At 72.2% G+C, this 56,597-nt stretch carries 51 protein-coding genes (1 of these 51 running past the window's edge); 22 read left to right on the plus strand and 29 right to left on the minus strand.

The window, feature by feature from the left end; translation table 11 throughout:
- Positions 1–445: 445 nt before the first annotated feature.
- Both AB0G28_RS33200 and AB0G28_RS33205 read right to left on the minus strand, forming a co-directional pair.
- The gene (locus AB0G28_RS33200; RefSeq protein WP_361098185.1) at positions 446–1,261 is read right to left on the minus strand and encodes an endo alpha-1,4 polygalactosaminidase; all 816 of its coding nucleotides are present in this window, start codon (positions 1,259–1,261) and stop codon (positions 446–448) included.
- A 91-nt stretch (positions 1,262–1,352) separates the two neighbouring features.
- Positions 1,353–2,159, minus strand: a complete 807-nt coding sequence (locus tag AB0G28_RS33205; RefSeq protein WP_361098188.1) for a DeoR/GlpR family DNA-binding transcription regulator — start codon at positions 2,157–2,159, stop codon at positions 1,353–1,355.
- A gap of 126 nt (positions 2,160–2,285) precedes the next feature.
- On the opposite strand from AB0G28_RS33205, the gene AB0G28_RS33210 reads away from it, so the two are divergent.
- Genes AB0G28_RS33210 through AB0G28_RS33230 form a run of 5 tightly spaced genes read left to right on the plus strand, consistent with a single transcriptional unit; the run spans position 2,286 to position 7,036 of the window.
- Positions 2,286–3,419 (plus strand): SIS domain-containing protein, encoded by a 1,134-nt coding sequence (locus tag AB0G28_RS33210; RefSeq protein WP_361098191.1) that lies wholly within the window; start codon positions 2,286–2,288, stop codon positions 3,417–3,419.
- A gap of 1 nt (position 3,420) precedes the next feature.
- Positions 3,421–4,377, plus strand: coding sequence for a BadF/BadG/BcrA/BcrD ATPase family protein (locus AB0G28_RS33215; RefSeq protein WP_361098194.1), 957 nt, complete (start codon positions 3,421–3,423; stop codon positions 4,375–4,377).
- Positions 4,378–4,386: 9 nt separating this feature from the next.
- Entirely contained in the window at positions 4,387–5,289 is a 903-nt protein-coding gene (locus AB0G28_RS33220; RefSeq protein WP_361098197.1) for a DMT family transporter, read from the plus strand.
- Positions 5,286–6,215 carry a PfkB family carbohydrate kinase gene (locus AB0G28_RS33225; protein ID WP_361098200.1) on the plus strand — a complete coding sequence of 310 codons (930 nt, stop codon included), beginning with the start codon at positions 5,286–5,288 and terminating at the stop codon, positions 6,213–6,215. The genes AB0G28_RS33220 and AB0G28_RS33225 overlap by 4 nt, the downstream gene beginning before the upstream one ends.
- Positions 6,212–7,036, plus strand: a complete 825-nt coding sequence (locus AB0G28_RS33230; protein ID WP_361098203.1) for a class II fructose-bisphosphate aldolase — start codon at positions 6,212–6,214, stop codon at positions 7,034–7,036. The genes AB0G28_RS33225 and AB0G28_RS33230 overlap by 4 nt, the downstream gene beginning before the upstream one ends.
- A gap of 176 nt (positions 7,037–7,212) precedes the next feature.
- On the opposite strand, the gene AB0G28_RS33235 is transcribed toward AB0G28_RS33230, so the two are convergent.
- Entirely contained in the window at positions 7,213–8,094 is an 882-nt protein-coding gene (locus AB0G28_RS33235; protein WP_361098206.1) for a LysR family transcriptional regulator, read from the minus strand.
- Positions 8,095–8,186: 92 nt separating this feature from the next.
- Between AB0G28_RS33235 and AB0G28_RS33240 the strand changes: the two genes are divergently transcribed.
- Positions 8,187–9,032, plus strand: a complete 846-nt coding sequence (locus AB0G28_RS33240) for a TIGR03620 family F420-dependent LLM class oxidoreductase (protein WP_361098209.1) — start codon at positions 8,187–8,189, stop codon at positions 9,030–9,032.
- Positions 9,033–9,283: 251 nt separating this feature from the next.
- Entirely contained in the window at positions 9,284–10,612 is a 1,329-nt protein-coding gene (locus AB0G28_RS33245; RefSeq protein ID WP_361098212.1) for an MFS transporter, read from the plus strand.
- A gap of 3 nt (positions 10,613–10,615) precedes the next feature.
- Here AB0G28_RS33245 and AB0G28_RS33250 read toward each other — a convergent pair whose 3' ends face one another.
- Genes AB0G28_RS33250 through AB0G28_RS33285 form a run of 8 tightly spaced genes read right to left on the minus strand, consistent with a single transcriptional unit; the run spans position 10,616 to position 18,272 of the window.
- Positions 10,616–11,839: an NAD(P)/FAD-dependent oxidoreductase gene (locus tag AB0G28_RS33250; RefSeq protein ID WP_361098215.1), complete on the minus strand. Its 1,224-nt coding sequence runs from the start codon at positions 11,837–11,839 to the stop codon at positions 10,616–10,618.
- The gene (locus AB0G28_RS33255) at positions 11,836–13,332 is read right to left on the minus strand and encodes an FAD-dependent oxidoreductase (RefSeq protein WP_361098411.1); all 1,497 of its coding nucleotides are present in this window, start codon (positions 13,330–13,332) and stop codon (positions 11,836–11,838) included. Before AB0G28_RS33255 ends, AB0G28_RS33250 begins: the two co-directional genes overlap by 4 nt.
- A gap of 20 nt (positions 13,333–13,352) precedes the next feature.
- Positions 13,353–14,084: a class I SAM-dependent methyltransferase gene (locus AB0G28_RS33260; RefSeq protein ID WP_361098218.1), complete on the minus strand. Its 732-nt coding sequence runs from the start codon at positions 14,082–14,084 to the stop codon at positions 13,353–13,355.
- Positions 14,081–14,401: a lycopene cyclase domain-containing protein gene (locus AB0G28_RS33265; RefSeq protein WP_361098221.1), complete on the minus strand. Its 321-nt coding sequence runs from the start codon at positions 14,399–14,401 to the stop codon at positions 14,081–14,083. The genes AB0G28_RS33260 and AB0G28_RS33265 overlap by 4 nt, the downstream gene beginning before the upstream one ends.
- The gene (locus AB0G28_RS33270; RefSeq protein ID WP_361098224.1) at positions 14,398–14,739 is read right to left on the minus strand and encodes a lycopene cyclase domain-containing protein; all 342 of its coding nucleotides are present in this window, start codon (positions 14,737–14,739) and stop codon (positions 14,398–14,400) included. Before AB0G28_RS33270 ends, AB0G28_RS33265 begins: the two co-directional genes overlap by 4 nt.
- Position 14,740: 1 nt before the next feature.
- Entirely contained in the window at positions 14,741–15,703 is a 963-nt protein-coding gene (locus AB0G28_RS33275) for a phytoene/squalene synthase family protein (protein ID WP_361098227.1), read from the minus strand.
- Positions 15,700–17,175, minus strand: coding sequence for a phytoene desaturase family protein (gene crtI / locus AB0G28_RS33280; RefSeq protein ID WP_361098230.1), 1,476 nt, complete (start codon positions 17,173–17,175; stop codon positions 15,700–15,702). The genes AB0G28_RS33275 and crtI overlap by 4 nt, the downstream gene beginning before the upstream one ends.
- Entirely contained in the window at positions 17,172–18,272 is a 1,101-nt protein-coding gene (locus tag AB0G28_RS33285; protein WP_361098233.1) for a polyprenyl synthetase family protein, read from the minus strand. The genes crtI and AB0G28_RS33285 overlap by 4 nt, the downstream gene beginning before the upstream one ends.
- 138 nt (positions 18,273–18,410) lie before the next feature.
- Between AB0G28_RS33285 and AB0G28_RS33290 the strand changes: the two genes are divergently transcribed.
- On the plus strand, positions 18,411–19,271 hold the full coding sequence (locus tag AB0G28_RS33290) for a MerR family transcriptional regulator (protein WP_361098236.1): 861 nt from the start codon (positions 18,411–18,413) through the stop codon (positions 19,269–19,271).
- Positions 19,272–19,281: 10 nt separating this feature from the next.
- Positions 19,282–20,295, plus strand: a complete 1,014-nt coding sequence (locus tag AB0G28_RS33295) for a DUF5914 domain-containing protein (protein ID WP_361098239.1) — start codon at positions 19,282–19,284, stop codon at positions 20,293–20,295.
- A gap of 104 nt (positions 20,296–20,399) precedes the next feature.
- Here AB0G28_RS33295 and AB0G28_RS33300 read toward each other — a convergent pair whose 3' ends face one another.
- From AB0G28_RS33300 to AB0G28_RS33310, 3 genes are read right to left on the minus strand one after another with little or no spacing between them, the layout of a single operon-like run.
- Positions 20,400–21,485, minus strand: a complete 1,086-nt coding sequence (locus tag AB0G28_RS33300) for a serine hydrolase domain-containing protein (RefSeq protein ID WP_361098242.1) — start codon at positions 21,483–21,485, stop codon at positions 20,400–20,402.
- A 41-nt stretch (positions 21,486–21,526) separates the two neighbouring features.
- Entirely contained in the window at positions 21,527–22,942 is a 1,416-nt protein-coding gene (locus AB0G28_RS33305) for an amidase (RefSeq protein WP_361098245.1), read from the minus strand.
- 14 nt (positions 22,943–22,956) lie between these two features.
- A complete protein-coding gene (locus AB0G28_RS33310) occupies positions 22,957–23,556 on the minus strand; it encodes a TetR/AcrR family transcriptional regulator (RefSeq protein WP_361098248.1) in 600 nt (199 codons plus the stop codon).
- A gap of 80 nt (positions 23,557–23,636) precedes the next feature.
- Between AB0G28_RS33310 and AB0G28_RS33315 the strand changes: the two genes are divergently transcribed.
- Positions 23,637–24,002, plus strand: coding sequence for a DUF1330 domain-containing protein (locus AB0G28_RS33315; RefSeq protein ID WP_361098251.1), 366 nt, complete (start codon positions 23,637–23,639; stop codon positions 24,000–24,002).
- Positions 24,002–24,754 (plus strand): alpha/beta fold hydrolase, encoded by a 753-nt coding sequence (locus tag AB0G28_RS33320; RefSeq protein ID WP_361098254.1) that lies wholly within the window; start codon positions 24,002–24,004, stop codon positions 24,752–24,754. Before AB0G28_RS33315 ends, AB0G28_RS33320 begins: the two co-directional genes overlap by 1 nt.
- A gap of 7 nt (positions 24,755–24,761) precedes the next feature.
- Here the strand turns inward: AB0G28_RS33320 and AB0G28_RS33325 are convergent, their stop codons facing one another.
- On the minus strand, positions 24,762–26,114 hold the full coding sequence (locus AB0G28_RS33325; protein ID WP_361098257.1) for a cellulose binding domain-containing protein: 1,353 nt from the start codon (positions 26,112–26,114) through the stop codon (positions 24,762–24,764).
- A gap of 205 nt (positions 26,115–26,319) precedes the next feature.
- On the opposite strand from AB0G28_RS33325, the gene AB0G28_RS33330 reads away from it, so the two are divergent.
- The gene (locus AB0G28_RS33330; RefSeq protein WP_361098260.1) at positions 26,320–26,811 is read left to right on the plus strand and encodes a carboxymuconolactone decarboxylase family protein; all 492 of its coding nucleotides are present in this window, start codon (positions 26,320–26,322) and stop codon (positions 26,809–26,811) included.
- A gap of 194 nt (positions 26,812–27,005) precedes the next feature.
- Here the strand turns inward: AB0G28_RS33330 and AB0G28_RS33335 are convergent, their stop codons facing one another.
- Together AB0G28_RS33335 and AB0G28_RS33340 are read right to left on the minus strand one after the other, a co-directional pair.
- The gene (locus AB0G28_RS33335) at positions 27,006–28,703 is read right to left on the minus strand and encodes an alpha/beta fold hydrolase (protein ID WP_361098263.1); all 1,698 of its coding nucleotides are present in this window, start codon (positions 28,701–28,703) and stop codon (positions 27,006–27,008) included.
- A 122-nt stretch (positions 28,704–28,825) separates the two neighbouring features.
- Entirely contained in the window at positions 28,826–29,281 is a 456-nt protein-coding gene (locus AB0G28_RS33340) for a hypothetical protein (protein ID WP_361098266.1), read from the minus strand.
- Positions 29,282–29,409: 128 nt separating this feature from the next.
- Here AB0G28_RS33340 and AB0G28_RS33345 point away from each other — a divergent pair, with 128 nt between their 5' ends.
- On the plus strand, positions 29,410–30,432 hold the full coding sequence (locus AB0G28_RS33345; protein ID WP_361098269.1) for an LLM class flavin-dependent oxidoreductase: 1,023 nt from the start codon (positions 29,410–29,412) through the stop codon (positions 30,430–30,432).
- A 36-nt stretch (positions 30,433–30,468) separates the two neighbouring features.
- Here AB0G28_RS33345 and AB0G28_RS33350 read toward each other — a convergent pair whose 3' ends face one another.
- From AB0G28_RS33350 to AB0G28_RS33360, 3 genes are all read right to left on the minus strand, one after another.
- Positions 30,469–31,233, minus strand: a complete 765-nt coding sequence (locus AB0G28_RS33350) for a polysaccharide lyase family 7 protein (RefSeq protein WP_361098272.1) — start codon at positions 31,231–31,233, stop codon at positions 30,469–30,471.
- Between the two features lie 146 nt (positions 31,234–31,379).
- Complete coding sequence (katG, locus tag AB0G28_RS33355; protein WP_361098275.1) at positions 31,380–33,653, minus strand: catalase/peroxidase HPI; 2,274 nt, start codon at positions 33,651–33,653, stop codon at positions 31,380–31,382.
- A complete protein-coding gene (locus AB0G28_RS33360; RefSeq protein WP_361098278.1) occupies positions 33,650–34,102 on the minus strand; it encodes a Fur family transcriptional regulator in 453 nt (150 codons plus the stop codon). The genes katG and AB0G28_RS33360 overlap by 4 nt, the downstream gene beginning before the upstream one ends.
- Before the next feature lie 106 nt (positions 34,103–34,208).
- Here AB0G28_RS33360 and AB0G28_RS33365 point away from each other — a divergent pair, with 106 nt between their 5' ends.
- The 5 genes from AB0G28_RS33365 to AB0G28_RS33385 all read left to right on the plus strand — a co-directional run bounded on the left by AB0G28_RS33365 (position 34,209) and on the right by AB0G28_RS33385 (position 39,369).
- Positions 34,209–35,006, plus strand: a complete 798-nt coding sequence (locus AB0G28_RS33365; RefSeq protein ID WP_361098281.1) for a thymidylate synthase — start codon at positions 34,209–34,211, stop codon at positions 35,004–35,006.
- Positions 35,003–35,461: a dihydrofolate reductase gene (locus tag AB0G28_RS33370; protein WP_361098284.1), complete on the plus strand. Its 459-nt coding sequence runs from the start codon at positions 35,003–35,005 to the stop codon at positions 35,459–35,461. Before AB0G28_RS33365 ends, AB0G28_RS33370 begins: the two co-directional genes overlap by 4 nt.
- Before the next feature lie 187 nt (positions 35,462–35,648).
- Positions 35,649–37,277, plus strand: coding sequence for a GMC family oxidoreductase N-terminal domain-containing protein (locus AB0G28_RS33375; RefSeq protein WP_361098287.1), 1,629 nt, complete (start codon positions 35,649–35,651; stop codon positions 37,275–37,277).
- Positions 37,274–38,848, plus strand: coding sequence for a succinic semialdehyde dehydrogenase (locus AB0G28_RS33380; protein WP_361098290.1), 1,575 nt, complete (start codon positions 37,274–37,276; stop codon positions 38,846–38,848). The genes AB0G28_RS33375 and AB0G28_RS33380 overlap by 4 nt, the downstream gene beginning before the upstream one ends.
- Positions 38,849–39,048: 200 nt before the next feature.
- On the plus strand, positions 39,049–39,369 hold the full coding sequence (locus AB0G28_RS33385) for a hypothetical protein (RefSeq protein WP_361098293.1): 321 nt from the start codon (positions 39,049–39,051) through the stop codon (positions 39,367–39,369).
- A 5-nt stretch (positions 39,370–39,374) separates the two neighbouring features.
- Here the strand turns inward: AB0G28_RS33385 and AB0G28_RS33390 are convergent, their stop codons facing one another.
- A complete protein-coding gene (locus AB0G28_RS33390) occupies positions 39,375–40,823 on the minus strand; it encodes a phospholipase D family protein (protein ID WP_361098296.1) in 1,449 nt (482 codons plus the stop codon).
- A gap of 86 nt (positions 40,824–40,909) precedes the next feature.
- On the opposite strand from AB0G28_RS33390, the gene AB0G28_RS33395 reads away from it, so the two are divergent.
- Positions 40,910–44,173: an NACHT domain-containing protein gene (locus tag AB0G28_RS33395; RefSeq protein WP_361098299.1), complete on the plus strand. Its 3,264-nt coding sequence runs from the start codon at positions 40,910–40,912 to the stop codon at positions 44,171–44,173.
- 18 nt (positions 44,174–44,191) lie between these two features.
- On the opposite strand, the gene AB0G28_RS33400 is transcribed toward AB0G28_RS33395, so the two are convergent.
- The 6 genes from AB0G28_RS33400 to AB0G28_RS33425 all read right to left on the minus strand — a co-directional run bounded on the left by AB0G28_RS33400 (position 44,192) and on the right by AB0G28_RS33425 (position 50,905).
- The gene (locus tag AB0G28_RS33400) at positions 44,192–45,112 is read right to left on the minus strand and encodes a PDR/VanB family oxidoreductase (RefSeq protein WP_361098302.1); all 921 of its coding nucleotides are present in this window, start codon (positions 45,110–45,112) and stop codon (positions 44,192–44,194) included.
- Entirely contained in the window at positions 45,112–45,270 is a 159-nt protein-coding gene (locus AB0G28_RS33405) for a hypothetical protein (RefSeq protein ID WP_043791512.1), read from the minus strand. The genes AB0G28_RS33400 and AB0G28_RS33405 overlap by 1 nt, the downstream gene beginning before the upstream one ends.
- Complete coding sequence (locus AB0G28_RS33410) at positions 45,267–46,298, minus strand: aromatic ring-hydroxylating dioxygenase subunit alpha (RefSeq protein WP_361098306.1); 1,032 nt, start codon at positions 46,296–46,298, stop codon at positions 45,267–45,269. The genes AB0G28_RS33405 and AB0G28_RS33410 overlap by 4 nt, the downstream gene beginning before the upstream one ends.
- Before the next feature lie 70 nt (positions 46,299–46,368).
- Entirely contained in the window at positions 46,369–47,133 is a 765-nt protein-coding gene (locus AB0G28_RS33415) for an IclR family transcriptional regulator (protein WP_361098308.1), read from the minus strand.
- A gap of 148 nt (positions 47,134–47,281) precedes the next feature.
- Positions 47,282–48,223, minus strand: coding sequence for an acyl-ACP desaturase (locus AB0G28_RS33420; protein WP_361098311.1), 942 nt, complete (start codon positions 48,221–48,223; stop codon positions 47,282–47,284).
- A 93-nt stretch (positions 48,224–48,316) separates the two neighbouring features.
- Complete coding sequence (locus AB0G28_RS33425; protein ID WP_361098314.1) at positions 48,317–50,905, minus strand: alpha-glucuronidase family glycosyl hydrolase; 2,589 nt, start codon at positions 50,903–50,905, stop codon at positions 48,317–48,319.
- 166 nt (positions 50,906–51,071) lie between these two features.
- Here AB0G28_RS33425 and AB0G28_RS33430 point away from each other — a divergent pair, with 166 nt between their 5' ends.
- Positions 51,072–54,413, plus strand: a complete 3,342-nt coding sequence (locus AB0G28_RS33430) for a TM0106 family RecB-like putative nuclease (protein ID WP_361098317.1) — start codon at positions 51,072–51,074, stop codon at positions 54,411–54,413.
- Here AB0G28_RS33430 and AB0G28_RS33435 read toward each other — a convergent pair.
- Positions 54,392–54,550 carry a hypothetical protein gene (locus tag AB0G28_RS33435; RefSeq protein WP_361098320.1) on the minus strand — a complete coding sequence of 53 codons (159 nt, stop codon included), beginning with the start codon at positions 54,548–54,550 and terminating at the stop codon, positions 54,392–54,394. The two genes, AB0G28_RS33430 and AB0G28_RS33435, sit on opposite strands and share 22 nt — an antisense overlap.
- Before the next feature lie 74 nt (positions 54,551–54,624).
- Positions 54,625–55,233 carry a DUF2231 domain-containing protein gene (locus AB0G28_RS33440; RefSeq protein ID WP_361098323.1) on the minus strand — a complete coding sequence of 203 codons (609 nt, stop codon included), beginning with the start codon at positions 55,231–55,233 and terminating at the stop codon, positions 54,625–54,627.
- Between the two features lie 190 nt (positions 55,234–55,423).
- On the opposite strand from AB0G28_RS33440, the gene AB0G28_RS33445 reads away from it, so the two are divergent.
- Positions 55,424–55,954: a hypothetical protein gene (locus tag AB0G28_RS33445; protein WP_361098326.1), complete on the plus strand. Its 531-nt coding sequence runs from the start codon at positions 55,424–55,426 to the stop codon at positions 55,952–55,954.
- A 54-nt stretch (positions 55,955–56,008) separates the two neighbouring features.
- Positions 56,009–56,597, plus strand: the 5' portion of a protein-coding gene (locus tag AB0G28_RS33450; protein ID WP_361098329.1) for an FkbM family methyltransferase. 218 nt of this gene lie beyond the right edge of the window; only the first 589 of its 807 coding nucleotides appear in the window; it begins with the start codon at positions 56,009–56,011; its stop codon lies beyond the right edge, outside the window.

A 56,597-nucleotide genomic window follows, 5' to 3' on the forward strand; every position in this document is an offset into this window, starting at 1 on the left:
GCGGCCAGCACCTCCAGGACCTGGATCCGGATCGGGTGGGCGAGGCACTTGAAGAGATCGGCTTTGATCCGGTAGAGCGGCTCGGTCGTGCGGGAACGGGCGGGCATCGGCACCTCCTGGTTTGATGACTCTATCAATCCATCAATCCGTGAGGGCGGCGGGTGCCTCCGCGCGGTGCGGCAGTTGCCTTCCGGCTTCCGGAACGACGGCGGCCACCAGCGCCAATGGTCACTGTGGACGATCCGGGACGAACGTGCCCGCCGCCCCGGCGCCGGCATCTCCACGGGCCGGCCTCGGGGCGCCCGCCCCTGACTGCAGCTTTCACGTGAAAGCTAACCGGAGTGAGCACTCCAGCTCGCTTTCACGTGAAAGCTGCGGGTCGCTGTGCGCGGTTTCCAGGTGGGTCTCGTCCCGTTCCCCGGAGAAAGCACAGCAGGGCCGGAGGTCAGCAGGTCTTGCGGACGTACCCGCTCGTTCCCTGCGGCACCACGTACAGGTCACGCCGGACCATGCTGATCTTGCTCTTCCACTCCGGGCAGCCCTTGCTCATGCCCGAGGCGGTGTACTCGACGTCGACCACCCGGTTGTTGAACGGGCCGGCGTAGTCGCCGCACTCCTCGTACTCGCCGCATTCCTCGGTGACGGCGAAGTCGAGGCCGTTGGCCACGCGGTTCCCGGCCAGTTCCGGCGTGTTCTTCTGGGCGATGGCGAGGTTCTTGCCGTGCGCGTAGGCGGACAGGAGCTTGATGTACTCCTGCGCGTGCGTGGTGGTGAGCAGGTTCTTGGACCTGCTGTAGCTGTCGAAGTTGTCCGGCTCGATCGCCTGGTAGCCCTTCGAGGCGCACGTGTCGATCCAGCCGGAGACCTTGGCGGCGACCCGGGTGCGCTTGTCCGCGGTGCGCAGGTCGAGCAGGGTCTCCTTCCAGTCCGGGTCGACGACCTTGTTGCCGTTGGAATCGCGGAGCAGCAGGTCGCTCTGCCAGTCGCCGTCGTGGCCTTCCTGAGCCTGGAAAGCGTTGAGGTAGCAGATGTTGTACTTGCCGCTCGCCGGTGCCGCCGAAACGTCGCGGCTGACGATCTGCACGCCCGAGGGCGGGGTGTAGGCGCCGCCGATCTGGTAGTCGAACCCGGCGGCGAGCGGTGGCAGGGTGACCGCGGCCGAAGCCGGTGCGGCCACCGCCGTGAGGGTGCCGACGGCGAGCGCGCCCGCCGCCGTGAACGAAGCGAATCGCTTGCCGTGGACGGGGAGAAAACGCTTCATACGGACTCCATCATCGTCGGGGGCTGTCGTCGGCGAAAGGTAGGGAGAACACCCACCGCGGTCAACGAAACGCGCATTCGCGATGAGCGTTTCACCGGTCCTTCGCGGAGACGGTTTCGACCACGGTGACCCGGACGCCGGCCCGGCGGATCGCCGCGACCGCACCGGGCGCGGCGGAGGAGTCGGTGATGACCTCGTGCACGTCGTGGATGTCGCCCATGCGGGCGAGGGTGGTCCGCCCGAGCTTGCTGCCGTCGGCCAGCACCACCACGCGCTGGGCGCGGCCGAGCATCGCGCGGTTGGTCCGCGCCTCGTTCTCGTCGTGCGTGGTGATGCCCGCCGCCGCGTCGATGCCGTCCACGCCGACGAACGCCGTGCCGATGCTGATCGACGCCAGCACGTGCTCGGCCCAGGGGCCGACCAGCTCGTAGGACTGGGGCCGGGCGACACCACCGACGACGACCAGTTTCAGCCGGGGGTGCAGGGCGAGCTCCATCGCGATGTTCAACGCGTTCGTGACCACGGTCAGGTCCGCCCGGCCCGGCAGCTCCCTGGCGAGCTCGCTCGTGGTGGAGCCGCCGGTGAGGGCGATGACGTGCGGCCCGGTCGCCAGCGTGCGGATCGCCGCGCGCACGATGGCGCGTTTCGCGTCCCGGGACCGGCTTTCCCGGTACGGCGGCGGCACCTCGTTCGTGCGCCCCCGGGGCCGCGCGCCGCCGTGGGTGCGGGTCAGCAGCCGCTGTTCCTCCAGTTTGGCCAGATCGCGCCGCAGCGTGGCGGAGGAGACGCCGAAGCGGGCGCTGAGCTCACCCACGTGCAGCGAGCCGGTGTCCGCGAGCACCCGCAACAGCTCCGAGAGCCGTTCGGCCCGGGTGGTGTGCCGTTTCCGCGTGGACATGGGCCGAGCCTACGACAGCCGGCGAAACGCTCAATCCGAATGCGCATTTGGACACCGGACCTTGCCTCCGCGCACGGGCGCGGATGACTCTCCGGGAGTACGTCCCGGAAATCGGAGGCAGCACCTATGAGCAGGAGCGGGGAGTGGTCCGGCGACAGCCGGACCGCGCGGGAGATCCGGCAGCAACCCGCCAGCTGGGTCCAGGTGGCGCGGGTGGTGCGGCAGGCCCGGCCGGAGATCGGAGAACTGGCCCTCGCCGATGCCCGCTTCAGGATCCTGCTGACCGGTGCGGGCACTTCGGCGTTCATCGGCGAGGTCGTGGCCCGCGACCTCGCACGCCACCTCGGCCGGCCGGTCGAGGCGATCGCGACCACGGAGATCGTCGCCGACCCGGCTGCCGTGGTCGTGGACGACCGGCCGATCGTGCTGGTGTCCTTCGCGCGCAGCGGCAACAGCCCCGAGTCCGTCGCCGCGGCGGACCTGCTGGCCCGGCTGGCTCCCGAACTGCGGCACCTGGTGATCACCTGTGACCCGGAAGGGGAGCTGGCCCGGCGGTGGTCCGGTGCCGGGAACGCCGTCGTGGTGGCCCTCCCGGACGAGGTCAACGACCGCGGCTTCGCGATGACCTCCTCGTTCACCGGGATGGCGCTGGCGGCGCTGCTCGCCTTCGGCTTGGACGTCGACGTCGACGCGCTGGCCCGCGCCGGGTCCACTGTGCTCGATGGCGCCGCGGAGCACGCGTCGGCGATTTCCGGCGCCAAGCCGGCCCGCCTGGTGTTCCTGGGCTCCGGCCCGCTGCACGGGCTGGCCCGGGAGGCCGCGCTGAAGTGCCTGGAGCTGACCCGGGGTGAGGTGGTCGGCATCGCCGATTCCGCGCTGGGCTTCCGGCACGGCCCGAAGTCGGTGCTCGACGAGCGCACGATCGCCGTGGTCTTCCTGTCCACCGATCCGCACGCGCGGCGGTACGACGGGGACATCGCGCGCGAGCTGGTGCGGTCACTCGGCGAAGAACGGGTGGTCGTGGTGGGCGGGAACGACGCCGACGAGTTCGCCGGCGCGCGGATCTGGCCCGTGCCCTCGCCTCCTGGCCTCCCCGTGGCCGGTTACGCGCTGCTCGCCGTGATCGCGGCGCAGACCACGGCTCTCGCGTGCTCGCTCGCGCTGGGCATCACCCCCGACAACCCGTTCCCCGGCGGGGAAGTGAACCGCGTCGTGCAGGGCGTGGTCATCCACGAGTTCGATCCCGCGGAGGTGAGCTGAGGTGTTCCTCGGTGTCGACGGTGGCGGGACGAAGACGGCGTTCTGCCTGGTCGGGTTCGACGGCCAGGTCGTCGCGGAGGCCAGGACCGCGAGCGTGTACTACCTGAGCGAAGGCCTGCGGATCGTGGAACCCCTGCTGCGGCAGGGGATCGGCGAAGTCTGCGACGCCGCGGGCATTTCGGTCTCGGACATCACGTACGGCTTCTTCGGCCTGCCCGCCTACGGGGAGATCAGCGCCGACGTGCCGGTGCTCGACGCCATCCCCGCCCGGATCCTCGGCACGGGCGGCTACCGCTGCGGCAACGACATGATCTGCGGCTGGGCCGGCTCGCTGGGGGCGGTCGACGGCATCAACGTCGTCGCCGGCACCGGCTCGATCGCCTACGGCGAACGCGAAGGCCGGCAGTGGCGCGGGGGTGGCTGGAGCGAGCTGTTCGGTGACGAAGGCTCCGGCTACTGGGTGGCGATCCAGGGCCTGAACGCCTTCAGCCGGATGGTCGACGGGCGGCTGCCCACCGGGCCGCTGGCCGGGGAGATGCGGCAGGCGCTCGGCCTCGCCGTCGACTTCGACGCGATCGACGTCGTCGTGAACCAGTGGCAGGGCGACCGGGGCCGCATCGCGTCCCTGAGCAAGGTCGTGGCCCGGGCCGCGGACGCCGGCGACGCGGTCGCGACCGGGGTGTTGCGAGAGGCCGGGCGTGAGCTCGCCCTCCTCGTGGACGTCGGCCGGACAGCTCTCGGATTCGAAGCCGCCCAACGGGTTCCGGTGTCGTACTCCGGCGGCATGTTCGGTTCGGCACCCGTGCTGGCGTCGTTCCGCGACGCGCTCTCCCTCGAGTACGACCTCCGTGAGCCACTGCTGGAACCGCACATCGGCGCCGCGCTCTACGCGGCACGCCTGCACGGACACCCGCTGCGGGCCGAGCAAGTCCACTCGACCGCGTCCCTGCACCGCTGAGGAGCCGAGATGACCGGGACAGAGGTATCCCGCCGGGTGAACAGCTGGATCCCGTACGCGGGACTGCTGGTGGTTTTCTGGGGCGTGTGGGGGGCCATTTCCAGCCTGCCCACCAAGCTCTACGCCTATCCCGACCCGATGGTGTACGTGGTCTGGGCCCTGACCATGCTGGTGCCCGCGTGGTTTTCGCTGCGCGGCAGGAAGTTCGACCGCGGCCGGGTCGCCGCCGGGTACGGGCTGCTGATCGGGCTCACCGGCGCGGGCGGGCAGCTGGTGCTGTTCAAGGCCCTCACGATCGGGCCGGCCTACGTGATCTTCCCGATCGTCGCGCTGTCGCCCGCCGTCACGGTGCTGCTGGCGTTCGTCGCGTTGCGGGAACGGCTCGGCGGGTGGTCGTGGGCGGGCGTGCTGCTCGCCCTCGTCGCCGTCGTGCTGTTCTCCGTGTCCACAGGGGACGGCGGGGACAGCGGGTGGCTCTACCTCGTGCTGGCCGTTCTGGTCTGCGTGGCGTGGGGTGTGCAGGCGTTCTTCATGCGCAAGGCCGCGCTCGCCGGGGTGGACGACGCTTCGACGTTCGGCTGGATGACCGTCAGCGGGCTGCTGCTGATCCCGGTCGCCGTGCTGATGATGGGCGGGCTGCCGCTGGCGTTCCCGTGGCAGGCACCCGCGCTGACCGCGGGTACCCAGCTGCTCAACTCGGTCGGCGCGCTGTTCCTCGTGATGGCGATGAGCCGGGGCAAGGCCTCGATCGTGGCACCGGTGACCAACGCCCTCGCCCCGGTGCTGACGATCGGCCTGTCGCTGCTGTTCTTCGGCGCCGCGCCCACCGGGTTCCAGGTCGCGGGCATCGTGCTGGCCCTGGCCGGATCGACGCTGATGGTCTACCGCGCGGAGAAGAGCGGCGAGTCGTGACACGCCGGATCCTCACGGTCACCCTCAACCCCGCCATCGACGTGACCTACCGGGTGGACGTGCTGCGCCCGGGGGAGACCGTGCGGGTGCCGGACGTCCGGTCGCGCGCCGGCGGCAAGGGGGTCAACGTCGCGGCCGTGGTCCGCCGGCTGGGTGGCGAGAGCCTGGTGCTGGCGCTGACCACCACCCGGACGCCGGACGAGTTCCGGGACGGCCTGGACGGGCTGGGGCTCGCGCACCGGCTCGTCCCCGCGCTGCCGGCGGTGCGGCGGACCGTGGCCGTGGTGACTCGTGCGGACGGCACGACGATGTTGCAGGAGAACGGTTTTCCGGCCGGCGAGACGGCGGAAGCGGGCATCTTCGCCGCCCTCCGCGCCGAGCTGTCGGCCGGCGCGGGAGCCGTCGTGATCTCGGGCAGCGTGCCCGAGGGGCTGGGCGCCGACGTCCCCGCCAGGCTGGTCCGGCTGTGCGGACGGCACGACGTGCCGGTCATCGCCGACGTCTCCGGCGCGGCGCTGCGCGAGGCCGCCGGGAGCGGCGCGGTGCTCATGCCGAACGAGGACGAGCTGAAGGAACTGGCCGGATCCGGAGCCGAAGCCTGCCAGGACCTCGTGGCCGCGGGAGCGCCGGCCGTCGTGGCCACCGCCGGCCCGGACGGCGCGACCGCCGTGACGGCCCGAGGTGCCTGGCGCGCCCGGCCCGCCGAGGTGGTCACCGGCAACCCGGCCGGCGCCGGCGACGCGGCGGCCGCGGCGCTGGCGGTGCACCTGAGCGCCGGTGGAGTGTCCGAAGTGGACTGGCCGGTCGCGCTCGCGGACGTGGTCGCGACGTCGGCGGCCGCGGTCCTGCGGCCGGTCGCCGGCGAGATCGACGTCGCGGCCAGGGAACGGTGGATTCGAGCGGTGGAAGTGGAGAGGATCCGATGAACTGGGCCGGCCTGCTGGACGACCTGCGAACGCAGCGGCGCGCGATCGGGGCGTTCAACGCGATCCTGATCGAGCACGCCGAAGCCGTCGTGGCCGGCGCGGAGCGCAGCGGGCTCCCGGTGATCCTGCAGATCTCGCAGAACGCGGTGCGCTATCACGGTGCGCTGGCGCCGTTCGCGCTCGCCTGCCTGCGGCTGGCGGAGAGCGCGACCGTGCCCGTCCTGGTGCACCTCGACCACGTCGAGGACGAGGAGCTGATCCGCGAGGGGCTCGACCTGGGCATCAAGTCCGTCATGTTCGACGCGGCCGCGTTGCCCTACGCCGAGAACGTGGCCAGGACGCGAGCCGTCGTCGAACGCTGCCACGCCGCGAGCTGCCGCGTCGAGGCGGAGCTGGGCGAGATCGGCGGCAAGGACGGCGCCCACGCCCCCGGCGTGCGCACGGACCCGGACGAGGCCCGCGAGTTCGTCGCGGCCACCGGCGTGGACTCGCTCGCGGTGGCCGTCGGATCGTCGCACGCCATGGCCGACCGCAGCGCGGTGCTCGACGAATCGCTGATCGCCGCGCTCGCCCGCAGTGTTCCGGTGCCGCTGGTGCTGCACGGTTCCTCCGGCGTGACCGACGAAGGCCTGCGCGGCGCGGTGGCGAGCGGCATCGTCAAGGTCAACATCGGAACGCGGCTGAACCAGGTGCTCACGGCCGCGCTGCGCTCGACGCTGGGGGAGCAGGCGACGGTCACCGACCCCCGCCGCTACCTGGCCCCCGGGCGGGAGGCGGTGCGCGACGAGGTGGCCCGGCTGCTCACCCTGCTCGCGAAGTGAGCGGCCGGGGTACGGCCCGGGTCTCAAACGCCCCAATGTGGCGTTGGGTGCGTTGGACGCACCGAACGCCACATTGGGTGCGTTGGACGCACCCAATGCCACATTGGGGCGCTGGGGCCCGAGCGTCAAACTGCTCGCGACGCGCCCGGCGGAGCCAGAGCCGTCGCCGCCGTCCACTATGGATGGTGATCGGTCACCTCGTCGCGGAAGGCCGTCACCGCGCACTCGGCCGCGTTGCCCGCGTTTTCCGTGGCGACGACGAGGCTGCCGGCGATCGTGATCGCCGGTTCCAGGGGGATCGCCCGGACCCGGGTCGAGCGGATTTCGGCGACCTGGTCGGCGGGCAGCACCGTCCAGCTCCGGGGCTCCGAGCCGACTTCGACGATCGTGTCCTGGAGCGTGCCGGTCGGCCGGCCCGCCCTCGGGTGCAGTCCGGCGTCGTGCAGCGCCAGGACCACGGCGTCGTGCAGCGCCGGGTCGTGCCGGCGGGCGGGGACGCGCAGCGTGTCCTCGGCCAGTTCGGCGAGGCCGACGGCGGGCCGGCCCGCGGCCGGGTGGTGGCGGGAGACCACCGCGTACAGGCGTTCGGTCCAGGTCGGCAGCACCGTGAGCCCGGGCACCGAACGCACGCCACGGGTCAGCGCCAGGTCGAGCTCACCCTGCCGGAGTGCGTTGAGCCGGGCTTCGACGGGGAGGTCGACCAGCACCACGTCGAACTCCGGCGCCCGCTCGCGGAGGGCGTCGATCCCGCGTTCCAGGCGGGCGGTCATGCCGGCGGCGGTGCCGATGCGCATGGTGGTCATGACCTGCTTCGCCGCGGCCTCGACCTGGCTCGCGGCGGCGAGCGTGCTGCGGGCCGCGTCGAGCACCCGCTGCCCGGCCGCGGTGAGCCGGACCCGCCGGGGCGACCGGTCCAGCAACCGCACCCCGAGCTCCCGCTCCAGCCGGGCGATCTGCTGGCTGACGGCGGGTTGCGCGATGTGCAGCCGTTCGGCGGCCCGGCCGAAGTGCAGCTCGTCGGCGACCGTGACGAAATAGTGCAGTGCCCGCAACTCCACAGTGCCTCACCTCTCGACGATAAGGAAAGCTTATCGCAGCACGTAACGGTTGGATCTGGTTTGCCTCGCCGGCCGGTGCTGAAGTCGTGATCATGACAATCGAACTGGGCCCCCTCGGCGCCTACCTGACCGCTGCCGAGGCGACCGTGGCGCAGGCCGTCGCGCTGGAGGAAGCCGGATACGACGCGATCTGGCTGGCCGCGTCGCCGGCCGCCGATCTCCTCGCGGTGCAGCGGCTGCTCGAGGCCACCAGCCGGATCGTGGTCGGCACCAGCGTGCTCAACGTCTGGCAGGCCGACGCGGACGAGGTCGCGCGCTCCTACCACCGGATCGCGGGCGAGCACGCCGACCGGCTCTTCATCGGCATCGGCGCGGGCCACCGTGAAGTCGACGCCGGGTACACGTCCCCGGTGGCGAAGATCGCGAGCTACCTGGACACCCTGACCGCGGCCGGCGTCCCCGCCGACCGCGTGCTGCTGGCCGCGCTCGGACCCCGCATGCTCCGGCTGGCGGCCGACCGCGCCGCGGGCACGCTCACGCTCCAGGTGACCCCCGAACACACCCGCCGCGCCCGCGAGATCCTCGGCCCGGACAAGCTGGTGGTGCCCGGCCACGGCGTGGTGCTGGACACCGACGCAGAACGGGCCAGGGAGACCGGCCGCGCCGGCGTGCGGCCCATGCTGGGTATCGCCAACTACGCCGGCAACCTCCGGCGGATCGGCTACACCGACGAGGACCTCACCGACCCCTTCAGCGACCGGCTGATCGACGCGCTGGTGCTCCACGGCGACGCGACGACCATCGCGGCGGGCATCCAGGCGGAGATCGCGGCGGGAGCGAACCAAGTCGGCGTGCACGCCGTGGGCGAGGACCCGATCGGCGTCCTGCGCGCGGTTTCCCAGGCGGTGCGCGATCGGCAGGTCCTGCTGCACGGCTAGTGTTGCGCGTCCGAGGTTCGTTGACGGCGGCCCCGACTCAAGCGCCCCAATGTGGCGTTGGTTGCGTTGGGCGCACCGAATGCCACATTGGGTGCGTTGGGCGCACCGAACGCCACATTGGGGTGCATCGGCCCGAACGTCGAACAGCTTGCGACGCGCGGCACCAGCCGCGTCGGCTCGCACCGCTGGACGCGCCGTCGTGCGGAACCGCCGGTCCTCCCGGACGATGGGCACCGGAGGAGGCTGACCGGATGCGGGAACGCGGGGCTGTCCTGCTGCTGTGCCTGGCACAGTTCGTCGACGTCCTCGGCGTGACCGTCGCCGTGGTCGGGCTGCCGGAAATCGGGCGCGGGCTCGGTGGTTCCGGTGCCGCCACGCAGTGGGTCGTCAGCGGGTACGCCCTGCTGTTCGGCGGGTTCCTCGTCCCGGCGGGCCGGCTCGGCGACCGCTTCGGGCACCGGCGGACGTTCCTCGGCGGCGTGGCGGCCTTCGCCGTGGCCTCCCTTGCCGCCGGGCTGGCTCCCACGCTGCTCGTGGTGATCGTCGCGCGGGCCGCGCAGGGGCTCGCGGCCGCGTTCGTCGTGCCCTCGGCCTTCGCCCTGGTGCTGGCGCTCACCGAAGAGGGCCGCGAGCGGGTCCGGGCGGTGGGCTGGTGGACCGCGACGGCGGCGGCCGGCGGCGCCGCGGGGTTCCTGTGCGGCGGTGTGCTGGTGCAGGCCCTCGGCTGGCGGGCCGTGTTCCTGGTCAACGTGCCGATCTGCGTGCTCGTCCTGGTGCTCGCCCCGCGACGGCTCGCCGGCCGCGGCGACGGCGGTGGTCCCCGCGTCCCGCTGGACCTGCCGGGGGCGTCGCTCGTCACCTGCGGGCTCCTGGCCGGGATCGCGGGACTTTCCGGCGTGCTGCCGGTCGTGCTGGCGCCCGTGGCCGTCCTGCTGCTCGGCGCGTTCGTCCTCGTGGAGCTCAGGTCGCCGAACCCGCTGGTGCCGGGCCGGCTCGTGGGCTCGGCGCGATTCCGCTCCGCCCTGGTCGCGGCCTTCGCCCTGACCTGCGCGACGACCCCGGCGAGCGTCGCCGGGACGGCGTTCTTCCAGACTGCGCAAGGACTTCCGGCCGGCCTGACCGGCGTCCTGTTCGCCCCGTTCAGTGCCGGCGTGGTCGTGGGCGGCACCGCGGCGACGCGGCTGCTGGACCGGCGGCGGACCCGGCCGGTCGCCGCGGGCGGGTTCGGCGTCGTGGTGACCGCGTTGCTGCTGGGGACACTCGCGGTGGCCATGGGCTCGACGGTCCTGTTCACGGTGGCCTTGGCCGGGGCGGGCTTCGGGCTCGGTGCCGCGTCGGTCGCCGCGACCAGCGCGGGCACCGAGGTCGTCGGGGACGAGCACCGGGGGATCGCCTCGGGCCTGCTCAACACGGCTCCCCAGCTGGGCTCGGCGATCGGCACCGCCGTGGTCGGCGTGGTGGCGCTGAACACCGTCCCGCCGGAGCTGACCGCCGGCCTGCTCGTCGCGGCCGGGGTGGCGATCGCGGGCACCCTGGCCACCGCCGGGCTCGGCGACCGCGTCCCCCAGCCGAGGCCGTGAAACCTATCGGCCCAGATCGGCGAGGACGGCGCGAGCCGCCCGGCAGCCGGAGGCCAGGGCGCCTTGGATCGAGCTCGTGTCCCGGTGGTCCCCGCACACGTAAAGCCCTTCGCCCAGCCGGACTTCGCGGCGGATGTCGTGCGGGGGCGGCATGGCCGGCAGCCCGTGCGCGATCTCGTAGCGGGCCACCAGCGGCCAGCGGCTCGCGTCCGTGCGGTACATCCGCCCCAGCGCCCGGCGCACGACGTCCTCCGGCAGCGTGGTCAGCGCAGACGCGCTCACCAGCGCGGCACCGGGCGGCGCGTACGCCGGGCACACCTCACTGACCACACTCGTGTTCGCGACCGGCCCGCCGCGGGCGTCGACCACGATGACCGGTTCGCGCAACGGCGACCGCGGCGGCGCGAAGTACCACGTCGTCCCGCTGTTCCACTTCGGCTCCCCGGCACCGGCGAGCCGGGCGGCCGTGGAGCCGTCGGTCGCGACGACGACCGCGCGTGCCGTCCAGGTCTCTCCGCCGGCGGTGCGGACGCCGCCCGGCCGGACCTCCTCGACCGGCGTGTTCAGGTGAACGGCCGGCAGTGCCCGGGCCAGCTGCCGCGGCAGTTCGCCCATGCCGAAGGCGGGCAGCGACGGCGCCGAGCGCAGGAAGCTGCGCCACACCAGCTGGAAGAACCGCGAGGACGTCGTCAGCTCGCTCTCCAGGAACACGCCCGAGAGGAACGGGCGCAGCACGGTCTCCACCGCCCGCTCGGACAGCCCGGCGCGGCGCAGTTCGGCCAGCGTCGTGCGGTCGTCGCGGTCGAGGATCCCGCGGACCGGCCCCGCGGCGACGCGGGCGGACAGCGCTCCGAGCGCCGCCAGGTCCTTCGCCGAGAAATGGCGCCGGGCCATGATGTCGCGCACCGCCTTCGGCGTGTCGACCGGGTTGCCGAGCAGCGCGACGCGGTCGTCGCCGGCCACCCGCGCCGCGCGCCAGAACCGGCCCGGCCGCAGGGCGTCGACGTCCACCAGGCGCCGGATCGCCGGGTAGGCCGGGTTGAGGACCTGGAACCCGCGGTCGAGGCGGAAGCCGTCGACGACGTCGGTGCGCACCCGGCCGCCGACGTCGTCGGACGCCTCCAGCACCGCGCACGGCACGCCGGCCCGATGCAGCGTCACCGCGGCGGCCAGGCCGGCGAGGCCCGCGCCGGCGATGACGACGTCCGTCTCGTGCCGCCCGCTCACCGGCGGCCCGCCGCCAGCCGGTTCAGCAGGCCGATCCGGCCCCGGTTGGGCACCGAGCGCACCGGGTGCCCGGCGAGTCCCCAGCCCGCGAGGAGCGTGTTGGCGGCGGCCCAGCCGGTGGTGGCCGCGCGTTCCATCAGCGCGACCGGGAGGTCGATCCGCACGCCGTCGCCGGCGAGCGCCAGCGCCGGGTCCGGCGTTTCGACCGTCGGGCGGCGCGCGAAGTCGCCCAGCCCGAAGAGCGGACAATCCTCACGCCACAACGAGATCGAGCCGACGACGCGCGCGTCGAGGGTCTCGGGGTAGATCTCGTGCAGGCGTTCGTCCAGGGCCTTCTCGAGGCGATCCCCGGTCGTGGCCGCGTACGCGTGCAGCTCGACCACCGACCCGCCGGTGCGGGCGGCCCACCGCCGTGCCTCGCCCTCGTAGCGGTCGAGCAGGCTGATGTTGTCCAGCGGCGGCACGCTCCCGGTGCCCAGGAACGGCGGCCGGGCAGCGTCCACGGGCCGGTCGAGCCAGAGCCGGCGGACCAGGAACGGCGGTGCCGTGCGCAGCCCGGCGACGGCGGCTCGCCATTCCGCCGTGCCGGCCGTCGGGGAAGCGGCGACGATCTCGCGCAGTCCCGGGACGTCGCAGGCGAGCACGACGGCGTCGAACCGCTCGGTGCGGTCCGTGGTCGTGACCGCGAAGCCGCCGGGAATGCGTTCGAGCGACGCCACCGCGGTGCCGGTCCGGATGCTCACCCGGCGATCGCCGAGGTAGCCGGCCAGGGGGTCCCACAGCGCCTGGGGGAACGGCTCGGCCGGCACGTCGAACACGAGACCTTCGCTGGAGCCCAGGAAGTACAGGTGGAACATGGTCGCCAGCTCCGCCGCGGACAGCTCCCGGGGATCGGCGAAGAAGCTCCGGGAGAAGACCTCGAACGCCAGGTGCTTCGCGGCCTCCGGGAAGTTGATCGCTTCCAGGAAGCTCGCCGCGTCGACGTCGTCGAGCCGGTGGTAGGTCTCGGGGACGCTGACGGTCGCCAGCGGCAGCGCGCCGCGGCCGTTGATGCGCACCAGGTCCTGCGGGGTGAAGGTCGGGCTGCGCCAGGCGAAGGCGAGCGCGTTCCACGGCGGGGTCCGGGGGAGACCGGCGAAGGTGTCCGTGCGCCCCTGGGCGTCCAGCAGCGGGTAGTCGGCCAGCGGGGTCAGCCGGTCCAGCCGGGGATCGGTGCGCGTGAGCAGCGACCGCAGGTTGTAGTACTGGCGGAAGAAGGCGTGGAAGCCACGGCTCATCGTGACCCCGGTGCCGTCCGGCAGCCGGTCGCCCCAGCCGCCGACCCGCCCGCCGAGGTGGTCCTCGCGCTCGAACAGCGTCACGGTGACGCCGCGCTCGGCCAGCCCGGTCGCCGCGGTGAGACCCGCGATGCCCCCGCCGACGACCGCCGCGGCCGGGCGCCTGCCGAGCAGCCCGGCGTCGGGAAGGCCCGCGGGGGCGGGCCGGGTGACCATCCGGGGGTCGGTGCCGGGGGTCACGGGTCCTCCTTCGGGTTCGTGCCGAGAACGGTGTGGACGACGCCGCGCTGCCAGCCGGGCATCGACGCGGTCCGGACGTCGGTGAACCCGGCGTCGGAGAGCCGGTGGCAGAGCGCGGCGAGCCCGTCGAACTCCAGCACGCTGCGACGCAGGTGGCGGTACAGCGTCGCGTCGCCGGTGGTGACCTTCCCGAGCGGGATGATCACGCCCGCGCAGACGGCGTTCCACACCCACCGGGCCCGCCGCGAGTCGCGCACGGAGTACTCGTGCACCACGATGCGGCCACCCGGGCGCAGCAACCCGCGCAGCCGCCGCAGCTGCCGGGTCGGCTCGGTGACGTTGCGCAGCAGGTACGCCGCCAGGATCGCGTCGAAGGGCCCCCGGATCCCGCTCAGCTCCTCGACGGGCGTGTGCACGAACTCGACGCCGTCCGGCCACTCCTTCGCGCGGGCCCGCGCGAGCATCTCCGCCGAGGCGTCGAAGGCGATGACCCGCGCCCCGGGGACGGCGGACAGCAGCGCGGCCGTCGACGCGCCGGTGCCGCAGCCGGCGTCCAGCAGCCGCAGACCCGGGACGCCCTCGGGCAGACCCAGCCGCCGCGCCGACAGGCGAAGGTGGTCGTGGTAGCCGGGGTTCGCGCCGACCAGCCGGTCGTACCAGCGGGCTTCGGTGTCGAAGGCCGCCGGGACGCGGCCGCGGGGCAGCCCGTCCTTCGCCATCGCGCTCATGACCGCTCCTCGCGGGGCTTGGCCCGTTCCCACCCCAGCAGCACGGCGGTCACCAGGGCGAAGCCGAAGAGGAAGTCCTCGACCGGGATGTCCCACGGGAACCGCCAGCCCGTGATGTGCTCGGGGGCGTACCGGACGATCGGGTCGGAGAGCTTGGTCAACCAGCCGTCCACCGGGATCTGGAAGGCGGTCACCACCGCGATCGTGACCCAGTAGCCGGGACGGCGGAACAACCCCGTGCGCAGCAGGAAGACCTCGAGGAGGACGACGACGGCCACCGCGGCGGCCGCCGGCACGGTGTAGCCCCAGGGAATCACCGGTGGGCCTCCTGCCGGACCCACCGCCGGACCACCACGCGCGTCAGCTCGACCATCTCGTAGGTCAGCACGCCGCAGATCGGGATCACCGCGAAGAACAGGACCTCCTCCAGTGGCACGGCGAAGGGCGCCCGGATCCCGGTGACGTGGCCGGGCGCGAAGTCCCAGACCCCGGCGGCGATCGCCAGCGCGTCCCACCCGAGGAACACCAGCGCCACCGGCAGCACCGCGCGCGCCAGCCGCCGCGGCTGCCGGTAGACGCGCGCGCCGGCGAACTCCAGCGGCAGCGTGACGAGGACACAAGCGGCCAGCACCACGAGGTATTCCGCCTTGCCCACGTCAGCTCACCGCCACCGGAAGCGCCGGGGCCGGGTGCCGCCGCCGGGCCCACTGGGTGCGTGCGAGCGCTCCGCACGCGACGGCCAGCCGCCGCCCGCGGGACACGGTGGCGCGGCCGGCGAAGACGTCGTGGCCGGCGTCTTCGATCCGGTCGAGGATCCGCCCGTACAAGGCCGCCGCGGTGGCCACGCACGGGCGGGAAACCGGGTGCAGCATCGCGATCCCCGGCCGGGCCTCGGCGTACACCCGGCGGGTCACGGCGATCTGCTCCCGGATCGCCGCCCGGACGGGCTCGTCCGCCCGCCCGTGCCGGGCACACCACGCAAGCCGCTCGCGGTCCACGCTGTGCGCGGCCAGCTCGTCGGTCGGCAGGTAGACGCGCCCGCGTGCCAGGTCCTCGGCGACGTCGCGCAGGAAGTTGGTCAGCTGGAACGCCTTTCCGAGCGCGGCGGCCCGCGGTCCGGCCTCGTCGCGGGGCGCGACCGTGCCGAGCACCGGCAGCACCTGCAGCCCGATCACCTCGGCCGAGCCGTGCACGTAGCCGTCGAGATCGGCGCGGGTGGCGTAACCCGTGACGGTGAGGTCCATCCGCATCGACGTGAAGAAGGCCCGGAAGTACGCCTCGGGCAACGCGTAGCGGGAGGCCGTGTCGATCACGGCTGTCAGCAGCGGGTCGTCGCTCGCGCCCGCGTCGAGATCGGTGCGGAAGCGCGCCTCGACGTGGTGCAGGCGCCGGGCGAGCGATTCGGGAGTGGCACCCGCGCCGGGCTCGTCGACGATGTCGTCGAGCCACCGGGCGAAACCGTAGAGCGCGTGGACGGCCGGCCGTTGCGCCGGGGTCAGCATCCGCGTCGCGAGGAAGTACGTCCGGCCGTGCCGCGCGTTGAGCTCGCGGCACCACGTGTAGGCCGAGCGCAGACCCGGTTCGCGGATGCCGGCGGCGTCGAGTTCGCGGCGGGTCATCGCTGCCCTCCGGTGATCCGGTCCGCGGCGAGCCTGCCGGAGATCAGCACGGTCGGCACGCCCACACCGGGGACCGTCGCGCCGCCGGCCAGGACGACGTTGTCCGTCCCGCGGGGGAGGTTCCGCGGCCGGAACGGTCCGGTTTGGACGAACGAGTGCGCGTAGCTGAACGGCGTTCCGGCGACCAGGCCGCGGGCCGCCCAGTCGGCCGGGCCGATCACGTGCGTGAACTCCGGTTCGAAGCCGGGCAGGAGCCGGTCACGGGCCACTTCGAGGACCTCCTCGGCGTAGGGCCCCGACTCGGTGGCCCAGTCCATCGGGCCGCGGTCGAGGTTGGGCACCGGGGCGAGCACGGAGTAGAGCTGACGCCCCGGCGGTGCGAGCCCGGGATCGGTCGCGGTCGGCCGCGTGACGAGCAGCGAGGGATCGCTCATCCGCCGTCCCCGGGTGATCAGCTCGTCGAACGTGGACCGCCAGCCGTGCCCGAAGGAGATCGTGTGGTGCGCGATCTCCTGCCGCGTGGCCGGCCCCCCGGCGTGCACGACCAGCGCCGACGGCGCGGCCCGCAGCGGCACCGGCCGACGCGGGCGCCGCCCGAGCAGCCGGTGGCTCTCCGGCAGTTCGGTCGTGAGGACGACGGCGTCGCACGGATAGCGGGCACCGGAGGCCGTGCGGACGGCCGTGACCCGGCTGCCCCGGCGTTCCAGAGCCCGCACGGCGTCGCCGTAGCCGAACTTCACCCCGGCGCCGGCCGCGACGCGTTCCAATGCCCGGGGCAGGGCCGCGATGCCCCCGGCCGGGAAGTACACGCCCCCGACGGTGTCCATGTACGAGATGACCGCGTACAGGGCCAGCGCCCGCATCGGGGACTCGCCCGCGTAGAGCGCTTGGAAGGTGAACACCCGTTTCAGCCGCTCGTCGGCCAGGAACCGGCCGACCTGGCCGTCCAGCCGCCGGAACCCGCCCAGCGCCACCAGCCGGGCCAGTTCCGGCCGGAGCATGCCGAGCGGGGAGTCGATGTTCGCGTCGACGAACCGGCCGAACTCGACGCGGTACAGCTTCGTGAGCCAGTCGCGCAGGCGGAGATAACCCGCGGCCTCGGCCGGGCCGGCGAAGTCCCGGACCGCGTCGGTCATCGCGTCCGCGCCGGTGTGCACGGGCAGCGTGCTGCCGTCGGCGAACCGCGCGACATACGCCGGATCGAGCCGGGTCAGCGGCAGTTCGCCGGCGAGCTCGGCGCCCACCGCGGCGAAGGTGTCGCGCAGGATCGAGGGCATGGTGAGCACGGTCGGGCCGGTGTCGAGCAGGTAACCGTGGCGCTCGACGCGCCCCGCGCGGCCACCCGGGCCCGGGTCGCGTTCGAGGACGGTGACCTCCCGGCCGCGTCCGGCGAGGTGTGCCGCCGCGGCCAGGCCGGCCAGGCCCGCTCCCACGACGACGACGCGGTCCGACGGCCCGGGCACCGTCTTCATCGGTCGCGCTCGGTGCACCGGGCCGCGAGCGCGGCGAGCAGGTCGGCGGCGTGGCGGGGGACCACCGCCGGGTCGATCGCCGCGAGCGCCTTGCCGGCCCGTTCGGCGATCAGCTCGCCCATGCGGTCCCGCGCACCGGTCGCCACGATCAGCTGCTGCCACCGCGCGACAGCGTCGTCGCCGACGGCGGGGAGTGCGAGCAGCTCGGCGAGCTCGGCCTGCTGACGGCGGCCGGCCATCGCGGCGGCGAGCACGACCACGCTGGACGCCTTGCGGTCACGCAGGTCCTGGCCGGCGGGCTTGCCCGTGACGGCCGGATCGCCGAACGCGCCGAGCAGGTCGTCGCGGAACTGGAACGCCTCACCCAGCAGGCCGCCGTACTCGGCGAGCCTGGCCAGCAACTCAGGGCCGCACCCGGCCAGCGCCGCCCCGAACTCCAGCGGCCGCCGGACGGTGTAGTTGCCGGACTTGCGGCGCAGGACGTCGAGCAGGGTGTCCCAGCTGGGCAGGGCGCGCGCGTCGTTGACCAGGTCGGCGAGCTGGCCGGCGGCCAGCTCGGCGCGCATCACGTCGTAGTGCCGCCAGCCCCGCGCCAGCTGGGCCGCGGCCAGCCCGCTTTCGCGCAGCAGCTGCTCGGACCACACCAGGAAGAGGTCCCCGAAGAGGATCGCCGCCGACTCGCCGAACCGGGCCGCCGATCCGGCCCAGCCCTGCTCCTCGTGCCACCGGGTGAACCGGACGTGCAGAGCCGGGCGGCCCCGCCGCAGCGGCGAGCCGTCCATCACGTCGTCCTGGACGAGGGCGAAGCAGTGCAGCAGTTCCAGGGCGGCCGCCGCGCGCACCGCGGCGGGGGAATCCGGCTGCCCGCACCGCCACCCGACACAGGCGAACAGCGGGCGGAGACCTTTTCCGCCCGCGACGAACTCGGGGAGCGCCGTTTCCGCGAGCGCGCCTTCGCTGCGTCCGGAAAAGTGCTCCGCCGCCCGCGCGCTCACGAAGGCGTGCGCTTCGGCCATGCAGTGGCGGCCCACGGTGTCCAGCCACCCGGCGGCCGCCTCGTCGGCGGAGGCCACCCCCGCCGTCATGATCGCTGTCATCCGCCGCCCTCCCGGTCGCCAGCTATTCGATGCGCAACCGTTTCACATGAGGGGTAGCTTGTCCACCTGACCGGGGTGATACCGCCCAATCACCTTGACAAACTGTGAACTGGGTCACAATAGGGGAGCGTGGTGCCGATGGAACGCTCGTGGCCGCCCGGCAAGGTCGCCGAGCTGCTGGGCGTCTCCCCGGTGACGCTGCGCACCTGGGCCGCGCGCTATCGCGTCGGCGCGTCGCTGCGGGACGACGGCAGGCATCGGCGGTACTCCGACGCGGATGTCCGCCGCTTGCAGCACATGCGCCGGCTCATCGACGGGGGCATGCGCGCCCGTGAGGCCGCCGCGGCCGCGTTCTCGGGCGCGGTCCCCGAGATCTCTCCGGTCGAGCGCACCGACGAGCTCGAGCGGGCGGCGGAGGGGTACGACTACGGGACGCTGGCCGCCCTGCTGGACGAAACACTCGAGGCGCTCGGGCCCGGCGGGGCGTGGACCGAGGTGCTCGTTCCCGTCCTGCGCCACCTCGGCGACCGCTGGGTGCGCGGCGATGCCTGCTTCGCGTCCGAGTGGGTGCTGACCGGCGAGATCTCGCTCGCGCTGCAGCGGTGCGCCGCCCGGTTCGCGACCGCCCCGCCCGGCCGCGGGGTGCTGCTGGCGTGCTGCCCCGGCGAACGCCACGGCCTGCCGATGGAGGTGCTGCGCGCGGCGCTGGCGGAGGCCGGGATCCCGGCTGTCCACATGGGACAGATGGTGCCCGCCGAGACGACGGTCGCCGGCGCGGCCGAGCTCGACCCGGTGGTGGTGTTCCTGTGGTCGATGTCCGTCACCACCGCCGACGAGCCGCTCGTCCGCCGGCTGCGGCACCGCGGGTTCGACGTCGTCATGGCGGGGCCGGGCTGGGAGGCCCTGGCCGGACGGCGCTCCTGGGTCGACGACCTGTCCGCCGCGCTGGAGCTGGCCACCGAACGCCTGAAGCGTTGCACAACCGCTCCGCATGCTTGAGGATGGGGGCGTGGACTTCAAGCGGCAGCTGATCGGGCGCTGGCCGGAACGGTGGCCGGTGCGGCCGTTCCGCGAGCCGGCCTGGGCCCGGCAGGAACCCACCTACGCGGAGTGCGGCCCGGCGCTGATCGAAGCGGCGGTCAAACGGGCCGGTGCCCGCCCCTCGGGCAACTGGTTCGTCTTCGCGGCCGCCCGGGAAGTCCGCGCCGACCGGCCGGCCGGTGTGCGGGTGGCGGGCCGCGAGCTGGTCGCGTGGCGCGGACCCGGCGGCGAGCTGCGGGTCGGCCCGGGCGCGTGCCCGCACCTCGGCGCGCCGCTGGAGCAGGCCCGGGTGCACTGCGGCGAGCTGGTCTGCCGGTGGCACGGCCTGCGCGTGGGCGGTGACCGTCCCGGGTGGTCGGCGCTGCCGTCGTACGACGACGGGGTGCTGGCGTGGGTCCGCCTCGACGGGCCCGGCGGTGAACCGCCGACCGAGCGCCCGGCGGTGCCGGTGCGCCCGCGCGGCACGACCGTCGACGCGGTCGCGACGCTCACCGGGGTCTGCGAGCCGGAAGACGTCGTCGCCAACCGCCTCGACCCGTGGCACGGCGCGTGGTTCCACCCGTATTCGTTCGCCCGCCTGCGGGTGCGGTCGGCACCGCGGGGCATCGACGTCGCGGAGGCGGACGACCGGTTCGTCGTGGAGGTGACGTTCCGGCTGGCGGGAAAGCTCGGCGTGCCGGTGGTGGCGGAGTTCACCTGCCCCGGCCCGCGCACGGTGCTGATGACCATTGTGGACGGTGAGGGCACCGGCAGCGTGGTGGAGACGCACGCGACCCCGCTCGGCCCAGGCAAGGACGGCCACCCGCGCACAGCGGTGATCGAGGCGACGATAGCCGCGTCGGGCCGGCCGGGGTTCGCGGCAGCGGCCAGGCTGGCACCGGTCGTGCGGCCGTTGATGCGCCGCGCGGCGGCCCGCCTCTGGCGCGACGACCTCGCGTACGCCGAACGCCGCTATGCGCTGCGCACGGACCACCTGCCCTGAGGGCCGAGCCGGATGTCTTGAACGACTCGTTCCTGTCGTCCGACGACAGGAACGAGTCGTTCAAGACATCGCGACGGTCCCGCCAGCCGAGCGTCACCATCCCCTCAGCGCAGGTTCCCCAGCCCTTCGTAAGCGGCCATCACGATGCCCAGCCCGCGATCGTCCCCCAGCGGTCCCTGCTCCACCATCTGGTTCATCACATACGCCACCGTCAGGTGCGTGTCGAGGTCGGTCGTGACGATCGAACCTCCCCAGCCGCCCCACGAACACGTCCGGCCCTGCACCGCGTAGCCCATTCCGTAGCGGATTCGCGCGCCCAGGACCTCGTCCTCGCCGGCGAACTGCTCCTCCAGCGCCCGCTCGCAGCCGGCCGGGGACAGCAGCCGCACGCCGCGTGCCTCGCCGCCGCAGGCGAGGATCGACTGCACCGCCGCGACCGATCTCGCGTTGCCGAATCCGTTCGCCGACGGGACTTCCGCGCGCCGCCACGCTTCGGTGTTGGCGATTTCGGCGGCGAGCGGCGGGTTTCCCGGGCCGCGCGCCACGATCTCCGGTGCGCGGGTCGTGGCCGGGATGACCGGGGCGACCCGGTCGTCGTGTTCGGCGGGCAACCCGATGTGGAAGTCGGCGCCCAGCGGCCCGGCGACCTCTTCGGCGAAGAACGCGCCGAGGCTGCGGCCGGTGATCCGGTGGACGACCTCGCCGATCAGGTACCCCTGCGTGACCGCGTGGTAGCCGCCCACCACGCCGGGCTCCGAGCTCGGCGCCTGCTCGGCCAGCAGCCTCGTCGCGGTCGCCCAGTCGTAGAGCTGCTCCGGCCGCAGCGGCTCCTGCCACGTCGGCAGGCCCGACGTGTGGCCGAGCACGTGCCGCACCAGCACCTTTTCCTTGCCCGCGGCCGCGAACTCGGGCCAGTACCGCGCGACCGGCGCGTCGAGATCGAGCTCGCCGCGATCGGCGAGGATCAACGCGCACAGCGCGGCCATCGTCTTCGTGGTCGAGAAGACACACGTGATCGTGTCCCGCTCCCACGGCTGCGTCCGCTCCGCGTCGGCGTACCCGCCCCAGAGGTCGACGACCGGCTCGCCGTCGAGGTAGACCGCGACCGACGCTCCGACGTCCAGGGACGCCTCCAACGCCGCACGCACCGCTTCGAACCGTTCGTCACACGTCCCCCGCGTCTGGGCCATGGGCGGTACCTAACCCCACTTCCCCGCGAGCACCAACAGGTTTATTCCGCCCGCGACGGCGGCCGCCGGCCGCGGACCGGGCTCACCGCCTCCAGCGCGGCGCCCAGCCGCAGCGCGGTCGCCTCGTCGTACCAACGGGAAACGAGCTGGACGCCGATCGGCAGGCCACCGCCGTCCGCGCCGAACGGCAACGACAGGGCCGGCAGCCCGGTCAGGTTGAACGGGACGGTGGCGCGCATGATCCCGCGCGCCGGCACGGTCACGCCCGAAACCAAGAACTTCGATCGGGCGTGCGGCGGCGCCGGAATCGGGCAGACCGGGCACAGCAGCGCGTCGAAGCGCTCGAAGTACCCGGCGAACAGCGAACTCAGGGCTTCGACCTGCCGCTGGGCGTCGAGGTAATCGGCCAGGGTGACGTCCGCGGCGGCCAGCGTCCGCTGGAGGACCGGGTGCAGCTCTCCTTCGCGGCCGCCGGCGACCTCGCGGAAGAACGGGACGACTTCGGCGGTGAACAGCACCGCGCTCAGCAGGGTCGCGTCGACCGCGGCCAGGCCGTCCAGCGGCGCGGGCTCGACCACGCAGCCCAGCTCTCGCAGCGCCTCGGCGGCCGCGGTCACGGTGGCCGTCACCGCCGGGTCGATCGGGCCGAACGCGGGCTCGGCCGCCCAGCCGATCCGCGGGCCCGCCGGCCCGCCCGGCCGGTCCGCGTGCGGCGGCGAGTGGCGGACGTACCCGTCGGCGCCGTCGGGGCCGGCGAGGATCCGGAACGCCGCCGCGATGTCCCGGACACTGCGGGCCATCGGCCCGACGTGCCAGTAGCGGCGCGGGACTTCGGGCCAGTGCCCGGTGACCGGGATGCGGCCGCGGGTCGCCTTCAACGCGACGATGCCGGTGTCGTGGGCCGGCCCGCGCACGGAGATGGCGACGTCGCTGCCCAGCCCGAGCGGGGACATCCCGGCGGCGATCGCGGCCGACTCGCCGCCGCTGGAGCCGCCGGGCGTCCGCTCGGCGTCCCACGGGTTGCGGGTCGTGCCCACGAGCAGGTTGGCCGTCTCGGTCCAGTAGGAGAACTCCGGCAGGCTCGTCTTGGCCAGCGGAATCGCGCCGGCCGCCCGCAACCGGGCCACCGCGGTCGCGTCCGAGGGGGCGACGCGGTCCCGGAACAGCGCCGAGCCGCGCGTGGTCACCACCCCGGCCACGTCGAGGGAATCCTTGACGGTGAACGGAACCCCGTGGAACGCACCCGCCGTCCGGCCCGCCGCGAGCGCCTCGTCGGCGGCGCGGGCGGCCGCGAGTGCCTGCTCGGCCGGCACCGTGATCACGGCGTTGAGGTCCGAGTTCACCGCCTCGATGCGCTCGAGGTGCGCCCGCACCACCTCGACCGAGGACACCTGCCCGCCGCGGATGAGCGCCGCCAGCGCGGTGGCGTCCGAGCCGGTGATTTCCTGATCCGGCACGCGTTCTCCGTCCGTCATCGGCGCAGGGCCCGCTCCCAGTGGGCGGTCACGCCGCGGCGCAGCCGTCCGGTGTCGACACTGCCCGGGTCGAGCAGCCGTTGCAGGGCGATCCCGCGCAGCTGCCCGACGATGGCGACCGCGGTGTCGGCCGGGCTGACGCCGGGGTCGACGGTACCGTCCGCGATGCCGGCCTCGACGTCTTCGGCGAGGTCGGCGCGGAAGGCGGCGTCCCGCTCGCGGAAGATCGAGGCCAGTTCCGGCTGGGTGGCGGACTCGGCCCACAGCAGCAGGAAAGCCTGGTTGAACACCCCGATCCGGCCGAGCTCGGCCAGGTAGCCGTCGATCAGCCGGAGCAGGCGGTCGAGGCTGGGCGGCAGATTTTCGAGGCCGGGGACGAACCCCGCCTGCGTGGCGCGCGCGAGCCGTTCGACGAGCGCCTGCTTGGCGCCGAAGTGGTGGGTGACGATGCCGCGGCTGTAGCCGGCGCGTTCGCCGACGTTGGCGAGCGTCAGCGCCCGTACGCCCTGCTCGACGACCAGTTCGGCGGCGGCGGTCAGCAACGCGGATTCCGCCTGGTCGCGGCGTTCCCGCTGGGTGCGGCGTGCGGTCGTCATGAGCAGAGCCTAGCAAAAGTAACTTGCGTGTCGACCAACAAGTATGTGTAGGCTGGCGGCACCAACTCCAGGAGGTTCCGATGATCGAGATCGACGACCGTGCCCTCGACACCCTGCTCGCCGACGACCCGGGCGGCCCGGTGGTGATGCTCAACCTGCTGCGGTTCCGCCCGGACGGCGGCCGCGAGAGCTACCGGCGCTACGCGGAGGCGCTCGGCCCGCTCAACGCCCGGTACAGACTCGAGGTGGAATACCTCGGCGACGGCGGCCGGGCGCTGGTCGCCGAGGAGGGGCAGGCCTGGGACATGGTCGTGCTGGTCCGCTACCCGGACCGGCGGGCGTTCGCCGGCATGATCCGCGACCCCGAGTACCAGGCCGTCACCCACCTCCGCACCGAAGCGCTGGTGGAGTCGGTCCTGCAGCCGACCACGCCGGGCGTGCTCTGATGCCCGCGGTCTTCGTCCACGGCAACCCCGAGACCGCGGCGGTCTGGGAGCCGTTGCTGGCCGAGCTGGCCAACGTCCGGTCCGACGTGGTCTGCCTGTCCCCGCCGGGCTTCGGCGCGCCGCTGCCGGCCGGGTTCGGCGCCACCCACGCGGACTACCGGGACTGGCTCGCCGGCGAGCTGGCCGCGTTCGGCGAGCCGGTGGACCTGGTGGGCCACGACGTGGGCGGCGGGCACGTGGTGAACGTGGTGCTGAGCCGGCCGGAGCTCGTCCGCAGCTGGGTCAGCGACGTGCTCGGGATCTACGACCCCGGGTACGAGTGGCACGAGCTGGCCCGCCGCTGGCAGACCCCGGGCGTCGGCGAGGCCGATGTCGCGGCCCGGTTCGGCGGCACGGCCGAGGAGCGCACGGCGGTCCTCGTGGAGCGGGGGATGGGCCGTCAGGTCGCGGCGCGCGTCGCGGCGGGCCAGGACGAGGCGATGGGCCGCGCGGTCCTGACCCTGTACCGATCGGCCGCCGAAGCCGGCACTCCCGGTTTGGGAATCCCGCTCGAGCGCGCGGCGGCCCGTCCGGGCCTGGCCATCCTCGCCACGGCGGACCACGTCGTGGGTACCGAAGAGCAACGCCGCCGTGCCGCCGCCCGCGCGGGGGCCCGGGTCGCCGTCCTCGACGGCCTCGGTCACTGGTGGATGACCGACGACCCGGCTCCCGGCGCGGCGGCGCTGACGTCGTTCTGGGCGACGCTGTCCTGAGCAGGCGTCACCGCGGGGTGCAGGCCAGCCCGGAGAACTGCTGGGGGTCGCCGCTCACCACGGCGCCCCAGGTCGTCGTCGCCCCGGCGGCGAGTGTCCCGTTGTACGACTGGTTGACCGCGCGCACCTGGCGACCCGTCTGGGTCGGTTGCGCGTTCCAGAAGTTGACCAGCTGCTGGCTGCTCGTGAACGTGAACGTGGTCGCCCAGCCGGACAGCGCGGTCGAACCGGTGTTCCGCACGGTGAACTCCAGCTGACCGCCGCCACCCCAGGTGCCCGTCACCGCGGCGGTCACCGAGCACGACGCGCCGGGCGGCGTGCTCGTGGTGGTGGTCGGCGTGGTGGGTGTCGTCGGCGTCGTGCTGGTCGGTGTGGTGGGAGTCGTGGTGGTGGGGCTCGTGGTGGGGCCGCCCGGGTCGGTCGTGTAGCTGACACTCGTGTAAGCGGCCGAGCAGCCCGACAGGCACTGGTCCGGCAGGGAGAAGCGGTAGACGCGGCCGCCGTTCACGAGCGCGTCACTCGCGTCCCGGACCCGGACCGCGTACGCCGTGCCCGCGGTGGCGGTCGGGCCGATCAGGAAGGCCTGTCCCATGTCGCTGTCCGGTTGCGCCTGCTGCCAGGTGCCGTCCGCGCCGAGGTACTCGACGCCGTGGACGCCGTTGGGCAGGTGCGACACGGCGACGGCCGTCCAGTACCGCTGCGAGCCTTGGAGGAAGCCGAACTTGAGGTCGCCGGTGTAGTTCGGGGGCGGCACGTACGACCACGAGATCTTCCGGTTGTTCCAGTGCGCGGGGTTCATGTCGCCGACGGGGACGCCGTTCTTCACGAACCGGTTCAGCGACGCCGTCGAGAGGTCGAGGTGGCCGGGATCGTCGCGGCACCAGGCGTTCGAGTCACCGCAGCTGTCGGCGACGACCATGGTCAGCTGGGCGCCGGAGTAGCTGTCGGACACCAAGGAACCGTTGCGGCAGAACGGTTGCCCGGGCGCGCCGTCGTTGACCCCGGTGCAGTAGTCGCCGATCGTGACCTGCACGAAGCGCCCGCAGTTGCGGCCGTTGTCCCACAGGCCGATCTTGGCGGCCTGCGAAGGCGGCAGTGGCCGGGGGTAGAAGGAGTAGTCGCCGGGGGTGTTGTAGACGTTGAGGGCGACGAAATCCGGGGCGTCGAGCACTTCCTGGGGCAGCCCGCAGCCGCCGTAGGGAGCACCGAGCCCGTCGAAGTGGGTCGCGTAACCGGTCACCGGGCTGACCGGCGCGGCGCCCGAACTCCACGGCCACAACAGCAGAACACCGAGGACGAGCGCGGCGACCGCGGCGAGGACGGCCGGGCGCGCGGCGATCCGGCGGGAGGCGGATCCCATGGACTCTCCTTCCGCTTTCGGCGGCGCACCCCAGTGGACGCCGTCGTCTGGAAGCGCTCCCAGAGTCCTCCGCGCCACGGTCGTTGTCAATCATCGCGATCCGGCGTGCGTCTCCGTGGTCCGCGTCACACCAGGCGCTGTCACAGAGTTCGCGAAGCCGGTGTCTTGAGGGCGTCGAACCCGATGACACAGTGAGGATTCAGCCATGGGACCCCGTTTCGACCTTTTCACCACCGAGACCGGCGCCCGGCTCGGCAAGCGGTTCGCCAACCTCGGGCAGGTGCTCGCGCGGTCGCCGCTGCCGAAGTCCACGCAGGAGCTCGTCAGCCTGCGGGCCAGCCAGATCAACGGCTGCGGCTGGTGCATCGACATGCACACGAAGGACGCCGCGGCCGCCGGGGAGACGGCCGTCCGGCTCGCCCTGGTCGCCGCGTGGCGCGAGTCGACCGTGTTCACCGCCGCCGAGCAGGCCGCGCTCGCGCTGGCCGAGGAGGGCACGCGCCTCGCGGACGCCCACGAAGGCGTGTCGGACGAGACCTGGGCCCGGGTGCGCGAGCACTACGACGACGAGCAGGTCGCCGCGCTGGTGGCGCTGGTCGCCCTGATCAACGCCGCCAACCGGCTCGCGGTGATCGTGCACCAGAAGGGCGGTTCCTACGAGCCCGGGATGTTCGACGCCTTCGCCGAACACGCCTGAGCACCCGGACGGCCGACGCCTGAGCGCCGCCTGGTGTCGCCGTCCGAGGTCCGTTGACAACGGCCCGGCTCAAGCGCCCCAATGTGGCGTTGGTTGCGTCCAACGCACCGAACGCCACATTGGGTGCGCTGGACGCACCGAACGCCACATTGGGGCGCATCGGACCGAACGTCGAAGAACTTGCGGCGCGGGGGCTAGTACCCGCGGTTCACCGCGCTGATGGTGTCCTGAAGCCGTTGCCGCGTGGGCGAATGCGCGTCACGCGGCGCCGGCTCGGAGGGCGCGGTCGGTTCGCCGGCCGGGCCCGCCACCGGGAAGACCTTGTTCTCCCCGGGCAGCGGGACGCCGGGGCAGATGGTGGCCGCGGGACGCGTGGTCCCCAAGAAGAACGCGTTCACCAGATCGTCCACACAGGAATTGCCGCTGACGGCGTACTGGCCGTGGAACGGCGAATCCGCCACCGAGATCATCGGGACCCCGGCCGTCCGCGCGGCCGTCTCGGCCTGTTCGTAGCCCGTCTGCGGATCGAACTCGCCCTGGACGACGAGGACGTTCTTCGCCGCGCGCACCGGCAGGACCGGCAGCTCGTGGCGGGGGAGGTCGGACCAGAAGCCGCACGGCTCGCTGAGGCCGTACGCCCAGCCGAACAGCGGGTAGGCCGGGCCCTGCAGGTCGCTGAGCAGCTTGTACCAGGTCGACGCCCGGGCCGGCTGGTCGCCGCACGCCACCGCGAACCGGGTGCCGGGCACGTCGGCGTAGTCGGGCTCCAGCTCGGGAGCGGCCGCGACCACGTCGGCGGCGGTCAGCTTCTCCGCGGAGCGGCCGAAGACCGCGCGCGAGACGCGGTCGAGGTCGTCCTTCAGCGCGGCGGGTGGCGGCTTGGCGGTGCCGTCGAGCGCGGCCGCGCCCTTGGTGAGGACCAGCGCGCCGGCCAGCCACTGCCGGGTGCTGCCGTTGCCGACGAAGATGTGGTCGAAGACGTCGGGCGGCACGCCCTGGTCCTTGAAGAAGGCGCGCAGCCGTTCCCACTTGGCCCGGACCTCCGTGGCGGTCTTGCCGAGCTGGTCCGGGAAGCGGCGGGCCAGCCACGGCGCGTAGACGCGGTCGAACTGGCGCTGGTCGATCTTCGGGAACGCTTCGAACGCGGCCTGCAGGCGGCCTTCGAAGTTGACGCTGGAGTCGAGCACCATCTTGCCGGTGTGCCCGGGGAACAGTGACGCGTACTTCGCGCCGAGCCAGGTGCCGTAGGAGTACCCGAGGTAGTTCAGCTTCTCGTCACCCAGCAGCGCGCGGATCAGGTCCATGTCGTGCGTGGTCTGCCAGGTGGTGATGTACGGCGCGAGCGCGTCGCTCTGGCACGCTTCGGCCAGGACCTGCGGCGTCCGCTGGTGCAGCGCGATGCTGCGGGCCGAGCGGTCGCGGGCGTCGAGGCCGTCGTCGTCGGGCAGCCGCCCGAGCGGGACCCGGCAGACGAACCCCGCGTCCGTGCCGCCTTCCTGCCCGGTGCCGCGGGGGTCCATGCCGACGAAGTCGTAGTGCTCGCGCACCGACGGCTCGAGCCCGGCCAGCGCGCCGGCGAGCGAGGTGCCCTGGCCGCCCGGCCCGCCGGGGTTCAGCAGGATCGCGCCCCGCCGGTCCCCGGTGGCCGCGACCCGGCTGATCGCCACCTGGAGCTCCGGGCCGGCGGCCGGGGCCGCCCAGTCCCGCGGGACCGTGATCCGCGCGCACTCCGCGGCCGGGAACCGGCTCGGTTGCTTGAACGGGCAGGCGCCCCAGGAGACCTTCTGCGCCAGGTACGGCGCGAGCGGATCGGGCGTGGTCGCGGCGGCGGGCGCCGTGGCCGCCACCAGGACCGAGACGGCCACCGCCAGACCGGTTCGGGACGTTCGCACCGCGTGTTTCCTTCCTCGCGCACCAGCGGCAAGATCAAATCACGGCCGGTGGGCGACGGGCAGCGCGAAAACCGCGGCTCGCCGGGGTGTTCCTTCGATCCGGTGAACGCCGTGGGGGCTGCTCAGGTGCGGTACGGGCCGTGGCTGCCCAGATCGGGGCTCACCTGCGGGTGCGGGCCGGGCTGCCCCGGCACCGGCTCGACGACGGCTTCGGCGGCCGGCCGCTCGGTTTCGCGCTCCTGGAAGCGGGTTTCGACGATCTCGTCCTGACGGCGGCGGGCGAGCACGGCCAGCGTGAGGACGTGCGCCACGGCCATCAGCAGGAGGAAGACGCCGAGCCTGCCGACCAGGGCGGCCGTCGAGCCGGACCACCGGGGACCGACCACCGAGAGCAGGGCGAGGACGCCGAAGGAGACGAGGTGGAAGACGGTCACCACCATCCACGCCATCGACGCGGACCCCTCGCCGCCGTCGGGCCCGCTCAGGTAGCGGCGGCCGCCGCGGTAGAGGACCTGGCCGTCGGCCACCACGAAGACCAGTCCGATGATCAGGAAGCCGGTGAGGTCGTTGTCGGGCATCGTCTCCTCCTCGTTTCGGGCGGAGTACCCCGGACCGAGCGGCCGCGGTCGCCGGTTCACCGGAACGAGCGACCGGTCGGCCTGCTCACACCGGGAATCAAACCCGGCCGCCGGACGCTTGAGCAGGCGTGAAGAAGATTGGCTTCCTCTCGTTCGGCCACTGGTCGGCGAGTGCGCACTCCGAGACCCGGTCGGCCGCGGACTTCCTGCACCAGTCGATCGACCTGGCCGTCGCCGCCGAGGAGCTCGGCGTGGACGGCGCGTACTTCCGCGTGCACCACTTCGCGCGGCAGGCGGGCAGCCCGTTTCCGCTGCTCTCGGCGATCGGCGCGCGGACGTCGAAGATCGAGATCGGCACCGGCGTGATCGACATGCGCTACGAGAACCCGCTGTACATGGTCGAGAACGCGGGCGCCGCCGACCTCATCGCCGGCGGCAGGCTCCAGCTCGGCATCAGCCGGGGATCCCCCGAGCAGGTGATCGACGGCTGGCGCTACTTCGGGTACGCCCCCGCCGAGGGCGAGACGGACGCGGACATGGCCCGGCAGCACACCGAGGTGTTCCTCAAGCTCCTCGACGGCGAGGGCTTCGCGCAGCCGAACCCGCGGCCGATGTTCGCCAACCCGCCGGGCCTGCTGCGGCTCGAGCCGCACTCCGAGGGCCTGCGCGACCGCATCTGGTGGGGTTCGGGCTCGAACGCGACGAGTGTGTGGGCCGCGAAGCTGGGCATGAACCTGCAGAGCTCGACGCTCAAGGACGACGAGACGGGCGAGCCGCTGCACGTCCAGCAGCGCAAGCAGATCGAGGCCTACCGCGAGGCGTGGACCGAAGCCGGCCACGAGCGGGAGCCGCGGGTTTCGGTCAGCCGCAGCATCTTCGCGCTGACCACCGACCGGGACCGGGCCTACTTCGGCCGCGACCGCCACTCCCGCGACCAGGTCGGCATGATCGACGAGAACACCCGGGCGATCTTCGGCCGCTCCTACGCCGCCGAGCCCGACGAGCTGGTGCGCGAGCTCAAGGAGGACGAGGCCGTCCAGGCCGCGGACACGCTGCTGCTGACCATCCCGAACCAGCTCGGCGTCGACTACAACGTCCACGTCCTGGAGGACATCCTCACCCACGTGGCCCCGGAGCTGGGCTGGCGCTGACCGGCGGCGGCCCGGTGGCGGCCGGGCCGCTCGTCCTCAGCCGTGGGTGACCTTCAGGCCGTAGAAGGCGACCCGCGCGCCCTTCGTCGTGCTGTCCGAAGAGGACTGGTTGTACGAGCCGGCCTTGAAGTACTGCTTGTACGCCTTGAACGACGACGGGATGCCGTAGTGCGTGGTGCTCCCGTTGACCGTGAGGTCGATGGTGTCGCCGCCGGAGATGCCGATCGTGTACGTCCACGTCTTGCCGATCGCGACGTGCCCGACCGTGTGGGCCGTCTGCCCGCCGTCGGGGGAGTTCTCCGTGCCCAGCACGATGTCCCCGCTCGCCCGGTAGTACAGCTCCAGCAGCGGTTTCGTCGACGAGCCGCCGGTGCCGAGGTGCACCTGGCCGACGCAGACGTTCGACGTCACCGAGACCACGCGCAGGGTCGCGCTCAGCTTGTGCGACCCGCTCAGCGACCAGTTCGCGGCGGAACCGTCGCGGTTCATCTCACGCAGCTCCGACCGCGCGTAGTTCGAGTTCGGCGTGGTGACGCCCTTCTCCGGCGCCCAGAAGGTCATCGCGCCGTCGCGGGTGTCGGTGTAGAAGTAGCTGTCCTGGAAGCCGTCCGGCCCCTGCAGCCGGGATGACGAGATGGTCGTCGGGCTGCCCGGGGAGCCGACCGGCTCCTGCAGCTGCCAGATCGAGAGGTCGAAGTTGCCGCCCGGGGCCACGGACGGGTCCGCGGCCAGCGCGGGGGACGCGGTCGCCGCGGCCAGGGCCGGGACCACCAGGAGGACGAGCAAGGCACGAACACGCATCGGCGGGTGTCCTTTCACGATAAATGGTCTGGACAACCCGGCGGCGTGGACTCACGGTAGGTCGGGGCTCACTCCTTGTCAAGATCGGCGCGAAGACGGACGGGCCCGGCCGATCGCGAGGATCGGCCGGGCCCGTCCGGGGTGACTCAGCGCAGGTCGAAGCGGTCCAGCTCCATGACCTTCGTCCAGGCCGCGACGAAGTCGGCCACGAACTTGTCGCGGGCGTCTTCGCTGGCGTAGACCTCCGAGAGGGCGCGCAGCTGCGAGTTCGAGCCGAAGACGAGGTCGACCGCGGTGGCGGTCCACTTCAGCTCGTCGGTCGCCGCGTCGCGGATCTCGTAGACGTTCTCCTCGGACTCCGACGCCTTCCACTTGGTGCCCGGCGAGAGCAGGTTGGCGAAGAAGTCGTTGGTGAGCACGCCCGGCTTGTCCGTGAGGACGCCGTGGCGGGCGCCGCCGACGTTGGCCCCGAGGGAACGCAGGCCGCCGACCAGGACCGTCATCTCCGGCGCGCTCAGGCCGAGCATGTAGGCGCGCTCGACGAGCAGCACCTCCGGCTGCAGCTTCTCACCGGCGCGCAGGTAGTTGCGGAAGCCGTCGGCGCGCGGCTCGAGGACCGCGAACGAGTCGGCGTCGGTCTGCTCCTGCGAGGCGTCGGTGCGGCCCGGGTGGAACGGCACGGTCGTCTCGACGCCGGCGTCGCGCGCCGCCTTCTCGACCGCGGCCGAGCCGGCCAGCACGATGAGGTCGGCCAGCGAGATCTGCGCGCCGCCCGCCTCGTTGAAGTCGCGCTGGACGCCCTCGAGGATCTCGAGGACCTTGCCGAGCTGCTCGGGCTGGTTGACCTCCCAGGTGCGCTGCGGCTCCAGGCGGATCCGGGCGCCGTTCGCGCCACCGCGCTTGTCGGTGGAGCGGAAGCTGGCGGCCGACGCCCACGCCGTGGAAACCAGTTCCGCGGTGGTGAGCCCCGAGTCGAGGACCTTCGCCTTGAGGGCGGCGATGTCGGCGTCGCTCACGAGCTCGCCCTCGACGGCCGGCACCGGGTCCTGCCACAGCTGCGGCTCGGCGACCCACGGGCCGAGGAAGCGGCTGACCGGGCCCATGTCACGGTGCAGCAGCTTGTACCAGGCCTTGGCGAAGGCCAGCGCGAACTCGTCCGGGTTGTCCTTGAACCGCTGCGAGATCGGGCCGTAGATCGGGTCGAAGCGCAGCGACAGGTCCGTCGTGAGCATCGTCGGCTTGTGCTTCTTGGCCGGGTCGAACGGGTCCGGGATGATCTCCGGCGCGTCCTTGGCGACGTACTGCTTGCCGCCGCCCGGGCTCGTGGTGAGCTCCCACTCGTAGCCGAAGAGGATCTCGAAGAAGCGGTTGCTCCACTGGGTCGGCTTGTCGGTCCAGGTGACCTCGAGGCCGCTGGTGATCGCGTCCGCGCCCTTGCCGGTGCCGTGCGTGCTCAGCCAGCCGAGGCCCTGCGCCTCCAGCGGGGCGCCCTCGGGCTCCGGGCCGACGTGGTCGTCGGCGGTGGAGGCGCCGTGGGTCTTGCCGAAGGTGTGGCCACCGGCGATGAGGGCGACGGTCTCCTCGTCGTTCATCGCCATCCGGGCGAAGGTCTCCCGGATGAAGTGGGCCGCCGCCTCGAAGTCCGCGTTGCCGCGGGGACCCTCGGGGTTGACGTAGATGAGGCCCATCTCGGTCGCGCCGACCTCGGGCGCCATCTCCGACTCGCTGACGTAGCGCTCGTCGCCCAGCCAGTCGTCCTCGGGGCCCCAGATGACCTCTTCGGGCTCCCAGACGTCCACGCGGCCGAAGCCGAAGCCGAAGGTCTTGAAGCCCATGGACTCGAGGGCGACGTTGCCGGCGAGCACCAGCAGGTCGGCCCACGAGATCTTCTGGCCGTACTTCTGCTTCACCGGCCACAGCAGGCGGCGTGCCTTGTCGAGGTTGGCGTTGTCCGGCCAGCTGTTGAGCGGGGCGAAGCGCTGGTTCCCGTCACCGGCGCCGCCGCGGCCGTCGTGGATGCGGTAGGTGCCCGCGGCGTGCCAGCTCAGGCGGATCATCAGGCCGCCGTAGTGGCCGAAGTCGGCGGGCCACCAGTCCTGCGAGGTGGTGAGCACCTCGGTGATGTCCCGCTTGAGGGCCTCGACGTCGAGCTTCGCGAACTCCTTGGCGTAGCTGAAGTTCTCGCCGAGCGGGTTGCCCTTGGGGGAGTGGGCGTGCAGCACCGACAGGTCGAGCTGGTTGGGCCACCAGTCCTTGTTCGTGCGCGGACGGCCCCCCGTCTTCGGCGTCGGGGAGTCGATCGCCGGGTTTTCGCTCTCGCTGCCGTGCGAAGTCACCGAGTCGTGCGCGACCGGGCACCCGGCCGCCGCCTTCTTGTCCACGCCCTGCGCGCTGGAGGGGTTGTCCTGGGTGGAGCTCATTTACTTCCTTCCGGGAGCGGCGAATCATTTCGGGGACGTTCGGCCGCGCAGTCGGGGCAGGTGCCCCAGTAGACGACCTCCGCCTGGTCGATCACGAAACCGTGGTCCTCCGAGGCGGTCAGACAGGGGGTGTGGCCGACGGCGCAGTCGACGTCGGCTATCGCCCCGCACGAGCGGCACACGACGTGGTGGTGGTTGTCACCCACCCGTGACTCGTAGCGGGCGTTCGCGCCGGCCGGCTGGATGCGGCGCACCAGCCCGGTGTCGGTGAGGGCCCGCAACACGTCGTAGATCGTCTGGTGCGACACCGTCGGGTGCTCGGCCCGTACCAGGTCGATCACCGTTTCGGTGTCGACGTGGGGATGGTCGCGCAGCGCGGACAGCACGGCCAGCCGGGGTCGCGTGACCCGCAGCGAGACCGCCCGCAACTGCGCTTCGAAGTCTGACATCACCGGTGACCCTAGGGCGTTTTCTGGAATGGGTCAAGTTAACGTTCGCGGGGTGTCGGCCATCCGGAGTTCACGCTGAGTCAGCGGCCTGGCTAGGCTCCCGGGCATGCCGGACACGCAGTACGAAGACCTCCTCCGCCACGTCCTCGACACGGGCGCCCGCAAGGGCGACCGTACCGGCACGGGCACGAGGTCGATCTTCGGGCACCAGCTGCGGTACCGCCTGTCCGAGGGCTTTCCCCTGATCACCACGAAGAAAGTCCACTTCCGGTCGATCGCCTACGAGCTGCTGTGGTTCCTGCGCGGCGACTCGAACGTGAAGTGGCTTCAGGAGCACGGCGTCACGATCTGGGACGAGTGGGCGTCCGGCGACGGTGACCTGGGACCGGTCTACGGCGTGCAGTGGCGCTCGTGGCCGACCCCGGACGGGGGCCACGTCGACCAGATCGCCGAGGTGCTGCGCACGCTGCGCGAGAACCCCGACTCGCGGCGGATCGTCGTGTCCGCGTGGAACGTCGCCGACATCCCGCGGATGGCGCTGCCGCCGTGCCACGCGTTCTTCCAGTTCTACGTCGCCGACGGCGAGCTGTCCTGCCAGCTGTACCAGCGCAGCGCGGACCTGTTCCTCGGCGTGCCGTTCAACATCGCCAGCTACGCGCTGCTGACGCACATGATCGCCGACCAGGTGGGCCTTGGCGTCGGCGACTTCGTCTGGACCGGCGGGGACTGCCACGTCTACGACAACCACGTCGACCAGGTCCGGACGCAGCTCGCCCGCGAGGCGCGGCCGTTCCCGCGGCTTCGGTTGAAGCCGGCCGACAGCTTGTTCGACTACACCTACGAGCACTTCGCGCTCGACGGCTACGACCCGCACCCGGGCATCAAGGCCCCGGTGGCGGTGTGATCGGGCTCGTCTGGGCGCAGGCGGCGAACGGTGTCATCGGCCGTGACGGCGCGCTCCCGTGGCACCTGCCGGAGGACCTCAAGCACTTCCGCACGGTGACCGCGGGATCGGCGGTGCTGATGGGCCGCCGGACGTGGGAGTCGCTGCCGCCGCGGTTCCGGCCGCTGCCGGGCCGGCGGAACCTGGTCTTGTCGGCGACCCCGCAGGACGGGGTCGAGACGTTCGCCGACCTGCCTGCCGCTTTGGCCGCGGTGACCGGTGACCTGTGGGTGATCGGCGGCGCGGCGGTGTACCGGGCGGCGCTGCCGTTCGCGGACCGGATCGTCGTCACCGAGATCCGGGAGTCCTTCGACGGGGACACCTACGCGCCCGAGGTGGGACGGCCCGCGGACTCCGTGGGGGAGTGGCTGGAGTCCTCGACCGGCCTGCACTACCGCTTCCTGGCCTGGGGCTGAGTCTCGCTCGGAGGTGCCCGGCGAACGTCGCGAATGACTCATTCGGGACCTCCGACGTCCCGAATGAGTCATTCGCGACGCTTGGCCGCCCGCCGCCCGGGCCGTTGCGCTCGCGGGGGTCGGCGCTATACGGTTGGCGAACTAGAACACGTTATAGTTTGTCGGGCCGGCGGACCGAGGAGCGAACATGGCGAACAGGGCGGCGCGCGGCGACGAGGCCGACTACGTCGTCGTCGGGTCGGGGAGCTCGGGGGCGGCGATCGCGGGACGGCTGGCCCAGTCCGGGGCCAGCGTGATCGTGCTCGAAGCCGGCAAGAGCGACGAGCAGCTGCTGGTGAAGAAGCCCGGGCTGGTCGGCCCGATGCACGCGGTGCCGCAGCTCAAGAAACCACTCGACTGGGGCTTCTACGGCGTGCCGCAGAAACACGTTCTCGATCGGCGGATGCCGGTGCCGCGTGGCCGGGTCGTCGGCGGCTCCAGCTCCATCAACGGCATGGTCTACGTCCGCGGCAACCGCGCCAACTTCGACTCCTGGGCCGCCGAGGGCAACACCGGCTGGGACGCCGACAGCGTCAACGCCGCCTACAAGCGCATGGAGGACTTCGAAGACGGCGAGAACGCCTTCCGCGGCGCGGGCGGGCCGATCAGGGTCACCCGCGCGAAGAACCCCCAAGAGGGCTCGCTGCAGTTCGTCGACGCCACCGCCGACGCGCTCGGCTGCAAGATCCTCGACGACTACAACGCCGAGTCCCAAGAAGGCGTCAGCCGGATGCAGCAGAACGCCGCCGACGGCCTGCGCTACAGCGCCTCGCGTGGCTACATCCACCACCTCGCGCCCCCGACGCTGCAGCTGCAGGACCGGGTGATGGTCGAGAAGGTGCTGATCGAGAACGGCCGCGCCGCCGGCGTCGAGGTCCTCGACCGCGGCCGCCGCCGCACCATCCGCGCCGGCAAGGAGGTCATCCTCTCCGCCGGGGTCATCGGCTCCGCCCAGCTGCTCATGCTGTCCGGCATCGGCCACGCCGAGCACCTCAAGGAACACGGCATCGACGTCGTCGCCGACCTGCCCGTCGGCGACAACATGCACGACCACATGTTCCACGCCCTGACGTTCCACGTGTCGACCAGCAAGAACAAGGGCACGGCGCCGTACTTCGCCCGTGGCCTGGCCCGGGAGCTCCTGCGCCCCGGCACGACGTTCCTGGCGAACTCGGTCTTCGAGGCGGTCGCGTTCCTGCGGACCTCGCAGGCCGGCGCGGTCCCCGACCTGCAGCTGCACCTGCTGCCGTGGGCGTACGTGTCACCCAACCAGGACGCGCCGATCCGGCACGACGTCGACAAGCGCCCCGCGCTGACCGTGCTGACGACGCTCATCTACCCGAAGAGCCGCGGCACGCTGCGGCTTGCCTCGGCCGACCCGGCGGCGGCCCCGCTCATCGACTTCCAGTACCTGTCCGACCCGGCCGACCTCGAGCTGCTCGGCGAGGGCTCGGAGATGGTGCGCGAGATCTTCGCGTCGAAGGCGTTCAAGGGCGCGGTCAAGGAGGAGATCCATCCGGGCGCGCACCTGAAGGGCCAGGAACTGCGCGACGCGATCCTGAACCGCGCGACGTCGGTCTACCACGGCGTCGGCACGTGCCGGATGGGCGTCGACGAACTCGCCGTCGTCGACCCCGAACTGCGCGTGCGCGGTGTCGAGGGCCTGCGGGTCTGCGACGCTTCGATCATGCCGTCCATCACCGGCGGCAACACCAACGCGCCCTGCATCATGATCGGCGAAATGGGCGCCCAGCTCGTCCTCGGGAGCCGGTCATGACCGTCACGCCGCTAGAACTCACCCGCCCGGCGTCCGTCACCGACGCCTTCCTGCAGCAACTCGTGGCCCGCGTGCCGGGTTCGTCGGGCGCGACCTGGAAGCTGACCGAGGTCTACACCGGCGACCTGCTGGTCGAGCTGCCGCAGTCGACGCCGGAGGACATCGAGCGGGCGTTCGCCGTCGCGCGCGAGGCCCAGCGGAAGTGGGCCGCGACGCCGGTCAAGGAACGGCTGGCGGTGTTCAAGCGGGCGCACACGCTGTTCGTCGACCGCGCGCGGACGGTCGCCGACCTGATCCAGGTGGAGAGCGGCAAGAACCGGCGGATGGCGATCGAGGAGACCTGCGACCCGCCGATGGTGATGAGCCACTACCTGAAGCGCGCGGCCCGGCTGCTGGCGCCGGTCAAGCGCGGCGGCCCGGTGCCGCTGGTGACGACGTCGACCGAGGTCCGGCAGCCCAAGGGGGTCGTCGGCATCATCGCGCCGTGGAACTTCCCGTTCGCCACGGGCATTTCCGACGCCGTCCCGGCGCTGATGGCGGGCAACGCGGTCGTGCTGAAGCCGGACAACAAGACGGCGCTTTCGCCGCTCTACGGCATCCGCCTGCTGGAGGAGGCCGGCCTGCCGGAGGGGCTGTTCCAGGTGGTGTGCGGCGAGGGCCCGGACGTCGGCCCGACGCTGATCGACAACGCGAACTACGTGATGTTCACCGGTTCGACGGCCACCGGCCGGGTGATCGGCGAACGGGCGGGCCGCAACCTGATCGGCTGCTGCCTGGAGCTCGGCGGCAAGAACCCGATGATCGTCCTCCCGGACGCCTCGGTCGCCGAAGCGGTCCAAGGCGCGATCTTCGGCGCGTTCGGCAACACGGGCCAGATCTGCATGCACATCGAGCGGATCTACTTGCCGGAGTCCCGCTACGAGGAGTTCAAGAAGGCCTTCGTGGCAGCGGCCTCGGCCCTCGACGTCCGGGCGGCGTACGACTTCGGCCCGGACATGGGCTCGCTGGTCTCGGTGGACCACATGCGCCGGGTGAAGTCCCACGTGGACGACGCGGTGTCGAAGGGCGCAACGGTGCTGTGCGGCGGCAAGCCCCGCCCGGACCTCGGCCCGGCGTTCTTCGAGCCGACGATTCTCGAGGGCGTCACTTCGGAGATGCTCTGCGGCGTCACTGAGACGTTCGGCCCGGTGGTGGCGCTGCACAAGTACCGCACGGTGGACGAAGCCGTGGCACTGGCGAACGACACGGACTACGGCCTGAACGCGTCGGTGTGGAGTGGCGACGTCGCGGCGGGGTGTGGGTTGGCGGCGCGCATCGAGTCGGGAAATGTGAACGTCAACGACATTCTCGCGACGGCGTATGCGGCCAAGGGGACGCCTTCGGGCGGGGTGAAGAACTCCGGGGTCGGCGCGCGGCACGGTGATCAGGGGTTGCTCAAGTACACCGATGTGAAGAACGTGGCGGTGCTGAAGAAGCAGGTCATGGGACCCCGGCCGGGGCAGGGGTACGAGAAGTACGTCGAGAGCATGCTGTCCGGGCTGAAGATGCTGCGGAGGTTCCGGATCCGGTAACGGTCATGTCCCGGTCGGCGATGAGGGTGCTGACCGGGAGGGGAGCATGCGGTACGTGCGGGTGACCGTGACCGTGACCGAGGACGGAACCGGGGCGAATTTTCTCGACCCCGATCCCTGCCTTCGCAAGCTTCCCGAGCTTCAGCTCCCAGCCTGGGCGCGGCACGGGGGGCAACGAGATGGGTGATCCGCTTCACCGGGTGGACAAGGGCCACTTCAAGGCGCTTTTCATGCTCGGCGCGGAAGACGACGAGATGTCTGTCGAGAACGTCGACGCCCAGTTGCACCTTCCCGACGGGACGCGGTGGAGTGCGACGTTCATGACGCCTCGGGAAATCGAGCGGATCATGAACAGATGGCGGACCACGGGAGAAGAAGGCGGTGGCGCCTACTTCCAGTGCCGGGATCTCGTCGTGGTCCCGTCCGGAGGGGTGACAGCGATGGTCTCCGCGTTCGAGGCCATCTTGGACTCCGGTGGCCCGGAAGGCTACCTGCAGTTACTCGGCACGCAGAGCGGCTGACCCGCTCAACCGTCCACCAACAACCCCCGCAACGGCCCCTGAAGCCGAGCCACGCGGCGGGACACTCCCGGCAGCAGGACCAGCCGGTGCGTCCGCTGCTCACCCCGCCGTTCCCGCTCCGCCTGCTCCTCCGCCAACGGCCGCCACAGGTTGTCCACGACGTCCGCCGGGTCGCGGTCCTCCAGTTCCGCCACCGGGCGTCCCAGGTGCTCGGCCCACAACCGCAGCCGGGTCGCCCGGGCCACCGCCGGGTCGTCCGTCGCGATGTTCACCTCCGTGTCGTTGAACAGCGAATGCTCGTTCAAGTTCGCCGAGCCCACCGTCAGCCACGAGTCGTCCACGATGCCCAGCTTCGCGTGGACGTACACCGGGGCCGCCGAACCTCCGTCGTGGGCGCTGATCGTCGTCGCCAGCAAACGGCGGTTGCCGTCGTCCGCGTCCAGGAGCCTGCCCAGCTGGCCGCGTGTCGTGTCCGAGCCGTTGCTCGGCTTGCGGGGCAGCAGCAACACCACGCGGAAACGGTCGTCCGGCGGGTTCCGGAGCTTGTCGAGCAGCACCTCGGCGATCTCCGGTGACCACAGGAACTGGTTCTCCAGGTACACCAGCCGCCGGGCCGAGCGCAGCGCCCGCAGGTAGCCGTCCAGGACCGTGAACTCCCCACGAGGCAGGAAGTCGTACGTGTCGTTCGGGACCGTCTTCAGCAGCTGGACCCGGCTGCCGCCCACCGGGTCCGGGACCGCGGGCGACGGCAGATCCTCGCCCGCCACCTCGGTCCACCGCCGGCGGAAGTGGACGGCGACGTCCGCCACCGCCGGGCCTTCGACCCGCGCCATCAGGTCGTGCCAGCCGATCGGGCGCGGCGGGTGGTCCGGGCTGTCGTGCCGGTCGCCCTCCAGCGCCGTGAAGTCCACGCCGCCGACGAACGCGACCGCGTCGTCGACGACCACCAGCTTCTCGTGGTGGCAGTGCAACGTCCGCTCACGCGCGTCCAGCACGCACCGCACCTTCGTGCCCTCGGTGAACTTCCGTCGTTCGGACCGCGCCAGCTTCCGCGACGGCTGGAACGCCGGGAACGGCGGCCCCGCCCACAGCAGGACCCGGACCTCGACACCGCGTCCGGCGGCCTCGGCCAGCAGCTCCCGCAGGGTGGGCGAGCCGGGTTCCCGCGTCAGCCGGAAGTCCGCGCTGGCGTGCCAGTTCGCGATGTGCACGTGCGACTTCGCCCGCCGGATGGCCTCGGCTACGGCGGGCAGCGACTCCTCGCCGTCGATCAGCACCTCGACGCGGTTGCCGTCGCGGACCGGCGCCCGGCCGCCGAGTGGATCCCGAGCCCCACCCGGTGCCAGCACGTCACCCCAGCCGAGCCTGCGCAGGCGCCGCCGGTGGTGGGCGCACAGAAGACTTTCCAGCCCGTCGCCCAGCCGTTCGTCCACCTTGTCCAGGAACGTCTTCACCGTCCCATATCACTACAGATCGGCCCGGCTCGCCGTGCAGTAACAGTGAGTGAAGCAGTCGCGACTCGACTCCCATGGAGCCTTTGGTGCTGAAGGTGGGCGCAGCGGTCGTGAACTCCGCCGTGAAGTCGTGGCTCACCAGCCGCAAGAGTGAGTTCGAGCAGCAGAGTTCGCTGGCGGAGCTGGTGCAGGCACGCACGGGAGGCGGCTTCTTCCGCAGACGTTTCGACCGCGAGATCGAAGCCCTGGTCGATGTGGTGTCCGAACGGCTCCTGCTGTTGTGCCGGCAGGAAGTTCCGAACCTCGACGACGGGGAGCGGTCGGCGGCGCTGGCCGAGGTGGTGGACGCCTTCGAACGAGCGGATCTGGCCGACGCCGACTTGTTCGAAGTCGATGTGGACCCGGCCAAGCTCGCGCGCCGCCTCCGCGCCACCCTGCCGGACGCGGCGGAACGCGCCGGTCTCAGCGAGGCCGGGACGTGGTTCCACCGCCGCGTCCTCGAGGAGTGCTGCGGCTACTACGTCCGCCTCGTCGTGCACTTGACGCCGTTCGCGGCGAGGGCCGGTGCCGAGTTGCTCGGCCGGGTGTCGGGCTTGGCCGAGCAGCTCGAACGAGTCCTCAACCGGCTCCCGGCGCCTTCCTTGATGGCCCCCGACGGCACGGCGTCGGACGCCGAGTTCCGCTCCCGGTACCTGCGGCAGATCAGTGAAACCCTCGACGATCTCGAGCTCTTCGGAGTGGATACCCGCAGCTACCGGCCCCGGACGACGTTGAGCGTCGCCTATGTGAGCCTGACTGTCCGCGACACCGGCGCCGATTCGCTCGGGCCGGCCCACGAAATGCTCTCGTGGCGGGGCGATGCGATGCGCGGCCAAGACGGCTCCGTTCGAGCCGAGCGAGCGTTGGCAACGGCCGGCCGCATCCTGATCCGCGGCGAAGCCGGCTCGGGCAAGTCGACATTGCTGCGCTGGCTCGCCATCAACGCCGCGCGTGGGACGTTCCGCGACGAGCTGGCCGGCCTCAACGGGTACATCCCGTTCCTGATCAAGTTGCGCAGCTACTCCGGCCGGAGGCTGCCGTCGCCGGAGGAGTTCCTCGACGGGACAGCGCAGGCACTGACCGCTCTGATGCCGTCGGCCTGGGTCCACCGCCAACTCGCCTCAGGGCGCGCGATCGTGCTCGTCGACGGCGTCGACGAACTCACCGCCGATGAACGCGCCGCGGTACGAGCGTGGCTCAAAGACCTGATCCAGGCTTTCCCCGAGATCAGGCTGGTGCTCACCTCGCGGCCGTCGGCTGCCGCCAAGTCGTGGCTGAGTGCGGAAGGGTTCAATTCCGCTTGGATCGAGCACATGAGCCAGGCCGATGTGCGCGCCCTTGTCCGCCACTGGCACAAAGCAGTACGGGAGGTGGGAAGCCTGCCGTGTGCCGAGGAGGATCTTCCCCGATACGAGGGTGTCCTTCTCAGCCGCTTGGACGGCAACGCCCACTTGAGGGCCCTCGCGACGACGCCGCTGTTGTGTGCCATGTTGTGCGCCCTCAACCTGGACCGTGCTTCGTTTCTCCCACGCAACCGGCTCGAGCTCTACGTGACTGCGTTGTCGATGCTGCTGGAACGGCGTGACGCCGAACGGCGCATCCCCGCTTCGCTGAAGATCGGCAACCAGGAGAGTCGCCAGTTGCTCCGGCACCTGGCTTGGCGGCTCTCGGTGAACGGCCGGTCCGAGCTGAGCAGGGAGGAGGCACTCAGGCGCCTCTCCGAACGGCTTGCGACCATGCCGAGAGTCGACCACGACGCCGAGCAGCTGCTCGATCACCTCGTGCAGCGGAGCGGGATCGTCCGTGAGCCGGCCCCGGGCAGGATCGATTTCGTGCACCGCACGTTCCAGGAGTTCCTGACCGCGGAAGAGGCCGCGGACCAGGGCGATGTCGGCTTGCTCGTGCAGAACGCGCACCTGGACCAGTGGCGGGACATCATCGTGATGGCCGCGGGCTTGGCCAACGCGCCGCTGCGCGAGCAGTTGTTCCAGGGCCTGTTCGACCGGGCCGACGCCGAACCGAGAACCCGGCGGAAACTCCGCCTGCTCGCCGCGGCGGCGACCGAGTCCGCACCCGCCCTGACGATAGCGCTCGCCGAGCGCATGGAGAGCGCGCTGACCGCGCTCATTCCGCCCCGGTCGAAAGCCGAAGCCCGGTCCCTCGCCGCCGGCGGCGAAGTCTTGCTGCCACGGCTGCTCGACACGCCCGCCGACCTTTCGGAAGCCATGGCAGCCGCCACCGTCCGGACCGCGGCATTGATCAACGGCCCGGACGCCTGGCCGGTGCTGGAGAAATTCAGCCGCGATCCGAGGCCGGCTGTGCAGAAGGAGCTGATCGCGGCGTGGAGCTACTTCGACCCCGACGAGTACGCCGCGCGCGTCCTCGCCGATGCTCCTTTGCTCGGCGGGCATCTCTGGGTCGACGACCAAGTTCTCCTCCCCGCGGTTCCCAGACTTCGCCACTTGAACAACTTGAGCATCGATCTGCGCGACTTCACGGATCTGGAAGTGCTGCCGCGGTTGCCGTACCTGCGCCTGGCTCAACTTGCCGGCGACTTCGAAGACCTCGCACCCCTGGCGCGGTGCACCGAACTGGAAACGTTGTTGCTGGCGCCTCGCGGGGCGGTCGATCCCCGTGGCCTCTCCGGCTTTCCGAACTTGCAGCAGCTGTTCTTCTACCCCGGAGTTGCCTCACTGACAGACCTCGGGTTCTTCCGGTCCATGGCGAGTTTGTCTTCACTGGGCTTGGAACGACTTGAAGAAGTGGAGGACTTTTCCCCTCTCGGCGATCTGCGAAACTTGACCGGTTTGAGCCTGTATCGATATTCCGATGGAGTGGACTTCGGCTTCCTCCGCAATTTGACCGACCTTCGTTTTATGGATTTCGGGCGGACTGTCGAGGGTGCCGGGCTGGGCATCCGCGGTGGCCTGTGTCAACTGGCTGTGGACGCTCCCGGGATCCGCAGGCTGGGTTTCCTCGACGTCCAGCCCTTGGCGGAACTTGAGCATATTGCCCGGTTTTCCGCATTGGAAGAGTTGTCCATCCGCTACTGCCAGGTCGAGGACTTCACTCCGCTCACCACTGTGGGAAGCCTGCGAGTCCTCGCGACGACCACGCCGATCGATCCGGGTCAGCTTGCGCAAATCGCCCGGATAACCCAGCTGACGACGCTGGATATCTTGTCGAGTCACCAGGATCGAAGGAATATCGACCTTGCCGGATTGGGTGACGTCCGGCTGACTGTCCGGGCCTACGGCGGCGAGCACCGGATCGTCGGCGCGGGCCCGAGAATCAAGGTGAAGTGGCTGTGAGCCGCGGCCGCCTGTTCGTCAGAGGTCGAGCACCAGCCGCGGGGAGCAGGCGCGCGACACGCAGAGCATCATCACCTCGTTCTCCAGCCGCTCGTCGGCGGTCAGCACGGAATCCCGGTGGTCCGGTTCGCCGCCCAGCACCCCGGTTTCGCACGTGCCGCACGTCCCCTCCCGGCACGACGACAGCACCGTGACCCCGGCTTCCTCGACCACCTCCAGGATCGACCGGTCCGCCGGCACCGGAAGCACCCGGCCCGAGCCGGCCAGCTCGACCTCGAACGCCGTGCGCGGACCCTCGTCCGGCCGGGCGGTGAAGCGCTCGACGTGCAGGTCGCCCGGTTCGAGGGCCTCCACCGCGGCCAGCAGCGGTTCCGGGCCGCAGCAGTACACCGCCGTGCCCGAACCCGCTGAGGCCAGCAGCGCCGGGAGGTCGAGCAGGCCGTATTCGTCCTGGGGCCGGAAGACCACCCGGTCGCCGTGCTGGGCGAGCTCGGCCGTGAAGGCCATCGAGGAGCGGGTCCGGCCGCCGTACACCAGCTGCCATTCGCGGCCCGAGCGAGCGACCCGGTCGAGCATCGGCAGGATCGGCGTGATGCCGATGCCGCCCGCGATGAACAGGTACCGCTCGGCTTCGACGAGGGCGAAGTGGTTGCGCGGGCCGTCCACCTGGAGACGATCTCCGGCGAGGAGCTTGTCGTGCACGTACGCCGAACCGCCGCGGCCGTCGGGCTCCCGCAGCACCGCCACGACGTACGCCGACGTGTCCTCGGGATCACCGCACAGCGAATACTGCCGCACGATCCCGCCGGGCAGCAGGAGGTCGACGTGCGCCCCCGGCTCCCACGACGGCAGCGGCTCGCCGCCGGGCGCGCGGAGGGTGAGCGCCACGACACCGTCGGCCAGATTTTCCTTGCGGTCCACCAAAAGATCGAGAGTCATCAGTGTCCTTCGGGGTGCGCGAGGAGCCATTCCCACAGCTCCACCGGGTCTTCGAACTCGCGCTCGGCGCCGCAGTGGCAGACCGCGCGCAGGCGGTCGGTGCCGAGCACCCAGTGGATCCGGTAGACGCGGTCACCGGTGAGCATGGGGCGCGTCACGGCGTGGCCATCCGCTGCAGCATCCGGCGGGCCGCGAGGCCGCCGGTGTCGATGTTGATCGACAGTTCCTGGTAGCCGTCCGGTTCGGCAGCGACGACCTGTTCGAGGACGTCGAGCGCTTCGACGTCCTGCAGCACCACCGTGCGGTTGTTCTCCGCGAGGAAGGCCGACACGCCCTCGTCGTCGAGCGCGAAGTCCCGGGCCACCGCCCAGAAGTCGTGCGTCGAGTGCTCGGTCTCCGGCGTGATCGCGTAGACGACCTCGACGTGGAACGCATCCGGGTCGGTGCCGTCCGGGTTCGGCACCGACCCGACCGGCGCGATCCGGCTGTGCAGCTTGTACAGGCACGGCGGCGTGTACTCGATGTCCTGCCAGCGCGTGATGCGGCCTTCGAGGCCGGTCGACTTCGAGTAGAAGGGCGGGCACGCCGCGTCGGCCATGTGCCGCGAGACGTAGACGATGCCGGCTTCGTCGTCGACTTCGGTGGTGATCGGGGTTTCGGCGACCTCCGGGGTGCCGATGTAGCCGCCGTGCAGGTACGTCTCGTGGGACAGGTCCAGCAGGTTGTCCACCAGCAGCGAGTACCGCGCCTTGAGCGGCTCCATCCCGCGGACCGTGGTGTAGCCGGGCGAGTCGAGCCAGGGCGCCCGCGGAATCGCGGCCGCGTCGGCCTTCGCGGGGTCGCCGATGAACACCCAGACGAAGGAGTCCTGCTCCACCAGCGGGTAGCGCGCCAGCCGCGCGGTCCGCGGCACGCGGGTCTGCCCGGGCACGGCGACGCACTTGCCGTCCACGCCGTAGGTGAACCCGTGGTAGCCGCAGATGACCTGGTCGTCGACCAGCCGGGAAGGCGCCTGCGACAACGGGAACCGCCGGTGGACGCACCGGTCGGCCATCGCGGTGACGCTCCCGTCGCGCGTCCGCCAGAACAGGATCGGTTCCCCGCAGATGGTCCGGCTGAACAGTTCGCCGCCGATCTCGGAGCCGTAGGCGGCGACGTACCACTGGTCGCGGGGGATGGCGCTCATCGGAAACGTCCTTTCGTGGTGGGCCGGATCACAGGGTGCGCGACCGGCCCGGGTGCCACGAAGGGCTATTTCATAAGATGGAAAGCGCGCGCGAGATCGCCCGGGCGCTGGTCATGACCAGCGGGGCGAGCGCGTGCGGCGCCGCGCTGCCGCACCGCACGACGAGCGACACGGCCGCGACGACCTGGCCCCGGGCGTCGTGGATCGGCGCGCCGACCGACAGCGCGTCGAGGGTCACCTGGCGCTCGCTGATGGAGAACCCGTGGGTGCGCACGTCGGCCAGCATGTGCCGGAGCCGGTCCGGGTCGGTGACGGTCTCGCTGGTGTACCGCTCGATCGGGCGGCCGAGGACGTCCTCCTGCACCTCGGCGGGGGCGTGGGCGAGCAGGACGAGCCCGACGCCCGTCGCGGTCAGCGCGAACCGCCCGCCGACGCGGGTCAGCACGGGCACGGCGCCGGTGCCCGCGATCCGTTCGATGTACACCACTTCGGTGCCCTCGCGAACCGCGAGCTGGACGTTCTCCCGGGTGATCTGCGAGAGGTCCTCCAGGAACGGCAGGGCGAGCTCCCGCAGGCCCAGCCCCCGCGGCGCGAGCGACCCGAGCTCCCACAGCCGCAGCCCGACGCGGTAGACGCCGGCTTCGTCCCGTTCCAGCGCGCCCCACTCGCAGAACTCCCGCAGCAGCCGGTGCGCGGTCGCGGCCGGGATCCCGGCCCGGCGCGCGACCTCGCTCAGCCGCAGCGCCGGCCGGTCCGGCGAGAACGCTTCGAGCACCCGCAGGGCGCGCCCCAGCACGGGCCCGGTGGCGCCGGGAACGCGACCTCGATGCGGCACGGCGACCTCCGGCGGTACGGCTCAGGCGTCCACTATGCCTCGCGCGGCCCGGCGGGCTTCGGGGGCGTTCCGGCGGTGCTGGCCCGGGACGCCGGTGCCTGCGGTGGGCGCCCAGTATGCCCTGGCCGTCCCGGGCCCGGGGTGCGGCTCAGGCCTCCACTATGCCTCGCGCCACCCGGCGCGCCTCGGCGGCGTCACGGCGTTCCTCGAACCGGGACGCCTGCGTGTCCAGCCCCTTGAGGAACACGGCCAGCTCCTCCCGCGCCGCTTCCCCGACCGGGCCGAGGCCGGTCAGGTCGAACACCTTCCAGTACCGCAGCAGCGGCTGGACGACGTCGTCGTGGTGGATGCGCAGGTCGTAGATGCCGGCCTTGGCGATCAGCGCCGCCTTGCGCGCGAAGCTCGGGATCACCGCGCCCGGCATCGCGAAGGTCAGCACCTCGTCGGTGATCGCGCGCATCATGGCGTCCGGCGAGATCTCCAGCGCCGCCTTGACCAGGTTGCGGTAGAAGACCATGTGGAGGTTCTCGTCCGTGGACACCCGGGCCAGCAGCCGCTCGGCCAGGGGGTCCTGGGTGTAGCGGCCGGTGTTGCGGTGGGAAAGCCGGGTCGCCAGCTCCTGGAACGAGACGTACGCGCAGACGTTCAGCAGCGGCTTGTCCCCGGTGTCGTAGCCCGCCTGCATGGTCTCCATCCGCATCCGCTCCAGCTCGACGGGGTCGACGGCGCGGGTGACCAGCAGGTAGTCGCGGATGCAGATGCCGTGGCGCCCCTCTTCGGCCGTCCACCGGTGCACCCAGGTGCCCCACGCGCCGTCGCGGCCGAAGGCGCGCTCGATCTCGCGGTGGTAGCTGGGCAGGTTGTCCTCGGTGAGCAGGTTGACCTCGAGGGCCGTCCGCGCGATCGGGCTCACCTTCGACTGCTCCGGGTCCCAGGCCTCCCCGCCCAGCTCGGCGAAGTCGCGCCCCTGGCTCCAGGGGACGTACTCGTGCGGCATCCACTCCTGGGCGGCCGCGAGGTGCCGGTTGAGGTTCTCTTCGACCGTGCCTTCCAGTTCGTGCAGCAGGCGGGTGGTTTCGGGGACCGGCATGGGGGAACGTCCTTCCGTACCTACGCGACCGTAACCTACGGTGCCGTAGGCTACGACAACGGACGCGGCCGGCGGGAGGTTCCCCGGAAGCCTTCAGCGGGTGAAGTCGAACACGTAGTCCTTGAGGATCGGCCCGAAGAAGCTCCTCCCGGTGACCCGCACGACGGCTCGCCCGGGCACGTCGCGAGCCTGCGTGAGGACTTCGCACCTGACGGCGGGATCGGCCGGGACGACCTTCGTGATCTTCGGCGAAGCACCCGCCGGCACCGGGATGGTGAAGGACGGCGCGCCGGCGTCGAAACCGCCGATGGTCCGGCCGCCGACCACGATCCCGATCGCGAGGGGCCCGTTCGTCGGGACGGCCAGGCCGTTGAACTCCTGCCAATACCGCACGCAGGTGTCGCGCCAGGCGCCCGCGTCGGCCTCGTGGGCGGCGAGCTTGGCCTTCACCTCGGCGAAGCGCCGCGCGTCGACGTGAGGCTCGAGCGAGTCCCACGCCTGGCGCATCCACGTCACGTAGTGGACGCCCGTCTGGTAGCGGTACACCAGCTCGTCCCAGAAGAGCCGGCCGTTGCGCAGCCGCCGGTCCCACGGCACGTGGTGGAACCACATCAGCAGGTTCTCGGGGGTGGTCTCGATGTCGGCGTACCGGGCCGCGAGCACCGGGAAGTACTGCGCGGTGAAGCCGCTGCCGGTGGGGGAGCGGTCGTAGCCGAGCCCGGCGCGGTCGGCCTTGTTGTAGTACACCGGGCTCCAGTCGTCCCGCGCGAGCCGCTCGGCGGGGTTGGGGCCGTAGTGGTCGCTGGACCGGAACTGGTGCGCGACGCCGAGCGGGGTCTGGTAGCTCACCAGCGCTTCCCGGGAACCCATCATCATCGTCACGATCATCCGGACGACGGAGTCGCGGTTGCTCCAGGTCAGCCGGACCCAGTCTTCGGCGATGCTCCGGGCGTCCAGGGTCCAGTCCCACGCCAGCCTGCCGAAGGCGTAGAGGTTCGCCTGCGCGAAGTGGTGCCCGGTCAGGTTGTCGGCGTTGCCGAGGTTGGCCACGCCGACGATCGCGCTGTCGGAGTGGCCCTGGGCCGTGCCGTCCACCACGTTGCCGACGAGGCGCTTCTTCAGCAGCAGGCCGTGCTCGTCGGTGGCATACGTGTCGGATTTCAGGACCTCTTCCCACAGCGGGCCGAGGTAGCACAGCATCGTGTTCTGCCCGGTGTACTCCTGGGTGACCTGCAGTTCGATGGCCTGGTTGGTGTGTTCCAGCCGGCCGAAGAGCGGGTTGGCGGGTTCCCGGGCCTGGTAGTCGAGTGGGCCGTTCTTGGTCTGCAGGAACACGTTCGGCGCGAACCGGCCCTTCGTGCCGTCGGGCTGCGGCTCCTCGTCGATGGGGCCGAACTCCAGGTAGGCGCGCTTCAGCCGGTCCGGGTCCACGTCGGCGTTGTAGACGAAGGTCCGCCAGAAGATCCGCATCCCGAGCGGCGCCACCGCGGCCGCCATGCCGTTGGCGCCGTCACCGTGGTCGTAGCCCAGGTCCTGCGGCCCCGGCTGGCCTTCGGAATTCGCTTTGACGGTGAAGCCCAGGAAGTCGGGGATCGCGGCCTGCAGCAGCCGGGCCCGGCGGGTCCACCAGTCCCGGAACTTGGCGCTGTAGGGATCCAGCTCTTCCCGGGTGAGGGTGTCGGGCGCGAACCGGGCGTCCGTCGGCGCCGCGTAGTTGATGGACACGGCCAGCCGGACGCCGTACGGGCGCAGCGCGTCCGCCAGTGCGGCCTCCTGCTCGATGGCGGCCGGGGTGAGGTAGAAGCTGTTGGCGTTGACGTTGTTGATCGTGATGCCGTTGATGCCGACCGACGCCATCGCCCGCGCCGCGACGAGGTACCGGTCGAGGATCACCGGCAGGTTCAGCGCGGCGGAAGCGCCGGTGGCGGTGAAGTCGAAGATGGCGCCGTTTTCGCCGTTCAGCCCGCCGGTTCCCGCCGCGTTGTTCCCGGCGTAGAGGCGCTCGGTCTCCCAGTAGTTCAGGTACCGGTGGTTGATACGGGGGACCGACGAGATGTCCAGGTCGGCAACGGATTTTTGAGCCTGGAGACGGCGGAGGAACGCGAATGTCCCGTACAGCACGGCGACGTCGGTGGTGCCCGCGATGACGATCGCCCGGTGTCCGCCGCGGGACACCGAGCGGATGAGGTAGCCGTCGGTGCCGAGCGGCGTCAGGTCGCGCGCGGGAACGAGCCGGCGCACCAGGGGCGAGCTGTCCGGGGTGCCCACGACCACCGCGCGATCGGGAAAGCCGCCCCGCACCGGCACCGGGCGGCCCAGCAGCCCGCCGAGGCCCCGGACGAGTTCGTCCCGCGCCGCTTCCAGGGTGCTTTCCACCAGGTGCTCGGTGGATCCGGGGGCCATGCTCAGGTTCGCCGTGTGGCGGTGGACCTTGGTGCGGCCGGCGTTCTCCACGACGATCGCGCCGAGCGCGGCCCGGTACCGGGCGAGGAGGCCGGGATCGGCGACCGGCTCGTAGCGCAGCCACAGGTCCGAGCCGTCGTAGTCGCCCGGGAACGCGTTCGGAGGACTCGCTTGCGCCGGAACGGCACCGAACATCGAAGTGGCCAGGGCGGCTCCGCCGCCGATCAGGAAGGACCGTCGGCGCAGCCCGTTCCGCTCGTTCTCGTCGCTGAGAGACACCGTGCCCCCATCGTGTGCACGAGTATTCAGTTCGGTTCTCGCACTATCGCGGGCACGGGTCCGCACTGTCAAGAATTGGCGATATAGCGGGGAATTCCGAAAGTTTCGGCGTGTCGGGGACGGCGTGCTCCGGCCCGGGTGACCGGCCGTGTCAGACTGCGCGGCGATGGTCACCCCAGCCGATCTCGCCGACCTGCTCGAATGCGAGCACCGCAGCATCCTGAAACAGGCATGGGCCGCGGGCACGCCGGGAGCGCCGCGGCCCGCCGAGCCGGAGGTCGCGCGCGGCCGCGCGAGGACGGAGCCGGCGCCCGTCCGCGGCCGCGAAGTGGTCGAGATCGACGACCCGGACCACGCCGCGGAAGCGACCCGGGAGGCCATGCGCTCCGGGGCACCGGTGATCCACCGGGCCGTCGTCGCCGACGGCGAGTTCTCCGGCCAGGTGGACTACCTGATCCGAGACGGCGAAGGCCGCTACGAGGTGTACGCCGCGAAGCCGGTCAGGCATGCGACGCCCGCGGCGGTGGTGCAGCTGACCGCGTGCGCCGACACGCTGCGGCACGACGGTGGCCCGCTCATGCACCTCGGGCTGAGCGACGGCGGCACCCGGACGCTGCGGGTCGAAGACTTCCGGCCGCTCGTCGACCGCCTGCGGGCCCGGCTGCGCGGGCGGCCGGCGCGGCTGCCGGTCCCGCTGTGGGCCGACGAACGCCCGGCCTGCGCCGGCTGCGGGTTCGCCCAGCACTGCGCGTCGGCCCGGGAAGCCGACCGCGACCTCTCGCTCGTCGCGGGGATGCGCGGTGACCAGCGCCGCAAGCTCGTCGCCGCCGGCCTGGGCTCGATCGACGCCCTGGCCGCGGCCGGCCCCGGCGACCGGCCGCGGGACCTGTCCGTGACGTCGTTCGCGGCCCTGCGCGCCCAGGCCGCGCTGCAGGTCAGGCAGGACGCCACCGGTGAAGTCGCCTACGAGATCGTCGACCCCGGCGCGCTGGCCACCCTGCCGGTCCCCGTGCCGGGAGACCTGTTCGTCGAGGTGGCCGGCGACCCGCACGCCCTGTCCGGCGAGGGGCTCGAGTACCTGTTCGGCGCGGCCGGCGACGGGGAGTTCACGCCGTTCTGGGCCCACAGCCGGGCCCAGGAGCGGCGCGCGTTCGAGGAGTTCGTCGACTTCGCCGCGGCACGCGTCGCCGAGCACCCGGGTTCGCACGTCTACCACTACGCGCCGTACGAAGTCACCGCGATCAAGCGGCTCGCGGCGGTGCACGGGACCCGCGAGGAGACCGTCGACCACCTGCTGCGCAGCGGCGCGGTGGTGGACCTGCACGCGGTCGTGCGCAAGGCGCTGCGGGTGTCGCAGCGGTCGTACTCGATCCGGCACCTCGAGCCGCTCTACCAGCCCGGCGCCCGCGGGAAGACCGCCGTGTCGGACGTCGAGGCGTACGAGGAGTACCTGGCGTTCGCGCAGTCCGGGGAACCGGAACGCGCGGACGAGGTCCTGCGCCGCATCGGCGAGAACACCGAGGACGACTGCCGCTCGGCGCAGCGGCTGTTCGAGTTCCTGCACCGGGTCCGCGCCGACGCGGGCATCGCCGTCCCCGAGCCGGCCGAGGAATCCGCCGAAGACGCGCTGCTGCGCGCGGCCGAGGAGGACGTCGCCGCCGAGCGCCGCGCCGAACGGGCCGCGCAGCTGGCCGCGCTGGTCGACCCGCTGCTCGACGGCCTGCCGGACGACCCGGGCGAGTTCACCGGCGAAGAGCGGGCCCGCGCGCTGCTGGCGGCGTCCGTCGGCTACCACCGCCGCGAGACGAACCCGGCCTGGTGGGAGTACTTCCGCCGGCTCGCCGCCCCGCTCGGCGACCTCGAGGTGGACACCGCGTGCGCCGTGCCGGTCTCGCTGGAGGCGGGGGAGTGGGTGCCCCCGGCCGGGCGGGCGCGGACGGCGAAGCGGACGCTGCAGCTGGCGTGCGACCCCGACCGGCCGCACCCCTTCGCGCCGGGTGACGACGTGCGGCTGCGCTACGGCGACACGGCCCGCGACGCGAAGGTCGTCGCCGCCTCGGCCGTGGAGCTGACGCTGGAGGAGAGCAGCCCGCCGGACGCGACGACGAACGACCGGCCGACGGCGGTGCTGCCCGGCAGCCCGGTGCGGCCCTCGCCCAAGGACGAGGCGGTCGCCGAGCTGGCCCGCCTGGTCGTCGACACCCTGCCGGAACTCCCGCGGCACCCCGGCGTCGACCTCCTCCGGCGGACCCCACCACGGCTGCGCGGCGGCGCGGCGCTGCCCGAGCCGGGGGAGGACCTGGTCGCCACGGTGATCGAGGCGGTCGACGCCCTCGACGGTTCGACGCTGGCCGTGCAGGGGCCGCCGGGCGCGGGCAAGACCTACCTCGCCGGGAAGCTGATCGCCCACCTCGTGCGGGCCGGGCGGACCGTCGCGGTCACCTCCACGAGCCACAAGGCCGTGGAGAACGTGCTGAGCGCGGCCAAGAAGAGCGCGCCGGAGCTGCCGTGCGCCAAGCGCGCGAAGAAGACGCCGGACCCCGCCGCGCCGTGGGAGCAGCCGAAGAGCAACCCGGCACTGGTGAAGTGGCGCGAAGAGCACGACACCGGGCACCTGGTCGGCGGCACGGCGTGGACGTTCGCCAACGCGGCGATCCGCGAAGAACCGTTCGACCTCATGATCATCGACGAGGCCGGCCAGTTCGCCCTCGCGGACGCGCTGGCGGTGTCCGTGTGCGCCCGCAATGTCCTGCTGCTGGGCGACCCGCAGCAGCTGCCCCAGGTGGTGCAGGGGACGCACCCGGCGGGCGCGGAGGCTTCGGCGCTGGGGCACCTGATCGGCGAGGCGGACATCATGCCCGCGTCGCTGGGGTATTTCCTCGACGAGACCCGGCGCATGCACCCGGCGGTGTGCGAACCGGTGTCGAACCTGTCCTACGCCGGACGGCTGCACGCCCACCCCTCGGCCGCGGAGCGCGCTTTGGACGGTGTCGCCGCGGGCCTGTACCTGGCCGAGGTCGACCACCAGGGCAACACGACCCGATCGGTGGAGGAAGCGGCCGAGGTCGTCCGGATCGTGTCCGAAGTGCACGGTCGCATGTGGACGGACCACGGTCCGCCCCGCCCGCTCGGCGACGCCGACATCCTCGTGGTCGCGCCGTACAACCTGCAGGCGCGCACGGTGACGCGGGCCCTGGCGGACGCGGGCTTCCCCGGCGTCCGGGTGGGCACGGTGGACCGGTTCCAGGGCCAGGAGGCCCCGGTGGTGATCACGACGATGACGTCGTCGTCGGCGGTCGACCTGCCGCGCGGGCTGGACTTCCTGTTGTCGAGGAACCGGCTGAACGTGGCGTTGTCGCGGGCACAGGCGCTCGCGATCCTGGTCTGCTCACCCCGGCTCGTCGAAGCCGACATCCGGACGGTGGACCAGATGCGCCTGGTGGCGGGCATGATCGGCCTGCTGGGCGCGGCGCGGCCCTGGCCGGCTCAGCTGGGCGGTTCCACCTGACCGGCGTCCTCCTCGACGTCCTGGCTGTCGGGATTTTCGCGCTCGGCCTCGGGAATCTCGACGTCGAGGTCGACGTCCGGGGTGCCGGGAGGGCGGGGTGCGTCGGGGGTCAGCGGCCCTTGTTCGGATTCGGTCATGGCAGCCGGTTACCCGCTCATTCATGATCGAAGCAGCCCTCCACGGACTTGCCTCGCGGACAGGCCGGCGCCGGTCAGGCGGGGTTGCGGGGCGCGACCGGATCGGCTCCGGCCACCTCGGCCGGCGCGAGGTCGTCCAGCGGCTGCCAGCGGAAGACTCCCGCCCCCTGCGCGTAGGCCAAGTGCCCGCCCAGCGCGCCGGCCACGCTCGTCGCCGCGAGGCCCAGTGCGCCGAACAGGCGTCCACGCCCGATCTCGCCCCGGCCGCGGGCGACGTACGAAGCGCCGAACGCGGCCGTCGCCAGCGCGTTGCCCGCCGCGTGCACCAGGCCGACCCGGCGTTGGCGCTCGTCGAGGCCCGCGTAGTCGGCCAAGCCGAGCAGGATGGCCGCCGGTGCCGCCAGGAGACCGGCCGCGACCAGCCTGCGCGCCGTCTCCTGGCCGTCCGGGCGCAGGTCGAACGCCGCCGAGCACAGCCAGGCACCGACCGGGACCGTCACCGCTATGGGGTGCAGCGGGTGGCCCAGCCCGCGGCCGCGCAGCTGCTGACCGGCCGCGCTCGCCGCGGGCCTCCGGAGCAGTCGTCTGACGACGGTGGCCGGTCCGTCGAGGACTTCGGCGTGTTCCACCGCTTGCAAGGCCCGGTGTGCCCACGAGGGCCGGCCGTCGCGCGTCTGATCCATACCGCCCGGCTACCCCGCCGCGTGCCGGTCAACCTTCGGCCCGTGCGGGCGGGACACCGCCGCCGTCAGCAGGTCGCCCGGCTCGGCAGCCGGCAGGTCTACGCCCGCGGCGCGCTGTCCCGGTCGATGCCCGCCGTGTTTCGCGGTCGCCTCAGCGGGAAGTCCGGGGCAGACCGGACGAAGGAGCCCGATGACCGAGCCGAACCAGCCCTACGACCCGCCGCAGGACACCGGCGCGCCCGATGCCGCCGAGACCGACCCGGTCGCGCTGAACAGCGCCGAAGACCTCGACGAGGACCGCCTGCGCGTCGACCCGCTCGAAGAGGGCATGGATCCCCCCGAACACTGGTCGGGGGTGACGAAGTACGGGATGACCCCGTGGGAGCAGGCCCACCCGCGGCCGCTGGGCGAGCGGCTCGCCGAGGAACGCCCGGACCCGGCGGCCGAAGAGGCATCCGAAGAGGACACGACCGTGCGGGAGTACGCCGAGGACACCGGCATCTCCGCCGACATCGCCGGCGGCTCCATGGCGGCCGAGGTCCGCGAGGCCCCGGACGCCGGCTCGGCTTCGCACCGGCCGATCCAGCTGGAACCGGTCGAAGGGGACGGCCCGCCGGCCGACACCGAACCCGACCAGGTGGGCGTGGACGCCGGTTCGGCCCCCGCCGCCGGCCCGGAACAGGCCGCCCTGCACGTCGAGGAGGACGCGAGCAACCGGTGAGGAGCCGCCGAACGGGCCTGGCTCAGGCGGTCCGATGCTGATATTCCTCGGTGCGTGACCAAGGACGTGATCGACCTCCACAGCATCAACCCGTGGGAGGTGTCCTTCCTGCGCGAGGAGGTGGGTGCCTACTTCGGCCACGGCGTCGAGCTCGCCCCCGGCGCGACCGTCCTCGACGTCGGCGCCAACGTCGGCGTCTTCTCCGCGGCCGTGTACGAGCGGCTGGACGGCGACGTGCGGATCTACGCCTTCGAGCCGCTGCCACCGCTCCACGAAACCCTCGAGCGCAACGGCCGCGAATTCTTCGATGGGCGGCTGACCGCGTTGCCGTTCGGGCTCGCGGCCCGCGAGGACGAGCTCGACTTCAGCTACTTCCCGGCCGCGACGATCTTTTCGTCGTCGTTGCGGGACGAGGGGAACGTCGAGGCCGAACGGCGGCGGGTCACCGCCAGCGTCGTCGAGATGATCCGCCGGGGCGGCCTCGGCACGGCGTTGCGCCGCGTGCCGGCGCCCGTCCTGCGCGGGATCGTCGGGCGCAAGCTGCGGGTGATGCGGGAGCTCGAGACCCACCGCGTCCGCGTCCGGCCACTGTCGGCGGTGCTCGACGAGCAGGACATCGACCGCGTCGACCTGCTGAAGGTCG

Origin of the sequence: Amycolatopsis sp. NPDC021455 (assembly GCF_040640995.1) — a bacterium.
Taxonomy (GTDB): Bacteria; Actinomycetota; Actinomycetes; order Mycobacteriales; family Pseudonocardiaceae; genus Amycolatopsis.

Coding starts and splice junctions, on each gene's coding strand:
- AB0G28_RS33315 (WP_361098251.1), top strand. CDS start 23,637: ATGATCGAGATCGACGACCGTGCCCTCGACACCCTGCTCGCCGACGAC.
- AB0G28_RS33275 (WP_361098227.1), bottom strand. CDS start 15,703: ATGACCCGCCGCGAACTCGACGCCGCCGGCATCCGCGAACCGGGTCTG.
- AB0G28_RS33255 (WP_361098411.1), bottom strand. CDS start 13,332: ATGGTCACCCGGCCCGCCCCCGCGGGCCTTCCCGACGCCGGGCTGCTC.
- AB0G28_RS33220 (WP_361098197.1), top strand. CDS start 4,387: ATGACCGGGACAGAGGTATCCCGCCGGGTGAACAGCTGGATCCCGTAC.
- AB0G28_RS33445 (WP_361098326.1), top strand. CDS start 55,424: ATGACCGAGCCGAACCAGCCCTACGACCCGCCGCAGGACACCGGCGCG.
- AB0G28_RS33330 (WP_361098260.1), top strand. CDS start 26,320: ATGGGACCCCGTTTCGACCTTTTCACCACCGAGACCGGCGCCCGGCTC.
- AB0G28_RS33200 (WP_361098185.1), bottom strand. CDS start 1,261: ATGAAGCGTTTTCTCCCCGTCCACGGCAAGCGATTCGCTTCGTTCACG.
- AB0G28_RS33400 (WP_361098302.1), bottom strand. CDS start 45,112: ATGACTCTCGATCTTTTGGTGGACCGCAAGGAAAATCTGGCCGACGGT.
- AB0G28_RS33245 (WP_361098212.1), top strand. CDS start 9,284: ATGCGGGAACGCGGGGCTGTCCTGCTGCTGTGCCTGGCACAGTTCGTC.
- AB0G28_RS33300 (WP_361098242.1), bottom strand. CDS start 21,485: ATGGCCCAGACGCGGGGGACGTGTGACGAACGGTTCGAAGCGGTGCGT.
- katG (WP_361098275.1), bottom strand. CDS start 33,653: ATGAGCTCCACCCAGGACAACCCCTCCAGCGCGCAGGGCGTGGACAAG.
- AB0G28_RS33310 (WP_361098248.1), bottom strand. CDS start 23,556: ATGACGACCGCACGCCGCACCCAGCGGGAACGCCGCGACCAGGCGGAA.
- crtI (WP_361098230.1), bottom strand. CDS start 17,175: ATGAAGACGGTGCCCGGGCCGTCGGACCGCGTCGTCGTCGTGGGAGCG.
- AB0G28_RS33285 (WP_361098233.1), bottom strand. CDS start 18,272: ATGACAGCGATCATGACGGCGGGGGTGGCCTCCGCCGACGAGGCGGCC.
- AB0G28_RS33380 (WP_361098290.1), top strand. CDS start 37,274: ATGACCGTCACGCCGCTAGAACTCACCCGCCCGGCGTCCGTCACCGAC.
- AB0G28_RS33325 (WP_361098257.1), bottom strand. CDS start 26,114: ATGGGATCCGCCTCCCGCCGGATCGCCGCGCGCCCGGCCGTCCTCGCC.
- AB0G28_RS33375 (WP_361098287.1), top strand. CDS start 35,649: ATGGCGAACAGGGCGGCGCGCGGCGACGAGGCCGACTACGTCGTCGTC.
- AB0G28_RS33440 (WP_361098323.1), bottom strand. CDS start 55,233: ATGGATCAGACGCGCGACGGCCGGCCCTCGTGGGCACACCGGGCCTTG.
- AB0G28_RS33260 (WP_361098218.1), bottom strand. CDS start 14,084: ATGAGCGCGATGGCGAAGGACGGGCTGCCCCGCGGCCGCGTCCCGGCG.
- AB0G28_RS33435 (WP_361098320.1), bottom strand. CDS start 54,550: ATGACCGAATCCGAACAAGGGCCGCTGACCCCCGACGCACCCCGCCCT.
- AB0G28_RS33420 (WP_361098311.1), bottom strand. CDS start 48,223: ATGCCGGTCCCCGAAACCACCCGCCTGCTGCACGAACTGGAAGGCACG.
- AB0G28_RS33430 (WP_361098317.1), top strand. CDS start 51,072: ATGGTCACCCCAGCCGATCTCGCCGACCTGCTCGAATGCGAGCACCGC.
- AB0G28_RS33350 (WP_361098272.1), bottom strand. CDS start 31,233: ATGCGTGTTCGTGCCTTGCTCGTCCTCCTGGTGGTCCCGGCCCTGGCC.
- AB0G28_RS33240 (WP_361098209.1), top strand. CDS start 8,187: ATGACAATCGAACTGGGCCCCCTCGGCGCCTACCTGACCGCTGCCGAG.
- AB0G28_RS33210 (WP_361098191.1), top strand. CDS start 2,286: ATGAGCAGGAGCGGGGAGTGGTCCGGCGACAGCCGGACCGCGCGGGAG.
- AB0G28_RS33230 (WP_361098203.1), top strand. CDS start 6,212: ATGAACTGGGCCGGCCTGCTGGACGACCTGCGAACGCAGCGGCGCGCG.
- AB0G28_RS33365 (WP_361098281.1), top strand. CDS start 34,209: ATGCCGGACACGCAGTACGAAGACCTCCTCCGCCACGTCCTCGACACG.
- AB0G28_RS33410 (WP_361098306.1), bottom strand. CDS start 46,298: ATGAGCGCCATCCCCCGCGACCAGTGGTACGTCGCCGCCTACGGCTCC.
- AB0G28_RS33205 (WP_361098188.1), bottom strand. CDS start 2,159: ATGTCCACGCGGAAACGGCACACCACCCGGGCCGAACGGCTCTCGGAG.
- AB0G28_RS33360 (WP_361098278.1), bottom strand. CDS start 34,102: ATGTCAGACTTCGAAGCGCAGTTGCGGGCGGTCTCGCTGCGGGTCACG.
- AB0G28_RS33340 (WP_361098266.1), bottom strand. CDS start 29,281: ATGCCCGACAACGACCTCACCGGCTTCCTGATCATCGGACTGGTCTTC.
- AB0G28_RS33320 (WP_361098254.1), top strand. CDS start 24,002: ATGCCCGCGGTCTTCGTCCACGGCAACCCCGAGACCGCGGCGGTCTGG.
- AB0G28_RS33290 (WP_361098236.1), top strand. CDS start 18,411: ATGGAACGCTCGTGGCCGCCCGGCAAGGTCGCCGAGCTGCTGGGCGTC.